Below are 44,730 nucleotides of genomic sequence, written 5' to 3' on the forward strand. Positions count from 1 at the left end.
ACCTGTACCTTGTCGTCCGCCAATGCTGAATACGTCGCCGAGGTAAAGCCCGTGCACTTCTTCTGGAATCGATTTTCAAACTTTGCTATTTCATACCAGGTACCCATGTAGCGCGGCACATCCAGTGCGGCTATCGTCACAACAGGCTTGGCAGCGGCTTGCGGTGTATCGGTAGCATTCGCGTTCAGGCTTAATGCAAACAGTAGCGCGCAGATGATTCTTTTCTTCATTAATTACTCCAAATAATTTCATGGCAAGAGCAGCCTTTGACTGCGGCAATATATAGGTGACACTTGCCGGACATGCAAATATACAGTTAATCTGGCAAGCGCTCACAGACGCCGGTTGAGTTCATACATTTGCCAGCTATTAACTGTCATGAACTACCTTTTTTCATGCAAAAAGCACGCGCTGGATGCTCACCAATCTAGAATTCATATGACAGTGCAGTGATGGTGCCGCGCCAATAGGGTTTGCGCCCGTCAGCATGCAACCATGCTGCTTCACCGTTCAACGGCACCAGCATGCCATTGCGTTCGTGATAGTTGAACCAGCGTCCTTCCCAGGGTGTGTGCACAATCAGCTTGCCCACCATGGCAGCACGGGCTTCAAACCGCACCGATTCAATCAGGCCCGCCTGGTTAAAACTGACCAGCATGGTCGCGCTAATCCTGCCATCTGCACCGTCGGCAAGCGTGGCGCTGGCAGTATGCTCATCAACGGCATGCCACTGCACACCCTGGCTGGGGAGCAAGGCTGTAGGGTACCAGGCCGCTTCGGCAAAAAAACGCATGAACTCGGCTGCAGCCAGGTCACGCTTACTGATCTCGCCCTGCATGCTCAACAGGCCAAGTAGGGAGGGCGTCAATATACCTTCACCACCCACATAGGCATCATGCACATAAACAGCTATGCCCGGGGCCATCGCAATGCGTGCATCCCAGACAAAACCCGGCCTGCGGGTAATGACCCGCTGTGCCGACGTAAAAGACTTCCACTGTTCACCCGCCGCACTCAGGTTAAAGTTGCCAGCATGCACAACACTTGCAGCAGTAATGATGGGTTGGCCATCCTTCAATACCGTACGAAAGTATCGTGCTACCGTTGCGGGCAGGTGTTCAATTTCCTGCGCGCTATATCGCAAAGTTGTTGATGGGAGACGCGTACTCTCCAGCCGCGCCAGCAAGCCCCGCGTCTTACTTGTCCAGCTCGCCCTACCAACGATGACCAGCCCAGCGAAGATGGCGGCGACAACAAGCAGCGCTAGTAGCAAGGATGCAATCCAGGTCATATTGAAATAGCCAGTCAGATGAAATGAGTTCGAATAGATTATGCACAAAATGCAAGTGCATGTCTGTTGGGTATCAAACATAAGCAGGTATAACGTGGCTGCTCTCACTTAATATCCGGCAGCGGTACAGTGATGCTACAGAACCTGGTTACCCGAGCCTTTGGGGTAGCCTGGCGTCCCCCTGGCGCTAAAAAAGCCAAAGCCTGCACACCGCAATTCCACGCAGCACTGAAAGACGCAATGGAATCCGGGATCGATATTCCTATTACTCAGGGTGTCTTACATTCCACAGCGAATGACCATTTTGGACTGGAAAAAGAGCGAAGACGATGTTGAGAATACAGGGTGCTAACTCACCGATTCACGGATGAAGTACAGTATTTTCTGGACATGTAAACCGCCATAGCGCTGAACTACGCCGGTCGCCGCGCGAGCAGATGAGACAACCGTTGCAGAGCCGCCTGCAAGCGTCCACGGTCCTTGATGCTACCCAAAGAGACCCGGATTGCATTTGCTGCTCCACTGCCAGTTGCGAATGCCTCCGCCGGCATGACTGTGATGCCCTCGCTGTCAGCTGCACGCGCAAACTGTGCGGAGTTCCAATACGTTGGCAACTCCAGCCATACGTGCAGGCCGTCTCCGGCGCCGCTGTACCGCCCCGCCAGAATATCCCTTACCATGCTGTGGCGCAAGCGCGCCTCCTTGCGTACACCTTCCATCAAGCCTTTGGCGGAACCATCGAGTATCCACTGAGTGGCCAGTGCAGCCGTCAGGGGGAGCCCATCAGCGCAAATGATCTTAGCGCGATCAGGAAACGTTCGCGTTCCTGCGGGTCGTGTATCAGCACGAAGGCGACACGCAAGCCCGGCGTCAGGCATTTCGACAGCGTTGAGATGTAGTACACCTGCTCCGACGCAAACCTGGCAATCGGTGGTGGCGGCGCATCGGCAAGCAGCCAGTAGGGATCATCTTCAACAATGCGTACATTGCAGCGCTTTGCGATGCTGGCGATCTCCTTGCGCCTGTGTTCCGGCATGGTGATGGCGGTCGGGTTCTGTAAAGTCGGATTGAGATAGACCAGCCCAGGCTTGTGCTGGCGGCACGCTCGCTCAAGCATCTCAGGCAGCATCCCGTGCTGGTCGGCTTCCACTGCAATAATGCGCCGTCCGAACTGAGCCGCTGCGGCGCGCAAGCCGGGATAAGTCATAGCTTCTGCCAGGATGACATCGCCAGGCTCAGTCAGCACAAGTATCAATGCCGCAATCGCCGCTTGCGCACCCGGACAGACAACAAGTTGTTGAGTATCCAGATGTCCAAACATCGGTTCCAGCCACCTGGCTCCAGCCTGACGGTCAGAGTCGCTCCCCCCAGCCAGGTGGTAATTCATCAGCAATGCACTATCTGCCCGCATCAGTACCTGAGACAAACCTTGCTTCAACATGTCATCGAAATCCACACCATCCGGTGGCGGTGGTGTATTCATACTCAGATCGAGGACGGCGTTCAATTCAACTTTAGGCGCGGCGACATAAGTGCCCCGGGCACCACGGCCCTCCAGCAAGTTGCGGCGCCTTGCTTCGTCGTATGCGCGCGTGACCGTCGTCAAATCGACGTCCAGTTGTTCTGCGAGTTGGCGCTGAGTAGGCAGACGCTCACCCGGTTTCAGCGATCCTTCTGTCACCGCTGCCTGCAAGGCATCCGCAATCTGCAAAAAACGCGGACCACCGTGCACGGCCAAACGTGGCAACCAGATAGGCACATCTTCATCTTGTATGTTTTTCAACTGGGACATTTTGTCCTAATGTATGGAAATTGCTTTCAAGTAGTATGCATCAGGGCGTACAGCAATACCATGCTTGCATGGCAGTTGTCGATGTTTCCTCATCTCGCGTCTGCACCCCGCAAATCACTACGATGGATGCCTGAGGGAATGCTTGAACATAAAATGAAGCTGCTGAAGCAGTGCTTACGGTAGTGCTCTCCCAACGATAAATAGTGTCATTAATAAGCTGGAAATACTCAAAATGATGGATTGGATCCCTATAGTCCTGGTGACATTCAAGCTTCTCGTGCTCGCCATAGGCATGTTCTTCGCCATCAAGTGGCATTATGATCAAGGCAAGAAGATGGCGACGAATGCGGTACTACGTGCGGGCGGCAAGGTGGCCGCAATCTTCATGCTATCACTTCTGGGTCTGGGGTATCTCACCTTAGTACTTGCCAGGACGTTCGGTTTGGACTTGAGCTTTCCGTGATGGAAAAGAATAGCCGGTCGATATTTAGTGATGCGGCTGCAATTCTCGACACGGCGCTTGGATGGCATCGGCAGGCGGGGAGGGCGCCGCCAAAAAATAGACCATGATATCCAACAGGCTTTCGTGCCTGGCTGCACGGATGCAAGGCAAGAACAGACCTAAGTAAAGTCATTTGAAGTGCTCGAATATGTGGACTATGGTTTCCGCCATTACATGCGCCAAGGCCTGGAAGATGCCGCAGCAACACCGTTGATAGACAAGGCGCAACTGCAGGCGATACCTTTGCCATCGCAGGTCTCTCTATCCTGCCCGGGCGATACCAGATAAGCCTCCTTCCTAAAACCTGACTACAGCCTGCCAAGAGCGTTATATAAAACAATGTGGTGAAGGCAGCAGAAACTAGTTCGCCGCCCGCGACTACGACGCCTACCTGCTACTAAACCGCGTCATCTCCCCTGACCCTGAAAAAGCCAGACCCGCTCGCCGGAATTACGTACTGCATTGAAAGACGCTATGGAATCGGAAATTGATATTCATATCACGCAGGGTGTTTTGCATTACAAGGCGAATGACAATTTTAGCCTGAAAAAAAGATGAGGATGCTGCTGACTTTACAGCGTGGAAACTGGGAGGCTGTTGGGCCTTGAAGCGTATAGAATTTGTAGCAGCGCTTATGCGTGCAATAACTTTCACTGCAAAGAGTGGTGTGCGGAAAATATTGAAATTTGTGTCTTTTTCTCCAAAAGGGTAAGCATGACTGAGATAATAGGAATATGATGGTAAAAATTGCTTTATTGGCATTTAATGTTGAAATAATGGAACTTGTATGGCTAGTGGAAAAATCTTGCGACAACTTTTGAAAGCGGGTACCGCTGGAGATAAGGAAGGCTTCCGCTTAGCTTCAGAATCAATAATTGAAGAAGAGCGGTTAAAGCAACACCATCTTCTTGCGAATGATTTAGAAAAAATTCTTTATACATCTAGTGTTGATTCCGAGGGAAAGTTATCGAGAGTCTTCCCTTCAGTTCCAACGGATAAAGAGCGAGGTTTGCCACTTTTTGATATTAGGCACTCGCAGCGCACACTGGAGGAATTAATCCTTCCTCCAGAAAATTTGTCTTCTGTGGAAGAATTACTTGGCGAACATCGCAGGCAGGATATTTTGCGATCTTATGGAATGCGGCCAGCGGGTAAGGTTCTTTTTTTCGGACCACCTGGATGCGGAAAAACGCTAACGGCAGAAGTTATCGCTTGTGAGTTGGACCTTCCTTTGGCGATAGTGCGGCTTGATGCACTGGTATCTTCATTTCTTGGGGAAACCGCAGCAAACCTGCGTAAAGTTTTTGACTATATTAGTCAGTATCCAATGGTTGCGCTTTTTGACGAATTTGACGCCATCGGAAAAGAACGTTCTGACAGTAGTGAGCATGGCGAATTACGGCGGGTAGTTAATGCTGTTCTCCAAATGATGGATGCGTATCAAGGAAATAGTTTGATAATCGCAGCAACCAATCATGAGCAAATTTTGGACAGTGCAATTTGGCGGAGATTTGATGATGTTTTTGAATTTTCAAAGCCTTCTCGCGAAATGATAGAAGCAATTTTACGTTCTAAATTGCGTGGCGTCCGCAGACAATTTGAAACTGAGCAGGTAGAGATTCTTGATTTATTTGATGGGCTAAGTGGTGCAGATATTGAGCGCGTAGTTCGCCGTGCGATCAAACGCAATATTCTCAAAGGTCAAGAATTTCTCAATCTTAAAGATCTTTCTAGCGCACGAAGCAAGGAAATTAGGCGGTAGGGATTATTGGGGAAGCTAACAATGGCAGAACTGTATAAACATATCCGTATCAAGAAAGAAAAACTCATAAATGATCGACGAACACGACAATATAAAATTCCTGTCTTTAAGCGTGGCGACCTAGCTACTCACGGGCAAAAACTAGGTAGTCTTCTCCAAGAGGCCATCTTTGAGGCACGCAAGCAAAATTCTTCAAATGCCAATCGATTTGTCCTCAAGTTAGAGCATATCGGTATGCTTGATATTCAGCACTTGAATAAGCATGGTGTTGAATTCATCAGTCAAGAGGACGCAGGGATTTGCATTGCATTTGCAAATGAATCTGGATTAGTTCAGTTTGCAAATCACTTATCACTTTTGGGTTTGGATGATAGTAAACTAACTTACAAGCAAATTCTTACAGCATTGGAGAGTGTTGGTAATTGGACTCGCCAAGATCGTGAGAGTTGGGCTATCAAATATTATGGTTTGCCTGACAGCCCTTTATTTAGACTTGACGTAGAACTTTGGCCTATAGAAGCAAGTAACCATCCCTTGAGAACTCGTTTAGTTGCAGAATTTGGGAGTTGGTTGGCTAGCAAAGGGATTCATCAAATCGACCTCATCAGCTTAGACAGCCTTTTACTATATAGGCTAGAAGTTAACGCTACTCAAGCAGATTTGCTGTTTGAACATAGTGATGTGCGATATGTTGATTTATTGCCTCAATCAGGAATACAGCACGCACAGTTGAATATTGATATTTCTGATATTCCAAATCAATTACCTTCTCCAAATCAAGATAGCGCCAGAATCTGTATTTTAGATAGTGGTATAAATACTAATCATCCTTTACTTAGATCAGCCGTCGCAGAAAATACTAGCTTCATTAATGGGGTAGCCGAAGACGATGATGTTGGCCACGGTACAGCCGTAGCCGGGATTGCATTGTATGGAGATATAGAAGCTTGTGCCGAAAGTAATTACTGGAAACCTGACTTATGGTTGTTTGGTGGGAAGATACTTTGTCTAGATAAGCTTACGGGTGAAGCGCAATTTGATCCAAGAACGATTGAGACAGTATTGAGTAGCGCAGTGCATTATTTCCATACTATTCATGGGTGCAGGATTTTCAATTTGTCGATTGGCAATCGTAATGCTCCCTACGACAATAGACATATAAAGGGGGTCGCATATTTATTAGATAAATTGGCCCGCGAATATAACGTACTGTTCGTTGTGTCGGCAGGCAATTTTAATGGATCAGACACTCCGCCCGTTCCTCGTGAAAGTTGGAGGGCTGAGTATCCTAAATATTTGACGTGCCCAGAGTCAATAATTATTGATCCTGCACCTGCTCTAAACGTTCTTACAGTAGGTAGTGTTGCTAGGCATAACGCACATATAAATGAGCAGCGTTACCCCGAGATTCATGCATTGTCTCCAGCATCTGATCGTCAGCCGTCACCTTTTACTCGACATGGCCCATCAATCAAAGGAGCAATTAAGCCAGATGTAGTGGCTACAGGAGGGAACCTTGCTTCTCCGATGAGACAAGAGGGAAATCAGTGGAAAAGTGATGCCAGGGGAATGGGAGTGCTGACACTACATCATGATTTCGTTGGGAAAACGCTGCTAAAAGAAATTTCTGGTACTAGTTTTGCTGCACCATATATTACCCATTTAGCTGGCAGGATACTCAATGAATACCCGGGGTCTTCTGCAAATCTGTTAAGGGCAATGCTCGTTAATCATGCAGTATTGCCTCAGCAAGCGAATGAAATTTTTACTGATGAACTGAAAGATAGCCACAAAGAAAAATATGGAAGTAATTTATTTCATGATGTTCTAGGATATGGTCTTGTGGATACTGATACCTTGTTTCGTTCATCAGAATCCGCAGTAGTACTGTTTTCTGAAGAAGTAATAGAACAGGACTCACATCAGTTTTTTGAATTACCTTTACCCGATTCTTTTTTGCGCTCAAATAGAGCAAAAAGAGAGTTAAGAGTTTCGCTAGCTTACTCGCCTCCAGTGCGGACAACACGATTAGACTATGTAGCCACAAAGATTTTCTTCCGATTGGTTAAAGGAAGCTCGTTAGAAGAGGTACAAAAGTCGTTTAATCATGAAACTCAATTGGATACTGAAGTTAGAAATGACGATGCCAAAAGTAATCGTTCGATTAGTGCGCAAGCTAGAGATAAAGGTACTGTGCAATCTTCGACATGGGAGTTTAAGCAGTTGTCGCCGCAAGTCAAATGGTTCATTGTGGTAACTCGCCAAGATCGTTTGGGTTGGGGAAATGAGCTGTGTAGCAAAAACGAATCGTATGCATTGGTGGTAACTGTTACAGATAGGGATAATGCTGAAGCACAACTCTATGCGCAGATACAAAGCCGTATTGAAGTTCAAGAACAGGAACGTGTACGAGTTTAGAAACAATTACTATGTAACTAGCTGGTAATGTCTGGAGTTAGGAATGCTCACTGCTACAGTATTCAAAATTGTTGCATTGAAGGGAAATTTAGACTTTGGGATCGACCCAGACATTGCCGCCAAATCCCTCGCGAGCATAGATCTTTAAAGGTTGTTTGGATTTATGTTTTCTGCCTTCTAAATCTTGGTAGCTTATAGAAATCTCAATTTCTGTCCCGTAGCATAACCAGGGTTTCTCAGAAGGATTATTGATTGTAGCTCCGAATGACGTACTCAATTCTTCGCCATTTCTTAGCAGAGAAATTTTGCTCTGTGATGAGAAGATCATGGAGATAGAATCCAATTTCTCTGATTCTGCATTCACGTCGAGTAGGCTAGATAATTTTTCTTGCGAAGCGTGTAACTGGACATTTACCGCTGGGCGACTGCCAGTGTTTGCAATAATTAGATTATATGTCGCAGCCATATTTCCCGAACTATGCTCATCGACGAAAGCAGATATGACAGGACGGTTTGATTGAATCCAATTAATTCTAGTGACATAAAGTGAGAAGAGTGAAACAGCGAAAGCTAAGATTGAAATCGCTGTCTTGACGTCATCTGGTGCGAGATTCATGAACAATAGAATTTAGATCGTAATTTGAGAAAGGTTGTTTGCATCTCTATTTTACCGCAACCGCCTAATCGAAGCCCGCGCCAACTCAATCAAAGTTACCTTCGCCGCAGAATGCCGCACTGGCAGCAAAGCCTCCACCCCCATCGCAATCTGTCTCGCAGCCTCAGCCCGCGTATCCTCCAGCGCCTCATTGGCGACCAGCCATGCACTGACCTCTACAGCATCAGCAAAACCATTCGCCGCCAGCGCATCAAAACCTTGTGGGTCGCGCTGGCGTGCCAGTAGCAAGGGGTAGGTCAGCAGGCCGGTGCTGAGGTCGGTGTAGCGGGTTTTTCCTGTGTCGTTCGTATCGGGGGCGAGGTCGATGATGTCGTCGATGAGTTGGAAGGCCAGGCCCATGTGGCGGCCAAAATTGGCTGTGGCGCTCACTGTGGCGGCGTTGCAGCCGCCTACGGTGGCACCGGCGCGGCAGGACCAGGCGAACAGGCCGGCGGTTTTACCGTCGATGATGCGCAGGTAATCCTGTTCGCAGGCTTCCAGGTTGCGGCGGCCTGATAGCTGGTCGGACTCGGCGGCGATCATGGATTCTATGACTTCAAACAAGTCGTCTGCCAGGCCGTTATAGCCTATGCGGTACAGTGAGCGCACGGCGCGCGAGACCAGCAGGTTGCCTGCCAGCACACCGGCACCGACGCCATATTTTTTCCATGCAGTGGGGTGACCGCGTCGCTGGTCGGCTTCATCGATAATGTCGTCGTGCAGCAGGGTGGCGGCGTGTATCGATTCTGTGATGATGGCGACCTGCACCGCTTCTTCTGACAAGAAGCGTCGCATCAGCATGGAACACAGCAGGGCGCAGCTTGCGCGCAGGCGTTTGCCGGACTGGAATAGCGAATCTGCCAGTACGCCATCGATAAGATGACGCTGGTGGCTGGCACCGTATTCTCTGAAGTGCTTGTCGGTCTGGTCCAGCGCGCTGATTAAACGCGCACGCAATTTATCGAGGTCGTCTGCCAGCGCCTTGTCATTGATGGAGCCGACGACATCGTTGATCAGCGTGTTGACGCCGGATATATTGGTCTGCGTTTCTGCTGTGCCTGATTTCGAGTCAGGCGCATTGCTGGCCCATTTGGATGCCGGTGCCACGCCTCTGCTAAGGTTGTTGATAAAGCGCATGGCCTTGGATTCAAACTCCGGCAGGCGCTGGTCCCAGCCGAGTTGGCGCACGATGTCGCCCGCCTTGACAGAATATTCGGCAACGCGGCTGGTCATGCCACCCAGCCAGGCGATGGTTTCGCCTGAGAATACCGGCACCAGGTCCAGCAGATGCGGCAAGCCTGCTTCAAAGCGCAGTTTGTCTATGACCTTGAGTGGCGTCAGCGCTGTCGGTTCTTCCAGCGGGAATAACTGGCAGCGTGCGGCACTTGATGCGGTCACATCAAGTATGCGGTTGACGACAAGACGCGCTGATTCATTCGCGCTTTCCATGGTCGCCACATCGGTAGTGGTGCGCACAAAATCGCCAGCCACAAACATGTTGCTGATGCCTATATCTACCTCGGGCCGCGCCGCCCATGAACCGGCAGTGTTGACGAACAGCGGCGCATCGTTTTCCATGCCCTGTTCTGTCCAGCGCAAGGACGGGTCTATCGAGCAGGCGATCACACCAGCAGCTTCCAGCTCTGCCCGGTCTGCCGGTGCAAGGTGGGCCAGGATTTGTTGCCAGACTTCTTCCTGTATTTCTGCGGGCGTGCAATCCTTTGCGGGTTTGCGTATGTAATCACCAGGTGCATCAAAATCAGAGATGCAAACACTGAGTATGCCGCGCACGGTGCCATCGCCATATTGGGTAAGCCCGCGTGGCCAGAAGCGTTGCTGGCATAGCGAGGTCAATGCCCACGGTGTATCCAGAAATATCGTATGCCCGTGATTGAGTTCTATATCCTGGCCGAGATAAAACAGGATGCCATTCATCCATTCGGTCTTGAGTTCATCCAGCCTGGCGAAACTGGGCGCTCTCGCCAGCATGTCTTCATTGCTGATGGCTTGCAGGGCTTCCAGCGGTAGCGCGAGGATGAAGTGATCGGCTTCTAGCTCTGTGCCATCGCTGAGCTGCAGCGCCCTTGCAGCATCGCCATCCCACAGCACATTTTCTACCGACACACCTTGGATAAACTCCACGCCCAGGTGTTGCAGGTGTGTGACCCATGGTGCTATCCATACTTCACTGGTTGGGCCATTCAGTACGCGGTCGGCACAACTGCGGTAAATATCGCTGAGCAGCTGTATGCCCACGACCACGTTGGAGCGCGCACTCATGTCTGCCGCGCGGCAAGCTACCAGTGTACGCGTTACGGCATTGATGACATATTTTTGATAAGCCTCAGAGCGTGACGGTGCCTGGAAATAATCCCAGGCTGAGATGTTTTCAAATTCGCCAAAACGGCGCTCGTCTGAACTGGTCAGCATGGTGAACACGCAGCGCACATAATGCAGCATGTCTTCACGCGGTACATCGACACCGCTGCCCACGCCCACAAACAGATCATACAGAAAAGACAGCAGCGATGCCGCATCACGTGATGATGAACGCAACTGGTTGGGCACTTCCCAGCGCCCCTTCCTGGACAGCGCCAGCGTGCGCGAAGTATGCGCGAGGTTGTCTGCCACGCTGCCATAAGAACCATCCGCAAGCACACAGGGTATGCGCGCCATGGTGTCAGGGATATGCCGGTAAAAGCCGGGGAAGAAGCGAAAACCATGCTCGCCCGGCAGCTCTTGCTGACCAGCAGCGGCTGAACCCTCGACTGGAATGCTGCGCGACTTGCCACCCGGCACAGCCAGCGCCTCTACCACCGTCACGAGATAACCACGCTCGGCCAGCTCATGCGCCGCCGTCAAACCTGCAATGCCTGCACCAGCAATCAATACTCTAGTCTGCTTCAACGAGCTGTCTCCCGGGATAAGGTCGCGGAGATAAGCTCATCCGCAATTAATCAGCAGGTATTATGCTGGCAGTCTGTTGGTCTTGGGCAAGGTAAGTGCGGGCGGGATGGCATTTGTATAAAAAAACAGACATTCCGGCGTGGTAAGGAAAGTATTTGTGATGTCAGCAGGCAGATAATTGTCGATAAATTTATCCCTGTTAGCTCAGGTCTTGAATTGATCCTTAAAAAATAAACTGAACTCCAAAATCTGGTGCTCCAGTTTTGGGTTCAGTTCAAGTGTGCTGAGAAATTTATTGAGGATTAAAACTCTTCCCAGTCATCGGCTGCCGCCGCCACGGGTTCTTTTCTGGGGGCTGCGGGGTTTGCGGTTTTGGCGGCAGGCTTGGCTACAGGTTTAGTTACAGATTTAGCTGCCGGCTTGGGCAGGCTGCGCACCAGGGGCTTGTCAGTCATGCTGGCGACTGCTGCCGGTTTGGAGGCAGCTTTGGGTGTGCTGACCTGAGTCTGATCCAGTTTGAAGACGCTGACTATACGGCTCAGGTTTTGTGCCTGGTTCTGCAATGCGCCAGCCGCCGCTGCCGCCTCTTCTACCAGGGCAGCATTTTGCTGTGTCATCTGGTCCATCTGGGTAACGGCAATATTGATCTGCTCTATGCCGGCACTTTGTTCGGTGCCAGCAGCAGTAATTTCGCTGATGATGTCGCTGACACGTTTGACACTATCGACGACTTCTTTCATCGTCTCACCGGCCTGATCCACCAGACGGGTACCCTGGCCGACTTTATCGACAGAATCGTTGATGAGCTCCTTGATTTCCTTGGCGGCGCTGGCAGAGCGTTGCGCGAGGTTGCGTACTTCTGATGCGACTACGGCAAAGCCGCGCCCTTGTTCACCGGCACGAGCCGCTTCTACCGCTGCGTTCAGGGCGAGGATATTGGTCTGGAAGGCAATCCCGTCTATGACGGCGATGATATCGACGATTTTTTTCGAGGATTCATTGATGGAACCCATGGTATTAACCACCTGCGACACCACATCGCCACCCTTTTGTGCCACGGCAGATGCAGAGTGGGACAACTGATTGGCCTGGCGTGCATTGTCGCTATTGTGTTTGATGGTAGAGGTAATCTCTTCCATGGAAGAAGCGGTTTCTTCGAGTGAGCTGGCCTGGTTTTCAGTGCGGTTGGACAAGTCCATATTGCCTTCGGCAATTTCTGTCGTCGCAGCGGCGATTTCATCGGTGCCCTGGCGTACTTCGCTGACTACCTGTAACAGGCTCTGGTTCATTTCTTTTAAAGCTTGCAATAACAAGCCGGTTTCGTCAATGGTGCGTGATTCGATATGGCTGGTCAGATCACCGGCAGCCACGGTCTGAGCGACCCTGACAGCATCTTGCAAGGGGCGTGACACAATGCGGGCAATCGCGACCGCTAGCAATATGCCAAGGGCGATACTGCTGACAAGGACGATGATAATCAGGGTGCGTGAAGACTCATAAGACTCAGCACCACGCTTGTAGGCATCAACACCACCCTCGACATTGGTCTTGACCATTTTATCGACGAGAGCACGTACTTTGGTATTGAGCTTGGAAGAGTCACCGCGCATCAATACCATGGCGTCCTTGCTGTTCCCCTCTTTTGCCAGTGCCGCCATCTTGTCCGAGATTTGCAAATACTCGGTCATAGACTTGCTGTATTCCTCAAACTGCTTTTTTTCATCAGGATCAGAAATCAGGCGTGAATACTCAGCTTCATTCTCTTTGAGGCCGGTGACAGCTTCCTTGGTGCGGCCTATGTATTTTTCGACCTCTTCGGCATTTTCAGCTGAAACCAGTTGTGCTTCCTGTGAGCGTATGCGCGATACTCTTTCCTTGATACCCATGGCGGCGTTCACGCTGGGCATCCAGTTGGTGCCCAGTTCATAGGCGTTCTGGTTCACCTTGGCCAGCATGGTAATGGAAAATATGCCGAGGAATATCGTCAACAGCAACAGCAAACCAAAGCCAACAAACAGCTTGGCTGAGATTCTCAGGTTATAAAAAATCTTCATCACAACTCCCGGTAAAAGGGACGACAATACGTCGAAGAAAGCCAGTAGTGCTTGCCGGGTTAAACATCTCAGAACTCTTCCCAGTCTTGCTCGGTCTTGGCTGGTTCACGCTGTTTTGTTGCTGCTTTTGCTGACGGCAGTTTGCGTGTAGTCGTTGCAGGTTTTGGGGATTGTGCAGTTACTCTGGGGGCGGGCCTGGCTACCTGGCTTTGAAAACCGGTAGCAGGCTGCGCATTGTGCAGTTTGAACACCGCGACAACACGGCTCAGGTTGGCTGCCTGTTCTTGCAAAGCTCCTGCGGCGGCGGCCGCCTCTTCCACCAGTGCCGCGTTCTGCTGGGTGACCTGGTCCATTTGTATGATGGCGGTATTGATCTGGTCTATGCCTGAGCTTTGTTCGGCACCGGCTGCAGTAATCTCGCTGATGATGTCACTGACACGTTTGACGCTGTCGACCACTTCTTTCATGGTGATACCTGCTTCATCGACCAGGCGTGTACCGAGATCGACTTTTTCGACTGAGTCATTGATGAGAGTCTTGATTTCCTTGGCGGCACTGGCAGAGCGCTGCGCGAGGTTGCGCACTTCTGATGCCACCACGGCAAAGCCGCGCCCCTGCTCGCCAGCCCGCGCGGCCTCTACTGCTGCGTTCAGCGCCAGGATATTGGTCTGAAAGGCAATGCCATCAATGACGGCAATGATATCGACAATTTTTTTGGAGGATTCATTGATGGAACCCATGGTATCGACCACTTGCGATACCACGCTCCCCCCTTTTTGCGCCACGGCAGAAGCTGAATGCGATAGCTGATTGGCCTGGCGCGCATTATCACTATTATGCTTGACGGTAGAAGTCAGTTCTTCCATGGAAGATGCCGTTTCTTCGAGAGAACCGGCCTGGCTTTCTGTGCGGGCTGACAGATCCATGTTGCCATTCGCAATTTCTGTCGAGGCGGTGGCGATCAGGTCTGTACCAGTGCGCACTTCGCTGACTACCGACAAGAGGCTGGCATTCATTTCTTTCAGGGCTTGCAGGAGTTCCCCGGTTTCGTCCCTGGTCTTTACCTGGATATCGCTGGTCAGATCGCCAGAGGCCACCGTCTTGGCAACCTTGACTGCTTCCTGCAAGGGTCTTGCGACCACCCTGGCTATCCAGTAAGCCAGTAGCAGGCCCAGCGCGATAGTCACGACGATGAGACCAAGTATGAGGCTGCGGGAATTGGCATAAATCTGCTCGCCCGTACGGTATTCAGCGATACCGCCATCGGCGTTTACCTGCACCATCTTGTCGGCCATCGCCAGCATGTCGGCATTCAGTTTTGACGATTCGCCGCGCAAGGTGGTACGGGCTTCTTCCATATTGCCTGCATTGGCCTGGGCGGTCAGCTTTTTTGCCTCGACTACATAGCGCTCCCACAGTTTGCTGTAGTCGGCAAAGAACTTTTTTTCGTCCTCCGTGCTGATCAGTTTGACGTAGTCTGCTTCATACTTCTTGAGTTCGGCAACATAGTCATTCCAGCGCTTTTCATATTTCTTCAGGTTTTCTTCGTCGCCAGCAGACATGACTATCTGCATTTCCTGGGTGCGCAGGCGTGAGATTCTTTCCTTGATGCCCATGGCGGCGTTGACGCTGGGCATCCAGTTGGTGCCCAGTTCCAGTGCAGTACTATTCACCCTGGACAATTGATAGACTGAAAAGCCACCCAGGAAAATGGTGAGTAACAGCAGCAGTATGAAGCCAACAAACAGCTTGGCAGAAATCCTCAGGTCGTAAAACAATTTCATGGTAAGTCCTTTATCGAAAAGAACAACAAAATTGCAAACTTCTGAAACAGAGGCGGGGGATATTATGACTATATATCTAGTTGTAGAAGGAAGTGTTGCGGAATGCAAATTTCTGAACGGTAATTTGTAGCATCAATGTAAAAAAAGCGAAAAAAAAAGAAAGCCGACCAGCAGCTTTCTTTTTTTTGGGTAATTAACCGACCAGGTGGTCAGGGCAATTGGGTCACAACCTTGACCGTGGCATCCACCGCTGATTTTTCTATATAGCCTATGCCTGTAGGATTGGCAGCCACGGCTTTTTTGACTTCTGCACTATTGTGCAATTCCTTCGGTGCTGTACCTTTGCCGGTGAACACCAGCTTGGACCAGATGGTTTTTACTTCAGACAAGTCCTTGTCGGCGACTTTCTTGTAGAACTCTGCACGTATCGGTGAGTTGTCTGGCAAATCGACAGGAGTAAACATGGCCGACTTGCCGAGGAAAAACTGCGAAGCCTGGGTTGCTGTCATGGCGGTTGCCGGGTTGGCAGTATTAACGATCACTACCAGCTCGGCTGCTTGCACCATTGCAGTGCCAGTCATGACAGTGGCGGCCAACAAAAACTGTATCAATTGCTTATTCATCGCGCCTCCCCCCATCAGAATACAAAATCAACTGCTGCTGCAAACACGGTCACTGGACCTTTGAAACCCGGCTTGGCATTGATGAATACCCCTGGGCCATTGTCGGGTGACATTCTGTCGAGCTGTAATTTCAAAGCGGCAGATTTATGGAAATCCCAGCGTACACCTATGCTGTTGCTGCTTTGTATAGGAGATGCTGACGCCAGGGCATTTGCGCCCAGAGTGTAAGGCAGCAACGGGCCAGCAGCTGGCAGGCCTGCGACGGTGCGTGGGCTGTCCTGGGTGGCGGATGCGTGGACTACATAGGGAAGGAAGGCACCCATGCGGTAGCCAAACATGGTGTACCAGGAAGTGGTGTCAGCAATAGACAGGCTGGCAGATTTACGCTTGCCATATTCTGCCTGTACTACCATGCTCTTCCAGTCCACACCGAGACCGACTGAAGTGAAAGAAGCCTTGGTGTCATTTACCGCAATTGCATTTGCAGCAGAGGCAAAACCGAACTTCGTCAGGCCAGAAACCAGGGTGTTGAGGTTAGTGGAATTATCAACAGTGACATTCGCATCGACACGGCCAAAACGGAAAGTGAAAGGACCGTTTTCAGCAACGATATTGATGCTTGATACCTTTTTGAATTTCGCTGTAAAGCCACCGCGGTTGTCCGAGTCCGTCACACCATAAGCAACTTGTGCAGTCACGGCAGTATCACCAAGATTGGTCTGGTACAGTAGGTCGGCACCATCCAGGCTTTCCAGTGTAACCTGGGTGTACATTTCTACTGGCGGGCGCAACATGGTGTTGGCATAGCCTACATTGCGATAATCAGAAATCATATACACAGGCAGGCCAACGCGGCCCACGCGTATGTTCAGGTTGTCAGATACCTTGGCTTTGGCAAAGGCCCAGGCCAGTTCTGCACCAAAATTGTCCGTAACGTTTTTACGCACCAGACCCTGCCCCGTAAAAGACAGCCAGTCATTCATTTTTGCCGTGACCTGCAAACCAAGATTGGAATCCACCCCGGTTTTTGCACCGCTGGTGACTCCAGCCAATTGATTTGGACGGGCAAATTCTGCGTCAGAAGTATTGCTGCGTGTCAGTGCGGCAGTACCAAATCCGCTAACGGTGATGTTCGATGTGTCCTCAGCCCAGGCGGCTGAAACAGCGGATGCCATCGCCAATAAAGTGATAAAAGGTTTCAATTTCATGCTATCTCCTTGAAAGTTTCTTCATTGTAAGTTTTATTGGATGGGCAGATTTAGACTGTTTCCTCAGGGAAATTCGCAAAACAATTGCACAGTGACAATTCGAAAGCCGGGAAAAAAATAGCAAGCTGGCATGAGATTTTTTGATGCCTACTAGGAGATGCTTGACGGAAACATAAATAAAGGCCAGCCTTTTCAAATTAGGTGATGGTCAGACTTACAAAAAGTCATTTCACCATTTCTTGCACTTTCCGTGGCGAAATGCCGACAATACGCATGCTTGAAAAGCAAAAATGGCAGGCCATCAAGGCCTGCCATCACCAAATCAGTGCGTGCAAATTTGTTTAAAAATCAGCGGTCACTGAAAAATTCCAGCTGCGTGCCGGGACAAAAGTATATTGATCAAATGCGGCACCCTTGCTGTTCACAGAAATGGAAGTGGCATCCTGTTTGTCGAACAGATTATTGATACCGAACTGCGCCTTCACATTTTTGAGCATCAGCCCATCTGTCTTGTAGCGATAACCGATAGTGAAATCCGTCGTGGTATAAGCCGCTATTTTGTAGGCTGCCGGTTCGCCATCTTTTGCATATTGCTGGCCCGTGGTTTTTGCTATCAATGAAGCATGCAAGCCATTGGCCTTGTACAGCAAACCAAAAGCAGAGGTGGATTCAGGTGCCTTGGCAACCTGCAAGCCGGTATCTTTTGCCTTGGCACTATTCAGGGAAGCATTCGCATGCACTGAGAAACCGCTACCGAGGTAGTAAGTCGCCGCAGCTTCTATCCCCTTGTAGATGACGCCACCCTGGTTGTAATACACGACATCATTGCCTGTGCCAGTGGATGCAATCTTGTTGTTGAAGTCTATGTAATACACATCGGCATCCAGCGTCAAATCGCGGGATTGATGAACCATACCCAATTGGTAATTGGTCGATGTCTGTGGCTTTGGTGTGCTCAGGCTGGGCGTGTTGACATAGAACATGGACAGGTCAGGCACCAGAAAGCCGCGGGCAATTTGTGTATAGGCAGACCATTCCTTGTTGATGCTGTAGTTGGCGGTCAGGAAAGGCAAGGTCGTTGTATAGGTTTGTTCTGTAACGGTCGGGATGCGGGTGGTCTGGTTGACCTTGGCATCGAGTGAGCGCTGGAAGCTGACATATTTCAAACCTGGAGTAATCGTCAGGTCTGGCATGGCGGCCCATTCAAATTCGACGAAGGGCTGGTATTGCCTCCAGTTGGAGCCCTGCTCATAAGCGACATTCTTGGGCGCAGTCGATTCTTTCGGGTTGGCGACACCCAGGGTCCAGTCAAAGTCATAGGTATGGCGGTTGGTGCTGGCATTTTCCATCCAGATGCCCAGACGCAGCAAACCAGCATCAAATTGATTGCTCGCTTTCAGGATATCGCCATTCACGCGGTAGGCATTGAGCTTGTTATAACCGGGAACATTCAGATTGCCTGTCACACCAGCCTTGGTGCCATTCGCAGTCGCGCCACTGGCGTCCTGGCCGGAATAAGTATCATTAGTATAGGAGTAGGTGTAGAGGGTATTGTCGATTCCCCAGCCAGCCAGTTTTGACTGCAGGCGTATGTAGTCAAAATCCGTGTTCTTGTTATTGAAGTTGTAGCCGTAGAAATTCTGGCTCTTAGGATCATTATTGAGTGCATAGTTCTTGCCGAACTGTGCTACCTGGTTCAAGGTCACGCCCCCTTTGTCGGCTGCATAGCTGGTGATCTTGTTGAAGGTCGAGAACACGGTCAGCGTGGTGTCCTTACCCAGGCTGCGCTGCAGTTTGAACTGGTAATTGTCTTCGGTTACTCCGCTATAAGTCAGGTAGCCATCTGTCGTCAGGCGCGAGCCATTGAACATGAAACGGGTATCGCCAAAATACGAGCTGGTGCCGCTGTCGATTTGCACACCAGTCATCCTGGTATTCCAGGAACCAAATGTGGCATAAGGCGAGAAATGAAAATCCTGCGACAACTCTTTGGAAAACAGATTGACTGAGCCACCAAATGTCGCCTGCCCCAGGTTGCTGGCATTGCCAGGACCACGTTCTATGACCATGCCACCGATGATGCGTGCCGGGAAATACGAGGTGGAATGATGAGTAGGATTATTGGTGTCGCCAAAAGGAATGCCATCATAGGTGATGTTATATTCGCCATCCTGAAAACCACGCAGCGTCACCTTGGTTTCGGCCAGACCTGGCCCATTTGCAGATACACCTGCACCTACGCTGGGAGCGATGCGTGCCACCGCATTAAAATCTGCGAGCGGCGTCACGGATTGTTCTATAAAGGTAGCCGTGATCACGGACTGGGGCTGAGTCGCTTTCAGCGAAGTTTGTACCGGTGCCCGGTTACCTATTGAAGAGCCACTGATGACAACACGCGATTTGATGGCATCAGCATCCAGCGCGGACGGTGACTCCTGTACAGTTTCAGGAGTGGCAACAGTTTGTGCCCTGGCGTGCTGCTGTGTCATGCATGCGATGGCGAGCAACACCTGCGCCGTCATGATATGCATGGAAAATTGAACTTGCTTGCGTGTCATCATTTGCCTTCCAATGAGCTTGGTGGGTAGAAAACCCGCAAGTGTAGGAAGTGCATGTGACAGGACGGTGTAAGCAGTGTGACTGTTTGATGACGTAACAACAGGCCACGATTGAAAAAAAGGTAAAAAATCTTCAACTCATGAGGAATCGTCACTCATGCCTGGCCGATCGTTGTATCTTCTTGGTCTGCGGCAGATGCATAAATATATTTCCTTCTTGCAATCAGTTTGAGTGTGATTGCAGTTTTAATAAATTATTTATACGGAGCATCCTCACGTTATCTGTCTACAGCGGCTGCCAGGAGTAAAGAAAGCCAAAGCAAGAAGCTGTTTGTCCTTAAGATGGAGTCCATGAATGGCTGCAATCCGGAAATCCGACACCATATCAGTAATGTTGCTGGCAACATTGCTGATGCTGCCATGCCTGCATGCACATGCTGATCAACTGGCTGCCGAAAAATGGTTGCGCGAAGAATTCAAGATATCCAGTCTGACTGCCACCCAGCAGATGGATGAGATGCGCTGGTTCATTGCAGCGGCAGACAAACTGAAGCGGGCCGGTGTCAGCGAGATCAGGGTGGCGTCTGAAATCATCGATACCCATGCCTATGAATCCACCGTGCTGGCAAAAGCATTTTTTGAGATTACCGGCATCAAGGTCATTCATGAAACCATGCCCGAAGGTGAGCTGGTTGAGCGTCTGCAAAAAGCCATGTATGCAGACAAGAGCAGCTACGATGGCTGGATCTCGGACTCTGACCTGATAGGTACCCATTACCGTTATGGTGTCATAGAACCACTGTCAGACTATATGAAGGACAAGGGCAGGGAATACACTAACCCCGACCTCGACATCAAGGACTTCATCGGTACCAGCTTTACGACTGCACCTGATGGCAAACTCTACCAACTGCCAGACCAGCAATTTGCCAATCTCTACTGGTTCCGGGCTGACCTGTTTGCCCGCAAGGACTTGCAAGAGCAATTCCGGCAAAAATATGGCTATGAACTGGGCGTACCGCAAAACTGGTCAGCCTATGAAGACATTGCAGAATTCTTCAGCAAGGATGTCAAAACCATAGACGGCAAAGCTATCTACGGCCACATGGATTATGGCAAGAGTGATCCTTCGCTGGGCTGGCGCTTTACCGATGCCTGGTTATCGATGGCAGGCGCGGCAGACCGTGGCATACCAAATGGCTTGCCGGTCGATGAATGGGGCATACGTGTCGCGAGTGACAAATGCACGGCAGTAGGTGCCAGTGTTGCCAGAGGTGGTGCCACCAATTCACCGGCGGCAGTGTATGCACTCAGTAAATACCTGGAATGGCTGAATAAATATGCGCCGCCGCAAGCCAGGCAATTGAATTTTACTGAGGCCGGGCCAGTGCCGGCGCAAGGCCAGATTGCCCAGCAAATCTTTTGGTATACCGCCTTTACCGCCGCTATGATCAAGCCGGATTTGCCCGTCATGAATGCTGATGGCAGCCCCAAATGGCGCATGGCTCCTTCACCTCACGGTGCCTACTGGAAAACCGGTATGCAAAATGGTTACCAGGATGTGGGTTCATGGACCTTCTTCAAATCAACACCAGAACACCGCAAGGCCGCTGCCTGGCTGTATGCGCAATTCGTCACTTCAAAAAGCGTGTCGCTGAAAAAATCCATCGTCGGCCTGACCTTCATACGCGAATCAGACATACGTCATGAGTACTTCACAAAAAATGCCTATCGTTACGGCGGCCTGATCGAGTTCTACCGCAGCCCTGCCAGGGTCGCCTGGACGCCGACAGGGAATAATGTACCGGATTACCCAAAGCTGGCGAGTCTGTGGTGGAGCAATATCGCGCCCGTAGTGCAAGGCGAGATCAGCCCACAAATAGCGCTCGACAAACTGGCCGTACAGATAGACCAGGTCATGGCGGAACTGCAAAGCAAGGGTATGAAGAATTGTCCGCCAAAACTTAATCCCGTGCGTGATACAGCAAAATACCTGACCGACAAGGGCGCACCATGGAAAAAACTGGCGGTGGAAAAACCCAAAGGCGAAACCATTGCCTATGACAAACTATTACAAGCCTGGCGCGAAGGCCGCGTCAAATAACAGTTCAGACTGGTTCATTCATGCAAGGATTGAACAATAAAGTGCAAAGAAAGGCATAGCGTGTTCCTGCGTAAAAATCTGAGCCTGATAACCGTCACGATACTAATCGTTTCGGCCATCCTGGCACAGTCATACTGGAGTGCCCGGCAAGACAGGGAATTGACGCTGGAAGCAGAGCGCAGCAATGCCCATGTAGCCGTGCGCCTGCTTGAAGAACATGTGGCCCAGACCATGCAGGATGGCGTGCAAAAACTTGATACTGCAGCGATTGCCGCCGCCTCTTTCTCGGATGTGGGCGTTGATATCCAGCATTTCATCAATAATTATGATGCCCAGGATTACCGCTATATCAAGGCTTTGCGCTACATAGACCTGGCTGGTAATAGCTGGGTCAGCTCGCCTGATTTTCCATCGCATCAAATGTCAGTTGCTGACAGGGATGATATCCATTTCCTCACGCAACATCCTGAATATAAAGAGGTCGTCATCGGTAGCCCGTATGAAAGCCGCTACGACAGCCAGCTGGTCTTGCCTATCGCACGCAATGTGTTTGATAAGACGGGTAAGCAGGTGGCAATAATCAGCACTGACCTGCGCATCGCTTACTTTGCCGAGCTGTATGCGAATGTGGCAAAAGAGAATAATGCGATGCTGGCCCTGATTGCCAATGCTGGTTTTATCATCGTTCGCTCCCCGTTTGAGGCGCGCTATGTGAACCGGGATATCAGCAAGGAGCCTGCGACACACAGGCTGGCCAGCCAGGACAAGGAAGGCAGTTTCACTGACCCTGAATGGCTTGATGATGAGTTTGAGCGTCTGTATGCGTATCGCAAGGTCAGCGGTTTCCCGCTCAGCGTCGTATATGGGCGTGATCTTGAAAGTATACTCGCCCCCTGGCACCAGCGCCTGCAAACCAGGGCCATCTTTACTGCGGTGGTGGTTTTGCTACTGCTCGGTGTCATGGCCATGCTGGCCAGACAATTCCATAAATTGCGGGTGTCTGAAGCGACCCTCAGAAATGCCGAATATAAATTTTCTGAAATTTTTGAACGTTCGCCACTGGCGATTTCCCTGGTCAATCTGCACACCCGGAAAATCGATGCTGTCAATGATGCCTGGATACGATTATTTGGCTACCGTCAAGAAGACATCGTCGGTCCTGAAGAGCAGTACCTGAAATATTTTTGGGTAGATAAAGAAGAGTTACGCAGCTTTGTCTCACTCTTGCGCACTGAGCCGCAGATAGATCATTTTCAGGCGAGACTCAGGCATGCTGACGGCAGCATCAGGGTTTGCCTGCTGTCCTCGCGCACTTATATGGCGGATGGTGAAGCTCGTTACATCGTCACCCCGCAGGATGTGACACGCCAGCTCGCCGCAGAGCAGGACTTGCTGTACCTGAATGCCTCGCTCGAAGACCGGGTTGCCAGGCGTACCGAGAACCTTGAGCGCTCGAATGCAGAACTGGCAGAAGCCCTGAATTCGCTGCAACTCATGCAAGGTGAATTGATAAAGCAAGAGAAACTGGCCTCGCTGGGTTCGCTGGTGGCAGGTGTGGCGCATGAGCTGAATACTCCCATAGGCAATAGCGTGACCGTTGCCAGTACCCTGCAAGACCAGGCCAGGTTATTGCAGGATGACCTGCAACAAGGGGCGATCAAACGCAGTGCCTTCAATGCCTTCCTGGAGAGCACCATTTTTGGTGCTGATGTCTTGATGCGCTCTCTGCAGCGTGCTTCTGAACTGATACGCAGCTTCAAGCATGTGGCGGTCGATCAGTCCAGCGATATGCGCAGGCAATTTGACTTGAGGCAGGTAGTGGAAGAAATCCTGCTGACCAATTCATCCCTGTATGCCAAGACCGGCTTTGCAATGCAAACCGATTTGCAGGCAGATATACGTATGGACAGTTATCCTGGCGCGCTGGGACAAATCATAGGAAATTTCCTGACCAATTCCATCCGGCATGGTTTTGAAGGACGCAGCAGCGGCATGATGTGCCTGAGTACCAGCCTGCTGGACCAGGATCATGTCAAACTTGAATTCAGGGACAATGGCAGCGGGATCGCGCAAGAGCATTTGACGAAAGTCTTTGATCCCTTCTTTACCACCAAGTTAGGCCAGGGTGGTTCTGGCCTGGGCATGAATATAGTCTATAACCTGGTGAGCAAGATACTCGGTGGGAAAATCCAGGTGCACAGTGAAGCTGGCGAGGGTAGCTGTTTTACTGTCATCGTGCCTTTAATTGCACCGGTAGCGGAAGAAAAAACCAAGCCCCAGTCCTGATCCTGATCTTAATTTTGCTCTTGCAGCAGGGACTGGGGCTAGTATTACAAAAAGCGATAACCCAGATTTACTTGTTGCTGCACTCAGTCTTATTGCCCTGCATGCGGCACTCAGTAATCAGCTTACCTTGCTTGTTCCAGGCCTGGACTTTCCAGCTTTGCTGTTCACGCTCCATGGTCATGAAGCCGACTTCATTCGAATTGCTGAAGTAATCCAGTTTTGCCTCAGTATACGGTGTGGAATTGGCGGCCAGTGGCACAGGCAGCGGTGTATCAAGCGAAGAGCCACCATTGCCTGAAACAAATTGCACAGGATGATCAGTACTGAAAGTCAGCGCTTCAAACAAATGCACATGACCGGACAGGGTCGCCTGTACTTTGGAAGGGAACAAGCGCGTGGTATTCAGGGTTTGCATGATGTCCTGCATGGCGAGATTGCCAGGGAAGATATTCAGTGGCCCATCTTTTTTACGTTCAGCAGCAAAGGCCAGCACAGGGTGGTGGTCGATGAAGATATTGAAGTCTGCACTTTCTGCCAGCTTGTTGACGGTCTTGAACTGCTCCATATATAACTTGTAGGCAGCATCGGTTTTTGCAAGTGGTTTGATAGGCACTTTGGCTGAGTCAAAGATGATCAGTTGCGCCTGCTCGCTGCCTATACGGCCCAACGGTACGGCATAAGGATCGCTATAGTCGCCACGCATGTCATCTGATTCATCAACACAGTCACGTCCCCTCTTCAAAGGACGCGGGTCCATCAGGCGCCACCAGCCCTGGCCTGCACGGACGCAGGTTTCATGATTGCCGCGCACGACTACCCAGGGCGCAGCCTTCAGCAAAGCCTGCGCTGGTGTAAAAAAATCTGCCTGCCAGGTATCCCAGCCATAACCCCATGGGCTGCCTGCACATTCCTTATTTCCTTCGGGGCAGGCATTTTCGCGGTAGTGATAATCTCCAACATGTACGACCAGGTCAGGCTTGAAGCGCGCTGCGGTTTCCACCATTTCGCGGAAGGCCCATTTCTCGCTGTCATTGCAAGACTGGAAGTAATTGTCTGCGACTTTCAAACGACAACCGGTATCACCAATGACGATGATTTTTTGTGCGACCGGTTTTGGTATCGGTAAATCCCGTCCGCCGACACTGGCTGTTTTGGTAGTCGGCAGCAAGGGTGCTTCACAAGTCAGCACAGGAAAATCGGAAGGCTTGCTGTCTTCCGGTTTGCTGGCTGTCTTGCGCAAAGGCAGAGTACTTGGCCCTGCCCTGTGGTTCATCGCAACCATGTTGCCATCCTGCGCCAGGGAAGGACAGATATTGTCTGTCGTCACAGCGCGGGCTATGGCCTGGCCATTTTCGCCCAATACCACCCAGGCAGCCTGTATTTTTGCATCGTGTTGTGTAGGCAGGCTGCTACAGGCCGCCAGCAAACTGCTGATGGCAGCGATGGCGAGCAGTCGTCGTTCTGGCAAGCTATGTGTGTGCATATTGTTCTCCATCTTTTATTTCAATCCCAATGTCTCGTAGGCCAGTCTCTTGAAGTCGAAAGAGAAGGGATGCCAGAAACTCATCAGTCTTTGTGTCATCAATACCCCGGCGATATTGTGGCGTGGTGATATCCACCAGTGGGTACCAGCGATACCACCCCATTCAAACTCTCCAACGGAAGCTGGCGGGTCTATCGATGAGGGTCTTAATGTTACCGCACCACCGAGTCCGAAGCCCTTGCCCGGTACATCGCCAACGCCGGGAAAAGCAATGCCTGTACCCGCAGGCAAATGGTTTTGCATCATCAATTTGATAGTTTCAGGCCTGAGCAAGGTATCGCCATCGGGCATGAAGCTGCGCATCAGTGAGAGCATATCCTGCATGCTCGATACCAGTCCACCGCCGCCAGACAGGCGTGCCACCGGCGTCGTGAATGCGCCGGGGTAGGGTGATTTGTCGAGCTTGCGCAAGCCACGCTGCAGGATATTTTGCGGGTCAGTACCGGCATAGTAAGACGCCAGCCTGTCCAGTTTATGCTCAGGCACGACAAAGCTGGTGTCATGCATGGCCAGAGGATTGAATATGCGTAATTGCAGGAAGCGGTCAAAACTCATGCCGCTGACCACTTCGACCAGGCGCGCCAACACATCGGTGGCTATCGAATATTCCCAGGTCTCACCGGGATGAAAACTCAGTGGCAACTCTGCCAGCACATCCATCATCTCGGCCAGCGTAGTAAAGGCATTCATGACCCGCTTTTCATTGTAGGCCTTGTACATGACCGTACCATGATCCAGCAAGCCATAACTGAGGCCGGCGGTATGGCAAAGTAGGTGCCTGATGGTGATCTTGTTGCGTGCTGGCTCGGTATCGTCAATGCGCGTCGCACCGGGTTTGAGCACCTGCAGGTGTGCGAGCTGGGGCAGGAATTCTTCAGCGGGTTGATCGAGTTCCAGCTTGCCATCTTCCATCAACAGCAGCACTGCTATTGAGGTGATCAGCTTGGTATTCGAAAACACGCGGAACAAGTGGTCATCGCGCATAGCCGTCTGGCTCTCGCGGTCTGCCCAGCCTGTGCAGTGCTGGTGCACCAGCTCACGCCCGACCAGCACCGCAGTCGAGACACCGGACAGGATTTGCCTGTCCACATATTTTTGCATCGCCGCGTTGATTGGGCTGAAATCGTAAGTCATTTACCAGATATTGAAGCTACAAAGGGTATATCCTACCCTCAACTCAACATATACTGCCAGCTAAAGAACACCGTCAGCCCAACGATGATGGTTGCCAACTGATGTCTGGTCACCGCACACAGCAAGGCTGCCACAGTCGCCGCCACCAGTTGCGGATTACGCCAGCTCAGTTCCAGCTCCTTGCCATGCGGTGACAGGATCATGGGGACAATGATGGCAGTCAACACGGTCACCGGCACAAACTCCAGCGCTTTTTTGAGGTTGCCGGAAAATGCCACACGGTCACCAAGGATGAAGATCAGGGCTTTTACCAGAAAGGTGATAAGCGCCATGCCGAGTATGGTCAAAGTGATATTCATGCCTGCTCCACGGTGATTTGTTCTTGCTTATTATCTTGTCTGGTAAAGCGCGACACCAGCATGCCAGTCGCCACTCCAAAGGCAATCGCCACCAGCAAACCCAGCTTATAGGGCAAATGTTGCAAGGCATAGGCCGCGCTGCCAGCGACGATGGCCGCCAGCAAATGCGGGCGTTTGAACAACTGCGGCACGACGATCGCAATAAAAGTTGCCACCATGGCAAAGTCCAGGCCCAGGGTCTGCAACTGCGGGAATATCGCCCCGAACATCAGGCCTGTCAGCGTCCAGAATTGCCAGTTAACATACATGGACAGGCCAGAGCCGAGGAAATACCAGTGTCCCTGCGCATCTTGGGGATGCTGGCGGTAATGTCGTTCCACCACAGCAAAGGTCTCGTCTGTCAGCAAGAATCCCAGCCCCCAGCGCCAGCGCCTTGGCAAATGCCTGACGTGTGGCATCAGTGCAGCCGCATACAGCATATGCCGCAAATTAACGATAAAAGTCGCCAGCCAGATCACCAGCATGCCCGTGTGGCTGGCGATGAGGCCAGTCGCAATGAACTGGCTGGAGCCTGCAAACACCGCCAGCGACATCAACTGCCCCTGCCAGGCCTGCATTTGTGCGGTGGCAACGAGCGTGCCAAAAATCATGCCGAAGGGGGCTGCACCGACCAGCATGGGGACGGTGTCGCGGATACCGGCGGTGAAGTGCTTCATTCTTGTGGATGGGGGCATGGGGTGATTCCATATTGCGGATGGCGATTGAATGGGATCTTGCCTGTTAATTGGGGAATGGGCTTGTACGTTCTTGCGGTTTGGGGGCGTTATTTGAAATAAAGAATTTACTTACGTACCTTACCTGGCTGAAAGTAAATTAAATGACTATAAATGTTAGCTACGTCATTCCAGCGTGCTTTTGGCTGGAATCCAGTGGCGTTCGTTGCATATCGTGAACTACATTAACTTCAGATTCGTATTATTTTATGCATCTATTTTTGAATTACCTGTATCAGTCATTTACGATTGCAGGCCGGGGGTAGCCCGGCAGCTACTCACTTTTCTTGCTGTCGCCAAGAAAAGTAAGCAAAAGAAGGCGACCCAGGCGTCGTCGCCCCCTAAAGGGGGTTCCCGTTTATGCAGTACAAAAAATGGGAAGGCCCGAAACTCGCTACGCTCAGACAGCGGTCCTTCTTTTTCCATTTTCTGTACAGCACAAACGGCGTCGACACATGGGAACGGCAAAAGTCAAAAGCAAAGGTCAACAACAACCCCAACGTCAATACGACCGCTAATTGCTTTACTTAATACACGACAGGTCGAACCGTCAAAATTCATTCAAACCCGCCATCTCCCCGGCGCCACCCCAAACGCCCTCTTAAAATGCCGCGTGAAATGACTCTGGTCTGCAAACCCTGTCATCGTCGCAATCTCAGTCACCGACAGATTCTGCCGCAGCAGACTCTGAGCGCGGTTCAACCTCAGCTGGTTGCGCCAGGCGTGCGGTGGCATACCAGTCGTGCGGGAGAACAAACGAGCGGCGTAGAAACTGGACAGACCTACCTCTTGTGCCAGCTCAGTCAGGCTGATGGCAACGCTCAAGTCTTCGCTAAGCCGGGATTTCATCATTTCTACCCTGACCGCATCAGGCAAGATAGTTTGTATGGCCGGACGGCTGCGGGCGTAGCGCGACAGCATCAGGGCAAAGCCTGCGGTCAGGGCGTTTTCGGCGGCGAGTGGATCACTACCGGCTTCCAGCAGGCGATGGGCAAAGGCAAGTTGGGCAGAGACTTCGGCATCCTCAATGACACCGTCTGGCAACCAGGGAACGCCAGCGGGGCTACCTGCCATGTCGCTGGCGAGTTGCTGCATCCAGTCCACCGATGGGTAAAAAGCGCGGTAGGCCCAGCCATGTTCGGTTGCCCTTTCACCCGTATGCACTTCGCCGGGATTAATGGCAGCAATGCAGCCAACCGAGGCCAGGCAACGGCTGCCGCGATAGCGGTAAGTTTGCGCGCCAGACTGTATGACGGGGATGGAAAAGCCTTCGTGCCAGTGCGGGGCAAACTCTTGCGCGAAGTATTCTGCCGTCAACAACTCCGCATCCGGCAGCAGCGGGCTGCGCCAGAAACGGGCGTCGTCACGGAAGGTGGCTGGTTTTTCCATACACAAAGAAATGCGGTAAAGGCCTGATTATTAAGGGCTATTCTATACTTAGTGGGTGAATCTTACATTTGGTGACACCATACATTTGCCTGAAAGCTGTGCATTGGCAAAATTTTGTATGCAGGTTTGCGGGCAAGCGCGCATACATTTTTATCTGATGCTGGAAAACAACGTAAAACACTCACATGAAAAATTTAAATGATTTCTTCCAATTTGATTTCGGGCAAACAAATTTCATCTTGTGCCAAATGATAAATAGATTTTGAATTTGCGCTGGGCTGCCACTTATAATGATGAGCAAATGTCCAGCATGTCGCCAGCGTGATGTGCAGCCAGGGACTTAATCCATACTCTAGAATTTCTACCACCGGATGGAAAGAAAGGTCAAAGTGACTTCTGCTGCTTCACCCATAGTGCCCAGGCTGGAACTGACCGATATCTGTAAACGCTATCCGGCGGTGGTTGCCAATGATGGTGTCAATCTGCAGGTGGCACCGGGTGAAATCCATGCGGTACTCGGTGAGAATGGCGCAGGCAAATCGACGCTGATGAAAATCATCTTTGGTGCCGTCAAGCCAGATTCAGGCACGGTGCGCTGGAATGGCCAGGAAGTCAGAGTAGCGACACCGCAGGATGCGCGCAAGCTGGGCATCGCCATGGTATTCCAGCATTTTTCCCTGTTTGATACCCTGACCGTGGCCGAGAATATCGCCCTCGGTCTGGACCAGTATGTGAATATGCTGGAACTGGCTGAACAAATCGCCCAGACCGGTGAAAACTACGGCCTGGAGCTGGAACCGCACCGCCATGTACATACCTTGTCAGTTGGTGAAAGGCAGCGTGTGGAAATCGTGCGCGCTCTGCTGACCAAACCGCAATTGCTGATCCTTGATGAACCAACCTCGGTATTGACACCGCAAGCCGTACAAAAACTGTTTGTCACCCTGCGCAAGATTGCCGCTGAGGGTTGCAGCATCCTGTACATCAGCCATAAGCTCGATGAAATCCGTGAGCTATGCCACAGCGCCACCGTCATGCGTGCGGGCAAGGTCACCGGGCATTGCGACCCGGCGCAGGAAACTGCCGCCAGCCTGTCGCGCATGATGATAGGTGAGGACTTACCGCCATCTGCCCATACCGGGCCCGTCACCCTGGGTGAGTCGCGTTTGCGCATCAGGCAATTGAGCCTGCCCAGGGCACATGCCTTTGCGACTGCACTCGAAGATATACAACTGGAATTATTTGGTGGCGAAATCGTTGGCATCGCCGGTGTATCCGGCAATGGTCAGCAAGAACTCCTTGCCGCCTTGTCCGGCGAAGACAGGCGCGCCGCGCCGCAGATGATAGAACTCAAAGGCAAGCCAGTAGGCAACCGTGGCCCTGAGAGCAGGCGCAAGCTGGGCCAGAGCCTGGTGCCGGAAGAGCGCCTGGGCCGGGGCGCAGTACCCGAGATGAGCCTGACTGACAATATGCTGTTGTCGCACCAGCACGCGCCTTTCGTCAACAAGGGCATGATCAATTTTCGCCATACGATACAGGCAGCGGCAGACATCATCGCCCGCTTCCGCGTCAAGGCTGGCGGGCCTGCGGCACTGGCGCGCAGCCTGTCGGGTGGCAATCTGCAAAAGTTTATTGTGGGTCGTGAAATCACACGCCAGCCGGATGTATTTATCGTCGCCCAGCCAACCTGGGGTGTTGATGTAGGGGCAGCAGCGCAAATCCATGATGAGATACGCAAGCTCAAGCAGGCTGGTTGCGCAGTACTGGTGATCTCGGAAGAACTCGATGAATTGTTTGAATTATGTGACCGCATGCATGTGATCGCCAAGGGCCGTTTGTCGCCATCGATAGCAACTGCCAGCGCGACCAGGGAAAAAATAGGATTGTGGATGAGTGGTTTGTGGGAAGAATGGACAACGGCAGAAACGGTGTCACTCGGTAAAACCGGTGGCGGTGGCAGCCGCAAAAAGAAACCATACAGCAACGAGCGGGGTGAGCATGCTTAAGCTGGAATTACGCGCTGCCAGCTCGCGCAGCATGGCCTACCTTTCTCCCGTGCTGGCTTTGCTGCTGACGATCTTTTTGGGTGCCCTGCTGTTCATGGCACTGGGAAAAAATCCTTTGACTGGCCTGCAGGTCTTTTTGATAGAACCGATAAGCAGCAAGACTGCCATCGCCGAATTATTATTGAAGACCACGCCACTGGTCTTGTGCGCGCTCGGGCTGTCGGTCTGCTATCGCGCCAATGTCTGGAACATCGGTGCCGAAGGGCAGTTGATCGCCGGTGGCCTGGCCGCTGGCAGCACCATACTGTTTTTTGATACTGGCACACCTGGCTTGTCGGGTGGCATGGTTTTGCTGCTGGCAACTTGCGCGGGTGTAGTTGGTGGTGCCTTGTGGGCATCCATCACGGCCTTGCTGCGTGACCGTTTCAATGCCAATGAAATTTTGGTGTCGCTGATGCTGACCTATATCGCGCAATTGCTGCTGATGTATGCCGTCAATGGTCCGCTGAAAGACCCGCATGGCATGAACTTCCCGCAGTCCAAGGTGTTTTCCAGTGATTATCTGTTGCCCCACCTGTTCTCGGGCAGCCGCCTGCATATAGGCTTTATCGTCATGCTGGTCGCCAGTGGCTTGATGGCAGTGTTTGTGTATCGCAGCTTTGCAGGTTACCGCCTGACGGTAGGCGGGCTGGCACCGCTGGCAGCGCGTTATGCCGGTTTCTCCAGCCGCCGCGCCCTGTGGACGTCGTTATTGATATCAGGTGGTTTCGCTGGCATGGCAGGAGCATTCGAAGTGGCCGGGCCCATAGGTCAGGTCTTGCCTTCGATCTCGCCTGGTTATGGTTTTGCCGCCATTATCGTCGCCTTCATTGGTCGTCTTAACCCCATAGGCACCATCTTTGGTGGTCTGATGCTGTCGCTGTTTTACCTCGGTGGTGAAATGGCGCAATCGCGCCTTGGCCTGCCTTCTGCCATCACTGGCCTGTTCCAGGGCATGCTGCTGTTCTTGCTGCTGGCTTGCGACACCCTGATCAATTACCGCCTGCGCTGGCAGAAATAAACAATCATGGAAAATTTTGCTGCCCTGATCGCCGCCTCCATCAACTCTGGCACAACCTTACTGATCGCCGCTTTGGGTTTGCTGATCAATGAACGTGCAGGTGTGCTCAATCTTGGTGCCGAGGGCATGATGCTGGTGGCTGCCATCACCGGTTTTGCCGTGGCCCACCAGACCCATCTACCCTGGCTGGGTTTTGTCGCAGGCGCGGTAGCCGGCATGTTGATGGCAACCCTGTTTGCCTGGCTGGCACTGGTGCTGGCCACCAACCAGGTAGCCACTGGCCTGGCCTTATCCATCTTTGGTACCGGCCTTTCGGCCTTCATAGGACAGTCATTTGTCGGCCAGTCACTGCCTGCCGGGCCACATGGCGTCGCCTTTTTATCGGACATCCCCTTCCTCGGCAAAGCCTTTTTTGATCAGCATCTGGCCGTGTATTTTGGCCTTTTACTGTGTGCGGGCATCATCTGGTTCCTGCAACGCAGCCGCGCTGGTCTGGTCCTGAAGGCAGTCGGTGAATCACCAGAATCTGCCCATGCACTGGGTTACCCCGTGCGCAAGATACGTTATCTGGCGCTGCTGTTCAGTGGAGCCTGCTGCGGTATCGCTGGTGCTTACCTGTCTGTCGTGTATACACCGATGTGGGTGGAAGGCCTGGTCGCCGGGCGCGGCTGGATCGCACTGGCGCTGACGACTTTTGCCACCTGGCGTCCGGCACGGGTCTTGCTGGGTGCTCTACTGTTTGGCAGCGTGACGATTTTGCAGTTCCATTTCCAGGCGATAGGCATCGCCATCCCATCGGAAATTTTATCCATGCTGCCCTACCTGGCAACGATTATCGTGCTGGTGCTGATCTCGCGTAATCCTGACTGGATACGCCTGAACATGCCAGCCTCCCTGGGCAAGCCTTTCCGCCCGGGGTCTGCTTAAGTATTGATAGAGATGTCATTTGCTGTGCGTTTTTTTGATTACAACTGAAAATCAGACGAAGGAAGCTACCCATGAAAATTACCCGCAGAAAAACCCTGGCAGCCGCGCTGTCCCTGGCGATTGTCGGTCTTGCTGGTTGTGGCCAGAAAGAAGAAAACAAATCCGCCAGCGCCAGCGCAGCAGCGCCTGCACCAGCCAGCACCGCTGCCGCACCTGCTGCGGCAGAACCTCTGAAAGTCGCTTTCGTCTATGTAGGGCCGGTCGGTGACGCAGGCTGGACTTATGCCCACGACGCAGGCCGCAAGGCTGTTGAAGCCAAGTTTGGCGACAAGGTCAAAACCAGCTTTGTTGAAAGCATTCCTGAAAGTGCCGCCGATGCAGAACGCGTCTTCCGCGACCTGGCCACACAGGGTAACAAAGTCATCTTCGGCACCACCTTTGGCTATATGGAAGCCATGCTCAAAGTCGCCAAGGACTTTCCAGATGTGAAGTTTGAACATGCGACCGGCTATAAAACTGCTGAAAATCTCGCGCAATATGATGTGCGCACTTATGAAGGCGCCTACCTCGCCGGTATCGCTGCGGGCAAAATGAGCAAGTCTGGCAAGCTCGGCGTGGTTGCCTCCCTGCCTATTCCTGAAGTGCTGCGCAATATCAATTCCTTCACCCTCGGTGCACGCTCTGTGAATCCCAAGGCAACCACCAAGGTAGTCTGGGTCAACAAATGGTTTGACCCGGGTAAGGAGCGCGAAGCCGCCACTACCCTGATAGGCCAGGGCGTCGATGTACTCATGCAAAACACGGACTCTGCCGCCGTCGTGCAAACCGCCGAAGAAAAAGGCGCATATGCCTTTGGCTGGGACAGCGACATGAGCAAGTTCGGCGCCAAAGCCCACCTGGCAGCATCCGTCATAGACTGGGGTGTGTATTACACCAAGCGCGTCGATGAAGTGCTCAACAAAACATGGAAATCAGACACCACCTGGTGGGGGCTCAAAGAAAACATGATAGACCTCAAAGCCTTCAACGCCAGCCTGTCAGACGAAGTCAAAAAACTCATCGCCGACAAACGCCAGGGCGTCATCGACGGCACAGGCCCGATCTGGAAGGGGCCTATCAAGGACAATACCGGTAAGGAAGTGTTGGGCAAAGATGCCGTGGCGGATGACAAGTTCCTGCATGACATCAAGTTTTATGTGGAAGGTGTGGAGGGGAAAGTGCCGGGTTGATGTAGGGAAAACCTTTAGCGTACGCTATGTTTTAGTTCCCTCCCTTTCAAGGGGAGGGTTAGGGTGGGGATGGTTTTCGGTTAATTAACCTATAATCAAATTGTCAGGGAACCCCATCCCAACCATTCCACCGCGCAGCTTGCAAGCTGCTTAGAGATTGTTGGCGCAAAGCATGCTTTGCGAATTCCCATCAATCTCCCCTTGAAGGGGAAGGAGTCACTTTAATCCCACTTTGCCGGGCTAAGGTTCATCAACCAAGCTACGCGAGTGCTTTACACCATCACCTTGGCCGAAGCCTCCGCCACTATCCTTCGTAACCATTGCACCTCCGCCGCCGCATGCGCGCGTTCATGCCAGAGCATGAAAAACTTCATCTTGGGCACGGTAATCGGCATGGGCAAGACTTCTATCGGCCAGTCTTTCGCGCATTGCACGGCGAAGCTGCGGCTGGTGGTGAAGATGAGATCGGTGCGTGAGAGTACATAGGGCACCATGCCGAAGTAGGGGATGGTCATCTGTATCTTGCGCTTCAGCCCCTGCTCTGCGAGTGCGCTATCGATGATACTGCGATGCCCCATCATGTAGGGTGTGGGGGCCAGATGCGCCATTTCCAGATAATATTTAATCGACAAACCCTTGCTGACAACCGGGTGTTTGCGATTCACCATGCACACCACTTCATCTTCAAACAATTGCGCCAGATGCAGGTGCGGTGGCAAGTCTGGCCAGTTGCCGATGACGCAATCAAGTTCGCCACTTTCGAGACCTGCTGCATAATCAAAACCGGCATTCAGGGCATGTACGGTCAGGCCAGCATTCGGTGCCTGCTCGCGCAGTTTTTCAATAATGAGAGGAATCAGCAGGGCGCTCAGGTAATCCGGTGCACCTAGCTGGAATATACGCTGGCTAGAGGCAGGCATGAAAGCCGGTGCCGGGCTGGCGATGCTTTCCAGTACGTTCAAACCCTGGCGGGCAAGCAACAAGAGTTCTTCACCACGCTCGGTCGCGGTCATGCCATTCTTGCCACGCACCAGGATGGCGTCGCCCGTGATTTCACGCAGGCGTTTCAGCATATTGCTGATGGCGGGTTGTGATTGCCCCAGCTTCATCGCGGTGCGGGTGACGCTGCGCTCGGTCAGCAGGGTATGCAAGACACGCAAGAGATTGGTGTCGAGCTGATCGACCAGGCGCTGGTTCATGCCACAACCCCTGGCTGGGGCAAAGCCAATACATCACCATCCACAAACACCAGCATCTGGCCAGCTTCACACTGGGTCCAGCTTTCATTCGTGGTCAATGGTTCGGTAACGATGATGGCGACCTTGTCGGCAGGCGTAGTGACCTGAGAAAAATCCACAGCCACATCTTCATCCGTCAAGGCGGCTGTACTGAAGGGATGCTGGCGCACGATGTAGTAGAGTTTGGTCGAACAATGGGTGAACAGGGCCTCACCATTCGACAGCATCATGTTGAAAGTGCCATAGCTGGCAATCTCTGCGGTGATCTCATGCATGAATAGCGCCAGTTGTTGCACCGATGGCAATTGCTCACCAAAATGCCGGCGCATGCGTTGCAGCAAATAGCAAAATGCCCGCTCACTGTCAGTATTGCCAACTGGCTGGAAACTGCCATCGAGCACAGGCGCAAATTCCTTCAAATCGCCATTATGGGCAAATACCCAGTAACGTCCCCAGCATTCACGCACAAAAGGGTGACAGTTTTCCAGGCTGACCTGGCCCTGCGTGGCCTTGCGTATGTGGGCGATGACGTTCCTGGATTTGATGGGATAACGTTTGATGAGCTCAGCCACCGGTGACTCTACCGCTGACTGGTGATCAACAAACAGGCGTACACCGCTGCCTTCAAAGAAAGCGATACCCCAGCCGTCCTTGTGCTCGTCCGTCAAACCGCCGCGTGTTGCAAACCCGGTAAAACTGAAAACGATATCAGTCGGGGTATTGCAGTTCATTCCTAGTAATTGACACATGATGCATATAGTGAAAACAGTTTGTCCATACCTTACCATAGGCAAACCCGCTTATTATTCCCATCTACATAAGATTTTTGATGATCCTTATGCAAATTGTGCGCGAATTTGCCATCAAAACAACGCTGTCGCTCTGGTATCTTGCTGATGTAGGATCTGGTGCGCTCATCTCTGGCAAGCGAATGTCGCTTTAATGGTGCCCGTGGTAAATGTTTTACATTTTGACCGTGGACTAAGTTGATATTGAAGCCGATAATAATCTGTGAGACCTGATATCAGGTGAACAAAGGATGGATAATCATGCACAATTTCAGCACTGATGCCTTATTGCTGGCAGTCCCTGAATTAAAGGATGTTGCGCCCAAACACTATCCCGAATTGGTGTTACTGGCAGCGCAGAAAACATTCAAGACACCCAAGCCATTCTGGCGTGAATTCCTGACAGGCTTGACAATATTTGCGGCTGTTTATCTGTCCAACCGTATCGCTGCTCCAGACTCGATATGGATCAGCTGCGTGCTGACGGTGGGCCTGGCTCTTGTTTCCATGTTTGCGATAGACCTGGTGTACTTCCGCAAGTTAAAGCCTGCGATCATAGACCGCCTTGCCAAGATCAAGCTGGGCACAAAGGAATAAGCCGAATAAACCAAATAAGCCGAATAAGCGAAGCTCAGGCTTCCAGCCTCAGGTTTTTATGGCAAACACTTTTTGAAACTCACGTTTGCCCTTGCTGGTCAGTGCCAGTGCCCGGCTATCAAGATCACGCTCCAGCCAGGCGCGGTTCAGCAGCAAATTCAATAAAGCCGCGCCCAAAGCACCACCCAGATGTGGTGTGCGCTCACTCCAGTCCAGGCAGGAACAGGCGAAACGCCGTCTGGCCTTGCGGGTGGCAGCAATATCCAGCCCCAGTTCTTCCAGGCCTTTGCTGCCTGCTGTTGTCAATTCATAAGCGGTTTCTTCACCTTCCACGGGCCTGATCCAGGCTTGCTGCATGAGGTAATCATGCACACCCACGGCTACTTCACCTGCCATGTGGTCATAGCAGGTACGCGCCTTGCGCAGGCGGTCTGGTGTATTTGGTACAAAGCGTGACTTGGGCAAACCGGCGATCAGTAACAAAGATTCCAGTGCAATCGCCACTTCATTACTGGCAAGCTGGTAATAGCGGTGCTTGCCCTGCGCCACCACATTCACCAGATGCTGTTCCAGCAATTTGCTCAAGTGCACACTGGCAGTAGAGGGGCTGACCTCGGCCACGGCAGCCAGCTCGGTACTGGTACGGGCGCGCCCGTCCATCAGGCTGCACAGCATGCGCGAGCGCGCAGGCTCGGCAATGGCACCGGCCAGCTTGGCTAACTGGGTGTCGGCGTATTCTATATTGGTGGAATTTTCTACATTCATAGTTTGATGGTAAGCGAATTGTTCAATGCAAACAAGTCCTATACTGCGTTTCATTACTTAGCTACCAAACTTAGCATCAAGCTTGCCATGACACAGAAAATCTCTATCCTGAATGCCGCTTGCCATCCAGATCCCTATCCGTATTACGCCAGCCTGCGTGCAGGGCCGGCGCTGGTTTTTGATACCGAACTCAAATGCTGGATTGCCAGCCGGGCTGCCGTCGTGCAGCAAGTGCTGGAATCCCCCGCTTGCGCCGTCAGGCCGGTGACAGAACCCGTGCCGCGCAATATTGCGGGTGGCACAGCGGGAGAAATATTTTCACATCTGGTACGCATGAATGAAGGCCAGGCGCATGCAGTGCCAAAACAAGTCATACAAAGCTCGCTAAGCAAGCTCGATTTGTCTGGCATAACAGCGTATACGCGCCAGCATGCTGCCGAGCTCGCCAGCAAATATGATCTCACTACCGGAAACGGGCTGACGCAATATCTGTTCAATTTACCCGTTCATGTCATGGGCAATGTATTGGGATTTGAAGAAGATGCTTTGCCCGATCTGGCAAACTGGATGGCCGATTTCGTGCGCTGCCTTTCTCCCTTGAGTACAACAGAACAAATTGACACTGCACATGCGGCGGCCAAAGCTTTGCAAAATAGCTTCCGCCAAATGCTGCAAGACAGCCAGGCAAAGCCAGACGGATTTTTGGCAGGCTTGCAAAACGAAGCTGAGCTATGTGGCTGGCAGCATGCTGACGGCATTTTGTCCAACCTCATAGGCTTGCTGTCGCAAACTTACGAAGCCACTGCCGGCCTGGCTGGCAACAGCCTCACCGCATTGCAAACTCACTCTGACATACTGAAAAGCCTGCGTGAGGCTGGGGCTGACTTGCCACAAAAATTAAACCAACTGATAGCCGAGGTGGCACGCCATGACGCATCGGTACAAAACACCAGACGCTTCGTCACTCAGGCTTGCGAAATCGCTGGTCAAAACCTGCAAGCAGGCGATGTCATCGTCGTCTTGCTGGCGGCTGCCAATCGAGATGCGGAAGTCAATCCTGATCCTGATGCCTTGCAGCTGAGCAGGCCAGACAGAAAAGTTTTCACTTTTGGCCACGGTCGCCACGCCTGCCCTGGTCAGCACATTGCAGAACAAATCACAACCAGTTGTCTGCATCACTTGCTGAATATGCCTGCATTTGATTTCTCTGTACTGCGCTGGACATACCGGCCTTCACTGAATGGCCGCATTCCCGTTTTTACCCACAACATACAAAATCAGGAGACCCCATGATAGCCGTGATTTTTGAAGTCATCCCGCATGCAGAAAACAGGCAGGAATACCTGGATATCGCAGCAAGGCTTGCACCTTTACTCAGGGAGATGGATGGCTTTATTTCCATAGAACGTTTCCAGAGCCTGGTTGATCCCGGCAAGATTTTGTCCCTGTCATTCTGGCGTGATGAAGCAGCAGTCGCCATCTGGCGCAATACCGAAGAACACCGGGCAGCACAGTCGCAAGGGCGCGGTCACGTCTTTGCAGACTATCGTCTGCGCATCGCATCGGTAGTACGCGACTATGGTTTGCTGGAACGTGAACAGGCACCGGCAGACAGCCGCCATGTACATGGCTAATCAAACTCATCAGGAACTCACCATGTCAGCGCTTGATCTTTACCTGAAAAAACACTACTTGAACAAAGCACAGTTTGCTGTTGCCTGCCTATGCAAAGAGACTGATATTGAGGCGCTGATACAGGCACAGCTATTAGCTGCACCGTCCTACGTCGTCACTGACAATGCAAAAATCCTGTCTGCTGTTTTTGGTGAGATGGATGCAGTCAATACCAGCGCTGGCGCTTATTTTCATCCGGCCAATGTCATCTGGCATACGCAAGTACTGCAGCTTATCGACCAGCATGGGCGAGATGCCGCACCAGCTATCCTGAAAGAAAATTTCATCAGGGACTTCATTGCTGCGCTGACCGAGATGCACCACACCACATGGCGTCTGGAGGATTGTTTTACTGCCGACGACCAACCTATAGTTTCTGGCCTCATGCAACGCGCAGAATTTTCATGGCAGCATTTTTTACTGGGCACCTTTGGCCTTTGTGTCACCCATCCTGTTTCTGTGTCAGCGATAGTGCGTAAAGAAATACTGCAGGAAAAACTCGCCCATCTTAGCGACAATGGCAACAAGGAAAATTTTACTTCTGCCGAAGCAAAAGCATTGCTGCCTGTTGTTGATGCTTTTGCAGAAGCCGCTATGTGGTTTTCACCAGCAGAATATCCGCGTTGCAGCCGCAAACGGTTGGTGGATGATTTACGGCCACGCCTGCTAGCTGCCATGGCGGCATAAATGATGGGCAAGTTGTCCGTCCTACCTGCCCTATTTCTTATTTACCTATACAGAATCGCGAGAAAATCACACCCAGCAAATCGTCAGACGTAAATTCACCCGTGATGCTGTTCAGGCGGTCTTGCGTCAAACGCAGTTCTTCAGCAAACAAATCCAGTGATTGGTCATTTTGCGCTGCGTATTCTGCTGCGTTTTGCAGATGTTCATGCGCATGCTTGAGGGCGATCAAGTGGCGTTCACGTGCCAGGTACAGCGACTCACCTGTCTGCTCCCAACCGGCAATGCGCAGCAATTCCTTGCGCAGCAAATCTATGCCTATGTGTTCATGTGCGGACAGATAAATATGCGTCGCATCTGACATTTCATCAACGCTGGCATGGTGGCCGGACAAATCTATTTTGTTCCAGATACGTATGACTGGTACGCCTTCCGGGAAGCGGGCAACGATGGCATCGTCAGCACGGGTAGGGCCGCGGCTGGCATCAAGCAAATGCAGGATGACATCGGCCTTTTCCACTTCTGCCCAGGTGCGTTCTATGCCTATGCGTTCTACCGTATCAATGGCATTGGCGACCTGGCCTTCTTCAACTTCATCATGCTCATGGCGTATGCCTGCAGTATCGATGATGTTGAGGGGTATGCCTTCGATATGGATAGTCTCGGTCACCTTGTCGCGGGTAGTGCCAGCGATGGGCGTAACTATAGCGACGTCATCACCAGCCAAAACATTGAGCAAAGATGATTTGCCGACATTAGGCTGGCCTGCCAGTACCACATTCAAACCGGCGCGCAACAAGGCCCCCTGGGCTGCCTGCTCAAACACTTTTTGCAAGGCAGTTTGTATCGTCGCCAACTGGCCGCGGGCATTCGATTTTTCGAGGAAGTCGATTTCTTCTTCCGGAAAATCTAGTGTCGCCTCCACCAGCATGCGCAAGTGCACGACTTTTTCTACCAGTGCATGAATAACTTTGGAAAAAGCGCCGGACAGCGATTGCGATGCCGATTTGGCTGCCGCCTCAGTCGATGCCTCGATCAGATCAGACACGGCTTCAGCCTGCGCCAGGTCCAGCTTGTCATTCAAGAAGGCACGCTGGGTAAATTCACCCGGTTCCGCCAGCCGCAAACCTGCATCCTTGCCTGCTTCCAGGCAGCGTGACAGCAGCATTTGCATGACGACCGGGCCGCCATGGCCTTGCAGTTCCAGCACATCTTCACCGGTATAAGAATGCGGTGCCTTGAAATAAATCGCTATGCCCTGGTCAATGACCGTGCCATCCGCCTGGGTAAACGGCAGGTAACTGGCATGACGTGGCTTGAATTGGGTAGTGCCAAACAAGGCAGTGACGACAGGCGCAAGGTCCTTGCCGGAAATGCGCACTACACCTATGCCACCACGCCCTGGGGCGGTGGCAATGGCAGCGATGGGAATGGGTTCGTAGATCATGTTGAAATTCTATCTGTGCTTGCACACTATGAGTGCAAATTAGTCTGTGGGTTTGTGACGGAAATGCGACAGGGCGTTATGAATATCGTAGGTTGGGCTACGGGGTATCAGCCCAACACTGGGCGTGTAATTAACGTATACGAATGTTGAAGCTGAGTGTTGGGCTGATAAGGCGTAGCCCAACCTACGAGCTAGATCAACCTCCGTTGGAGCATGTCTTTGCAAAAAACAAAAAAGCCCGCAAGCAAACTTGCGGGCTTTCTCATTTGCTCAATCTTGACGCTTAAGCCTTATGCTCTGGCGGTATCAATTTATTGTTGATGACCCATTGCTGTGCAATCGACAAGATATTGTTCACCACCCAATACAATACCAAACCAGACGGGAAGAAGAAGAACATGACCGAGAATGCCAGTGGCATGAACATCATCATCTTCGCCTGCACTGGATCAGCCGGGGCCGGGTTCAGCTTGGTTGTGATGAACATGGAAATCGCATACACCACAGGCAAAATATACCAAGGGTCAGGAGAAGTCAGATCGGTGATCCAGCCCACCCATGGTGCGCCGCGCATTTCCACGCTGGCTTGCAAGACCCAGTACAGCGCCAAAAAGATAGGCATCTGTATCAGGATAGGGAAGCAGCCACCGAGAGGATTGATTTTCTCGGTTTTGTACAACTCCATCATGGCCTGGTTCATTTTTTGCGGATCGTTTTTGAAACGTTCACGCACAGCCTGCATCTTCGGTGTCACCACCTTCATTTTTGCCATACTGCGATAACCGGCAGCCGACAAGGGGAACAAAGCCAGTTTGATCGCGATCGTGAAGACCACGATAGTCCAGCCCCAGTTACCCAGCATTTTGTGGATTTGTTCCATGACCCAGAACAAAGGCTTGGCGATGATAGTCAATACACCATAGTCCTTGACCAGTTCAAAGCCAGGGGCAATTGCTTCCAGCTTCGCAGATTCTTGCGGGCCGGAATACAGATGCGCATTCATGCTGACGGTTGCGCCTGGTGCGACCGTGCCCATAGGCAAGACATTACCTACTGCATACAGATTGGTATCAACCTGTTTCGTGAAAATTTCGCGCTTGACCTTGTCTTGCGGGATGAAAGAAGACACAAAGAAATGCTGCAACATCGCTACCCAGCCATTGTCCGATGCTTTGGCATGGCCGTCAGTACCCTTGGCGATTTTTTCAAAATCCAGTTTCTGGAATTTTTCTGCTTCTGTATATACAGCTGGCGCATAGAATTCACCGCTGCCAGAGAACATGCCGCCACTTTCAGGCTTGGTGCCGTCATGTAACAGTTGCAGATACAGAGATGGCGTGACTGCTGCCGTGCCAGTATTGCTCACATCATGACGCACATCGATCAGGTACTCCCCTTTTTTGAAGGTATAAGTCTTGGTCAGCTTGACACCACCTTGCTCGGCATCCAGTACCAGTTGTACCTGGTTACCACCTTCCAGGGTGCGGACACCTGGCCTGGCGATGAAGCCGGATTTGTGGTTAGGGAAAGGGCCACCCAGCAAACCAGTCTGCGCCAGATAAGTACGTTTGGCCGAGTTATCGAACAGAACCATGTTTTTTGTATGGTCTGTGCCATCTTTATGCTTCAGCAATTCCAGCTTTTTGAGCTCGCCACCGATGGTATCAATATCTGCCTTGATGACATCAGTAGTGATGGTGATGGTTTCGCTCTTGATGACAGGGGCAGCATCTGTACCCGCTGTTGCCGCAGCAGCCACGGCACTTGCACTGCCCGCTGCACCGGAGGCACTGGCAGTATTACTGGCAGAAGCGCTGGCTGAAGCAGAAGCACTGGCCACTTTCGGTGGTGGCGGGGCAAAGATAGACGGCTTGCCGCTATACACGCCCCAACCATTCCAGAGCATGATCAGCGCGAAAGAGAAAATTACCCACAGGACGGTACGTTTGATATCCATTTGTGTATGTCAGGAAAGGGGAGAAGAATGTCCAGTGTGCTTGCCATCATGGCAGCACTGGGCAGATGTGGGGGTGGTTTGCGATTTTTCACTAGCGGGCGGCACGTTATCCACGCCACCGGGGTGCCAGGGATGGCATTTGCACAAGCGCTTGCCTGCCAGCAGGCTACCCTTGGCAGCACCGTGTATTTTGATAGCCTCTGCCGCATATTCAGAGCAACTGGGATAAAAACGACAGTTCTGCCCCAACATAGGACTAATTGCCAGTTTATAAAATCTGAGCAACAGGAGCAGCAGGGTTTTCATCTCATAGGCCCTAAGTTCGCTTATGTACTACTTACAGGTGACTTATGACTGGCAGGCGCACAAGCCGGTGCCGCAAACAGACGCAAGATTTCCGCCCTGAGCTCACGCTTGAGCTGGGCGGTCGTTGCCGGCCCCGCCTTGCTGTTAACAGGGCGGGACAGCCGCACGATGCAATCCACATTCAGCAAGGCTGAATGGCGAAATATCTCGCGGGTGACACGCTTGATGGTATTGCGCGTCACTGCACGTGGCGCAAAACGCTTGGCGGCCACCACACCCAGACGGGCATGCGGCAAATCATTGCTTCTGGTGTAGAGCACAAAATGCGCCGTCTTTTGCACGGGGCGCAAACGAAAAACGGATGAAAACTCATCCGTTTTAACGATGCGCCTGACGCGGGCAAAATCTGCGCCGCCTGCACCTGCCTGAACTGGCTCAGTTATATTATTGATCATGCGAATTCAGCAAGGCTGCGCAGATCAATGAACTGATAATCAAGCTGCCAGGCGTTTACGGCCTTTGGCGCGACGTGCGTTCAGAACAGCGCGGCCACCGCGGGTTGCCATGCGTGCGCGGAAACCGTGAGTGCGCTTGCGGCGAACGACGGAAGGTTGGTAAGTACGTTTCATGTTGGTCTCGCTATTTGAGCAATAAAAAAAATCGGAATTACGGATAAAGGCTGTCTTGGGTGCGACTTCGGCTTGCACATTTTCGTCAGGCCTTTCGCCTTTACTGCCCCAAAACCGCTGCTCATGGTGTGAAGCGTCAATCCATCAAAAAAACTGATAATTAAAGCCGCACCAATAAAAGAGGGGTAGGGAACCCTGAATTAGACACCATTTTTGCTTTGCGTGTCAATCACTTAGCGCAAATTTTAATCAATCCAGGCACAACTATTGGTGCAATGCAA

General features: G+C 51.8%; 36 protein-coding genes and 1 pseudogene (1 of these 37 only partly in view). 14 read left to right on the forward strand and 23 right to left on the reverse strand.

Annotation, left to right across the window (positions count from 1 at the left end; genetic code table 11):
* The 3 genes and pseudogenes from UNDYM_RS29505 to UNDYM_RS29515 form a co-directional block, all read right to left on the reverse strand.
* Positions 1–230 carry the start of a lipocalin family protein gene (locus UNDYM_RS29505; protein ID WP_162044343.1) on the reverse strand. The gene continues 325 nt to the left of window position 1, outside the view, so only the first 230 of its 555 coding nucleotides appear in the window; it begins with the start codon at positions 228–230; its stop codon lies beyond the left edge, outside the window.
* 197 nt (positions 231–427) lie between these two features.
* Positions 428–1,291, reverse strand: coding sequence for a DUF6544 family protein (locus UNDYM_RS29510; protein WP_162044344.1), 864 nt, complete (start codon positions 1,289–1,291; stop codon positions 428–430).
* Between the two features lie 413 nt (positions 1,292–1,704).
* Positions 1,705–3,083: pseudogene (locus tag UNDYM_RS29515) on the reverse strand (PLP-dependent aminotransferase family protein).
* Positions 3,084–3,315: 232 nt separating this feature from the next.
* Between UNDYM_RS29515 and UNDYM_RS29520 the strand changes: the two are divergent.
* From UNDYM_RS29520 to UNDYM_RS29535, 4 genes are all read left to right on the forward strand, one after another.
* A complete protein-coding gene (locus UNDYM_RS29520) occupies positions 3,316–3,546 on the forward strand; it encodes a hypothetical protein (RefSeq protein ID WP_174244974.1) in 231 nt (76 codons plus the stop codon).
* 177 nt (positions 3,547–3,723) lie between these two features.
* Positions 3,724–3,873, forward strand: a complete 150-nt coding sequence (locus tag UNDYM_RS29525; RefSeq protein ID WP_162044345.1) for a hypothetical protein — start codon at positions 3,724–3,726, stop codon at positions 3,871–3,873.
* 499 nt (positions 3,874–4,372) lie between these two features.
* Positions 4,373–5,347 (forward strand): AAA family ATPase, encoded by a 975-nt coding sequence (locus UNDYM_RS29530; RefSeq protein ID WP_162044346.1) that lies wholly within the window; start codon positions 4,373–4,375, stop codon positions 5,345–5,347.
* 21 nt (positions 5,348–5,368) lie between these two features.
* Positions 5,369–7,765 carry a S8 family peptidase gene (locus UNDYM_RS29535; protein ID WP_162044347.1) on the forward strand — a complete coding sequence of 799 codons (2,397 nt, stop codon included), beginning with the start codon at positions 5,369–5,371 and terminating at the stop codon, positions 7,763–7,765.
* An 88-nt stretch (positions 7,766–7,853) separates the two neighbouring features.
* On the opposite strand, the gene UNDYM_RS29540 is transcribed toward UNDYM_RS29535, so the two are convergent.
* The 7 genes from UNDYM_RS29540 to UNDYM_RS29570 all read right to left on the reverse strand — a co-directional run bounded on the left by UNDYM_RS29540 (position 7,854) and on the right by UNDYM_RS29570 (position 19,554).
* On the reverse strand, positions 7,854–8,381 hold the full coding sequence (locus UNDYM_RS29540; protein WP_162044348.1) for a hypothetical protein: 528 nt from the start codon (positions 8,379–8,381) through the stop codon (positions 7,854–7,856).
* Positions 8,382–8,432: 51 nt separating this feature from the next.
* On the reverse strand, positions 8,433–11,327 hold the full coding sequence (locus tag UNDYM_RS29545) for a polyprenyl synthetase family protein (RefSeq protein ID WP_162044349.1): 2,895 nt from the start codon (positions 11,325–11,327) through the stop codon (positions 8,433–8,435).
* A 302-nt stretch (positions 11,328–11,629) separates the two neighbouring features.
* Positions 11,630–13,381 carry a methyl-accepting chemotaxis protein gene (locus UNDYM_RS29550; RefSeq protein ID WP_162044350.1) on the reverse strand — a complete coding sequence of 584 codons (1,752 nt, stop codon included), beginning with the start codon at positions 13,379–13,381 and terminating at the stop codon, positions 11,630–11,632.
* A 68-nt stretch (positions 13,382–13,449) separates the two neighbouring features.
* Positions 13,450–15,165 (reverse strand): methyl-accepting chemotaxis protein, encoded by a 1,716-nt coding sequence (locus UNDYM_RS31195; protein ID WP_162044351.1) that lies wholly within the window; start codon positions 15,163–15,165, stop codon positions 13,450–13,452.
* A 209-nt stretch (positions 15,166–15,374) separates the two neighbouring features.
* The gene (locus UNDYM_RS29560) at positions 15,375–15,788 is read right to left on the reverse strand and encodes a hypothetical protein (RefSeq protein ID WP_162044352.1); all 414 of its coding nucleotides are present in this window, start codon (positions 15,786–15,788) and stop codon (positions 15,375–15,377) included.
* Between the two features lie 14 nt (positions 15,789–15,802).
* Positions 15,803–16,996 (reverse strand): hypothetical protein, encoded by a 1,194-nt coding sequence (locus UNDYM_RS29565; protein ID WP_162044353.1) that lies wholly within the window; start codon positions 16,994–16,996, stop codon positions 15,803–15,805.
* A 341-nt stretch (positions 16,997–17,337) separates the two neighbouring features.
* Positions 17,338–19,554 carry a TonB-dependent receptor gene (locus tag UNDYM_RS29570; RefSeq protein WP_162044354.1) on the reverse strand — a complete coding sequence of 739 codons (2,217 nt, stop codon included), beginning with the start codon at positions 19,552–19,554 and terminating at the stop codon, positions 17,338–17,340.
* Positions 19,555–19,945: 391 nt separating this feature from the next.
* Between UNDYM_RS29570 and UNDYM_RS29575 the strand changes: the two genes are divergently transcribed.
* Positions 19,946–21,658 carry an ABC transporter substrate-binding protein gene (locus UNDYM_RS29575; RefSeq protein WP_370529497.1) on the forward strand — a complete coding sequence of 571 codons (1,713 nt, stop codon included), beginning with the start codon at positions 19,946–19,948 and terminating at the stop codon, positions 21,656–21,658.
* A 60-nt stretch (positions 21,659–21,718) separates the two neighbouring features.
* Positions 21,719–23,944 carry an ATP-binding protein gene (locus tag UNDYM_RS29580; protein ID WP_162044355.1) on the forward strand — a complete coding sequence of 742 codons (2,226 nt, stop codon included), beginning with the start codon at positions 21,719–21,721 and terminating at the stop codon, positions 23,942–23,944.
* A gap of 67 nt (positions 23,945–24,011) precedes the next feature.
* Here UNDYM_RS29580 and UNDYM_RS29585 read toward each other — a convergent pair whose 3' ends face one another.
* From UNDYM_RS29585 to UNDYM_RS29605, 5 genes are all read right to left on the reverse strand, one after another.
* Positions 24,012–25,427 carry a metallophosphoesterase gene (locus UNDYM_RS29585; RefSeq protein ID WP_162044356.1) on the reverse strand — a complete coding sequence of 472 codons (1,416 nt, stop codon included), beginning with the start codon at positions 25,425–25,427 and terminating at the stop codon, positions 24,012–24,014.
* A 15-nt stretch (positions 25,428–25,442) separates the two neighbouring features.
* Complete coding sequence (locus tag UNDYM_RS29590; protein WP_162044357.1) at positions 25,443–26,588, reverse strand: serine hydrolase; 1,146 nt, start codon at positions 26,586–26,588, stop codon at positions 25,443–25,445.
* Positions 26,589–26,659: 71 nt separating this feature from the next.
* A complete protein-coding gene (locus tag UNDYM_RS29595) occupies positions 26,660–26,980 on the reverse strand; it encodes an AzlD domain-containing protein (protein ID WP_162044358.1) in 321 nt (106 codons plus the stop codon).
* Complete coding sequence (locus UNDYM_RS29600; RefSeq protein ID WP_162044359.1) at positions 26,977–27,714, reverse strand: AzlC family ABC transporter permease; 738 nt, start codon at positions 27,712–27,714, stop codon at positions 26,977–26,979. The genes UNDYM_RS29595 and UNDYM_RS29600 overlap by 4 nt, the downstream gene beginning before the upstream one ends.
* Positions 27,715–28,314: 600 nt before the next feature.
* Complete coding sequence (locus UNDYM_RS29605) at positions 28,315–29,142, reverse strand: AraC family transcriptional regulator (RefSeq protein ID WP_162044360.1); 828 nt, start codon at positions 29,140–29,142, stop codon at positions 28,315–28,317.
* Between the two features lie 371 nt (positions 29,143–29,513).
* Here UNDYM_RS29605 and UNDYM_RS29610 point away from each other — a divergent pair, with 371 nt between their 5' ends.
* From UNDYM_RS29610 to UNDYM_RS29625, 4 genes are all read left to right on the forward strand, one after another.
* On the forward strand, positions 29,514–31,148 hold the full coding sequence (locus tag UNDYM_RS29610; protein WP_162044361.1) for an ABC transporter ATP-binding protein: 1,635 nt from the start codon (positions 29,514–29,516) through the stop codon (positions 31,146–31,148).
* Positions 31,141–32,208, forward strand: coding sequence for an ABC transporter permease (locus tag UNDYM_RS29615; protein WP_162044362.1), 1,068 nt, complete (start codon positions 31,141–31,143; stop codon positions 32,206–32,208). The genes UNDYM_RS29610 and UNDYM_RS29615 overlap by 8 nt, the downstream gene beginning before the upstream one ends.
* Positions 32,209–32,214: 6 nt before the next feature.
* Complete coding sequence (locus tag UNDYM_RS29620) at positions 32,215–33,135, forward strand: ABC transporter permease (RefSeq protein ID WP_162044363.1); 921 nt, start codon at positions 32,215–32,217, stop codon at positions 33,133–33,135.
* Positions 33,136–33,206: 71 nt separating this feature from the next.
* Complete coding sequence (locus tag UNDYM_RS29625) at positions 33,207–34,364, forward strand: BMP family ABC transporter substrate-binding protein (protein WP_162044364.1); 1,158 nt, start codon at positions 33,207–33,209, stop codon at positions 34,362–34,364.
* Between the two features lie 272 nt (positions 34,365–34,636).
* Here the strand turns inward: UNDYM_RS29625 and UNDYM_RS29630 are convergent, their stop codons facing one another.
* Both UNDYM_RS29630 and UNDYM_RS29635 read right to left on the reverse strand, forming a co-directional pair.
* Complete coding sequence (locus UNDYM_RS29630) at positions 34,637–35,563, reverse strand: LysR family transcriptional regulator (RefSeq protein ID WP_162044365.1); 927 nt, start codon at positions 35,561–35,563, stop codon at positions 34,637–34,639.
* Positions 35,560–36,351 carry a class II glutamine amidotransferase gene (locus UNDYM_RS29635; protein ID WP_162044366.1) on the reverse strand — a complete coding sequence of 264 codons (792 nt, stop codon included), beginning with the start codon at positions 36,349–36,351 and terminating at the stop codon, positions 35,560–35,562. The genes UNDYM_RS29630 and UNDYM_RS29635 overlap by 4 nt, the downstream gene beginning before the upstream one ends.
* A 300-nt stretch (positions 36,352–36,651) precedes the next feature.
* Here UNDYM_RS29635 and UNDYM_RS29640 point away from each other — a divergent pair, with 300 nt between their 5' ends.
* Complete coding sequence (locus tag UNDYM_RS29640; RefSeq protein WP_162044367.1) at positions 36,652–36,987, forward strand: hypothetical protein; 336 nt, start codon at positions 36,652–36,654, stop codon at positions 36,985–36,987.
* Positions 36,988–37,035: 48 nt separating this feature from the next.
* Here UNDYM_RS29640 and UNDYM_RS29645 read toward each other — a convergent pair whose 3' ends face one another.
* Positions 37,036–37,752 (reverse strand): helix-turn-helix transcriptional regulator, encoded by a 717-nt coding sequence (locus UNDYM_RS29645; RefSeq protein WP_162044368.1) that lies wholly within the window; start codon positions 37,750–37,752, stop codon positions 37,036–37,038.
* An 87-nt stretch (positions 37,753–37,839) separates the two neighbouring features.
* On the opposite strand from UNDYM_RS29645, the gene UNDYM_RS29650 reads away from it, so the two are divergent.
* Genes UNDYM_RS29650 through UNDYM_RS29660 form a run of 3 tightly spaced genes read left to right on the forward strand, consistent with a single transcriptional unit; the run spans position 37,840 to position 40,113 of the window.
* On the forward strand, positions 37,840–39,045 hold the full coding sequence (locus tag UNDYM_RS29650; protein ID WP_162044369.1) for a cytochrome P450: 1,206 nt from the start codon (positions 37,840–37,842) through the stop codon (positions 39,043–39,045).
* Positions 39,042–39,386: an antibiotic biosynthesis monooxygenase gene (locus tag UNDYM_RS29655; RefSeq protein ID WP_162044370.1), complete on the forward strand. Its 345-nt coding sequence runs from the start codon at positions 39,042–39,044 to the stop codon at positions 39,384–39,386. Before UNDYM_RS29650 ends, UNDYM_RS29655 begins: the two co-directional genes overlap by 4 nt.
* The gene (locus UNDYM_RS29660) at positions 39,379–40,113 is read left to right on the forward strand and encodes a DUF6058 family natural product biosynthesis protein (RefSeq protein ID WP_162044371.1); all 735 of its coding nucleotides are present in this window, start codon (positions 39,379–39,381) and stop codon (positions 40,111–40,113) included. Before UNDYM_RS29655 ends, UNDYM_RS29660 begins: the two co-directional genes overlap by 8 nt.
* A gap of 37 nt (positions 40,114–40,150) precedes the next feature.
* Here the strand turns inward: UNDYM_RS29660 and mnmE are convergent, their stop codons facing one another.
* From mnmE to rpmH, 5 genes are all read right to left on the reverse strand, one after another.
* The gene (gene mnmE, locus UNDYM_RS29665) at positions 40,151–41,557 is read right to left on the reverse strand and encodes a tRNA uridine-5-carboxymethylaminomethyl(34) synthesis GTPase MnmE (protein ID WP_162044372.1); all 1,407 of its coding nucleotides are present in this window, start codon (positions 41,555–41,557) and stop codon (positions 40,151–40,153) included.
* Between the two features lie 283 nt (positions 41,558–41,840).
* On the reverse strand, positions 41,841–43,514 hold the full coding sequence (yidC, locus tag UNDYM_RS29670; RefSeq protein WP_162044373.1) for a membrane protein insertase YidC: 1,674 nt from the start codon (positions 43,512–43,514) through the stop codon (positions 41,841–41,843).
* A 9-nt stretch (positions 43,515–43,523) separates the two neighbouring features.
* On the reverse strand, positions 43,524–43,820 hold the full coding sequence (gene yidD, locus UNDYM_RS29675; RefSeq protein ID WP_162044374.1) for a membrane protein insertion efficiency factor YidD: 297 nt from the start codon (positions 43,818–43,820) through the stop codon (positions 43,524–43,526).
* 20 nt (positions 43,821–43,840) lie between these two features.
* Positions 43,841–44,275 (reverse strand): ribonuclease P protein component, encoded by a 435-nt coding sequence (gene rnpA, locus UNDYM_RS29680; protein WP_162044375.1) that lies wholly within the window; start codon positions 44,273–44,275, stop codon positions 43,841–43,843.
* Positions 44,276–44,314: 39 nt separating this feature from the next.
* Entirely contained in the window at positions 44,315–44,449 is a 135-nt protein-coding gene (rpmH, locus tag UNDYM_RS29685) for a 50S ribosomal protein L34 (RefSeq protein WP_061535510.1), read from the reverse strand.
* Positions 44,450–44,730 lie beyond the last annotated feature (281 nt).

This window comes from Undibacterium sp. YM2, assembly GCF_009937975.1.
Classification (GTDB): Bacteria; Pseudomonadota; Gammaproteobacteria; order Burkholderiales; family Burkholderiaceae_D; genus Undibacterium.

Excerpts from the sequence above, each read along its gene's own strand:
- UNDYM_RS29510 (WP_162044344.1), bottom strand. The coding sequence starts at position 1,291 with ATGACCTGGATTGCATCCTTGCTACTAGCGCTGCTTGTTGTCGCCGCC.
- UNDYM_RS29520 (WP_174244974.1), top strand. The coding sequence starts at position 3,316 with ATGATGGATTGGATCCCTATAGTCCTGGTGACATTCAAGCTTCTCGTG.
- UNDYM_RS29530 (WP_162044346.1), top strand. The coding sequence starts at position 4,373 with ATGGCTAGTGGAAAAATCTTGCGACAACTTTTGAAAGCGGGTACCGCT.
- UNDYM_RS29535 (WP_162044347.1), top strand. The coding sequence starts at position 5,369 with ATGGCAGAACTGTATAAACATATCCGTATCAAGAAAGAAAAACTCATA.
- UNDYM_RS29540 (WP_162044348.1), bottom strand. The coding sequence starts at position 8,381 with ATGAATCTCGCACCAGATGACGTCAAGACAGCGATTTCAATCTTAGCT.
- UNDYM_RS29550 (WP_162044350.1), bottom strand. The coding sequence starts at position 13,381 with ATGAAGATTTTTTATAACCTGAGAATCTCAGCCAAGCTGTTTGTTGGC.
- UNDYM_RS31195 (WP_162044351.1), bottom strand. The coding sequence starts at position 15,165 with ATGAAATTGTTTTACGACCTGAGGATTTCTGCCAAGCTGTTTGTTGGC.
- UNDYM_RS29560 (WP_162044352.1), bottom strand. The coding sequence starts at position 15,788 with ATGAATAAGCAATTGATACAGTTTTTGTTGGCCGCCACTGTCATGACT.
- UNDYM_RS29565 (WP_162044353.1), bottom strand. The coding sequence starts at position 16,996 with ATGAAATTGAAACCTTTTATCACTTTATTGGCGATGGCATCCGCTGTT.
- UNDYM_RS29570 (WP_162044354.1), bottom strand. The coding sequence starts at position 19,554 with ATGACACGCAAGCAAGTTCAATTTTCCATGCATATCATGACGGCGCAG.
- UNDYM_RS29575 (WP_370529497.1), top strand. The coding sequence starts at position 19,946 with ATGTTGCTGGCAACATTGCTGATGCTGCCATGCCTGCATGCACATGCT.
- UNDYM_RS29585 (WP_162044356.1), bottom strand. The coding sequence starts at position 25,427 with ATGCACACACATAGCTTGCCAGAACGACGACTGCTCGCCATCGCTGCC.
- UNDYM_RS29590 (WP_162044357.1), bottom strand. The coding sequence starts at position 26,588 with ATGCAAAAATATGTGGACAGGCAAATCCTGTCCGGTGTCTCGACTGCG.
- UNDYM_RS29595 (WP_162044358.1), bottom strand. The coding sequence starts at position 26,980 with ATGAATATCACTTTGACCATACTCGGCATGGCGCTTATCACCTTTCTG.
- UNDYM_RS29600 (WP_162044359.1), bottom strand. The coding sequence starts at position 27,714 with ATGCCCCCATCCACAAGAATGAAGCACTTCACCGCCGGTATCCGCGAC.
- UNDYM_RS29605 (WP_162044360.1), bottom strand. The coding sequence starts at position 29,142 with ATGGAAAAACCAGCCACCTTCCGTGACGACGCCCGTTTCTGGCGCAGC.
- UNDYM_RS29610 (WP_162044361.1), top strand. The coding sequence starts at position 29,514 with ATGGAAAGAAAGGTCAAAGTGACTTCTGCTGCTTCACCCATAGTGCCC.
- UNDYM_RS29615 (WP_162044362.1), top strand. The coding sequence starts at position 31,141 with ATGCTTAAGCTGGAATTACGCGCTGCCAGCTCGCGCAGCATGGCCTAC.
- UNDYM_RS29620 (WP_162044363.1), top strand. The coding sequence starts at position 32,215 with ATGGAAAATTTTGCTGCCCTGATCGCCGCCTCCATCAACTCTGGCACA.
- UNDYM_RS29625 (WP_162044364.1), top strand. The coding sequence starts at position 33,207 with ATGAAAATTACCCGCAGAAAAACCCTGGCAGCCGCGCTGTCCCTGGCG.
- UNDYM_RS29630 (WP_162044365.1), bottom strand. The coding sequence starts at position 35,563 with ATGAACCAGCGCCTGGTCGATCAGCTCGACACCAATCTCTTGCGTGTC.
- UNDYM_RS29635 (WP_162044366.1), bottom strand. The coding sequence starts at position 36,351 with ATGTGTCAATTACTAGGAATGAACTGCAATACCCCGACTGATATCGTT.
- UNDYM_RS29640 (WP_162044367.1), top strand. The coding sequence starts at position 36,652 with ATGCACAATTTCAGCACTGATGCCTTATTGCTGGCAGTCCCTGAATTA.
- UNDYM_RS29645 (WP_162044368.1), bottom strand. The coding sequence starts at position 37,752 with ATGAATGTAGAAAATTCCACCAATATAGAATACGCCGACACCCAGTTA.
- UNDYM_RS29650 (WP_162044369.1), top strand. The coding sequence starts at position 37,840 with ATGACACAGAAAATCTCTATCCTGAATGCCGCTTGCCATCCAGATCCC.
- UNDYM_RS29655 (WP_162044370.1), top strand. The coding sequence starts at position 39,042 with ATGATAGCCGTGATTTTTGAAGTCATCCCGCATGCAGAAAACAGGCAG.
- UNDYM_RS29660 (WP_162044371.1), top strand. The coding sequence starts at position 39,379 with ATGGCTAATCAAACTCATCAGGAACTCACCATGTCAGCGCTTGATCTT.
- mnmE (WP_162044372.1), bottom strand. The coding sequence starts at position 41,557 with ATGATCTACGAACCCATTCCCATCGCTGCCATTGCCACCGCCCCAGGG.
- yidC (WP_162044373.1), bottom strand. The coding sequence starts at position 43,514 with ATGGATATCAAACGTACCGTCCTGTGGGTAATTTTCTCTTTCGCGCTG.
- yidD (WP_162044374.1), bottom strand. The coding sequence starts at position 43,820 with ATGAAAACCCTGCTGCTCCTGTTGCTCAGATTTTATAAACTGGCAATT.
- rnpA (WP_162044375.1), bottom strand. The coding sequence starts at position 44,275 with ATGATCAATAATATAACTGAGCCAGTTCAGGCAGGTGCAGGCGGCGCA.
- rpmH (WP_061535510.1), bottom strand. The coding sequence starts at position 44,449 with ATGAAACGTACTTACCAACCTTCCGTCGTTCGCCGCAAGCGCACTCAC.